At 75.3% G+C, this 56,319-nt stretch carries 54 protein-coding genes and 2 riboswitches (2 of these 56 cut by a window edge); of the genes, 19 read left to right on the top strand and 35 right to left on the bottom strand.

The window, feature by feature from the left end:
* Both KPL57_RS44750 and KPL57_RS44745 read right to left on the bottom strand, forming a co-directional pair.
* Positions 1–558, bottom strand: partial view of a hypothetical protein gene (locus tag KPL57_RS44750; RefSeq protein WP_226356428.1) — the 5' portion only. It extends 795 nt beyond the left edge of the window; 558 of the gene's 1,353 nt are visible here — the first part of the coding sequence; the start codon lies at positions 556–558; its stop codon lies off the left edge, out of view.
* Positions 555–1,187 (bottom strand): hypothetical protein, encoded by a 633-nt coding sequence (locus KPL57_RS44745; protein WP_226356427.1) that lies wholly within the window; start codon positions 1,185–1,187, stop codon positions 555–557. Before KPL57_RS44745 ends, KPL57_RS44750 begins: the two co-directional genes overlap by 4 nt.
* A 114-nt stretch (positions 1,188–1,301) precedes the next feature.
* Between KPL57_RS44745 and KPL57_RS44740 the strand changes: the two genes are divergently transcribed.
* The gene (locus tag KPL57_RS44740; protein WP_226356426.1) at positions 1,302–2,657 is read left to right on the top strand and encodes an MFS transporter; all 1,356 of its coding nucleotides are present in this window, start codon (positions 1,302–1,304) and stop codon (positions 2,655–2,657) included.
* A gap of 9 nt (positions 2,658–2,666) precedes the next feature.
* Here KPL57_RS44740 and KPL57_RS44735 read toward each other — a convergent pair whose 3' ends face one another.
* The 8 genes from KPL57_RS44735 to KPL57_RS44700 form a co-directional block, all read right to left on the bottom strand.
* Positions 2,667–3,734, bottom strand: coding sequence for an alpha/beta fold hydrolase (locus KPL57_RS44735; RefSeq protein WP_226356425.1), 1,068 nt, complete (start codon positions 3,732–3,734; stop codon positions 2,667–2,669).
* A 95-nt stretch (positions 3,735–3,829) separates the two neighbouring features.
* Positions 3,830–7,453, bottom strand: a complete 3,624-nt coding sequence (gene cobN / locus KPL57_RS44730; RefSeq protein WP_226356424.1) for a cobaltochelatase subunit CobN — start codon at positions 7,451–7,453, stop codon at positions 3,830–3,832.
* Between the two features lie 91 nt (positions 7,454–7,544).
* A riboswitch (cobalamin riboswitch) is annotated at positions 7,545–7,624 on the bottom strand.
* Between the two features lie 50 nt (positions 7,625–7,674).
* A complete protein-coding gene (locus KPL57_RS44725) occupies positions 7,675–8,301 on the bottom strand; it encodes a hypothetical protein (protein ID WP_226356423.1) in 627 nt (208 codons plus the stop codon).
* 74 nt (positions 8,302–8,375) lie between these two features.
* Positions 8,376–9,443 (bottom strand): ABC transporter ATP-binding protein, encoded by a 1,068-nt coding sequence (locus KPL57_RS44720; protein ID WP_226356422.1) that lies wholly within the window; start codon positions 9,441–9,443, stop codon positions 8,376–8,378.
* A complete protein-coding gene (locus tag KPL57_RS44715) occupies positions 9,431–10,345 on the bottom strand; it encodes a nitrilase-related carbon-nitrogen hydrolase (protein ID WP_226356421.1) in 915 nt (304 codons plus the stop codon). The genes KPL57_RS44720 and KPL57_RS44715 overlap by 13 nt, the downstream gene beginning before the upstream one ends.
* 59 nt (positions 10,346–10,404) lie before the next feature.
* The gene (locus tag KPL57_RS44710; protein WP_226356420.1) at positions 10,405–11,571 is read right to left on the bottom strand and encodes a hypothetical protein; all 1,167 of its coding nucleotides are present in this window, start codon (positions 11,569–11,571) and stop codon (positions 10,405–10,407) included.
* A gap of 13 nt (positions 11,572–11,584) precedes the next feature.
* Positions 11,585–12,580: an ester cyclase gene (locus KPL57_RS44705; protein ID WP_226356419.1), complete on the bottom strand. Its 996-nt coding sequence runs from the start codon at positions 12,578–12,580 to the stop codon at positions 11,585–11,587.
* Positions 12,581–12,676: 96 nt separating this feature from the next.
* On the bottom strand, positions 12,677–13,672 hold the full coding sequence (locus KPL57_RS44700; RefSeq protein ID WP_226356418.1) for a LacI family DNA-binding transcriptional regulator: 996 nt from the start codon (positions 13,670–13,672) through the stop codon (positions 12,677–12,679).
* Positions 13,673–13,798: 126 nt separating this feature from the next.
* Between KPL57_RS44700 and hisD (KPL57_RS44695) the strand changes: the two genes are divergently transcribed.
* Genes hisD (KPL57_RS44695) through KPL57_RS44685 form a run of 3 tightly spaced genes read left to right on the top strand, consistent with a single transcriptional unit; the run spans position 13,799 to position 16,613 of the window.
* The gene (gene hisD, locus KPL57_RS44695) at positions 13,799–15,130 is read left to right on the top strand and encodes a histidinol dehydrogenase (protein WP_226356417.1); all 1,332 of its coding nucleotides are present in this window, start codon (positions 13,799–13,801) and stop codon (positions 15,128–15,130) included.
* Complete coding sequence (locus KPL57_RS44690; RefSeq protein ID WP_226356416.1) at positions 15,127–15,888, top strand: SDR family NAD(P)-dependent oxidoreductase; 762 nt, start codon at positions 15,127–15,129, stop codon at positions 15,886–15,888. The genes hisD (KPL57_RS44695) and KPL57_RS44690 overlap by 4 nt, the downstream gene beginning before the upstream one ends.
* Positions 15,885–16,613 carry an HpcH/HpaI aldolase/citrate lyase family protein gene (locus KPL57_RS44685; RefSeq protein ID WP_226356415.1) on the top strand — a complete coding sequence of 243 codons (729 nt, stop codon included), beginning with the start codon at positions 15,885–15,887 and terminating at the stop codon, positions 16,611–16,613. Before KPL57_RS44690 ends, KPL57_RS44685 begins: the two co-directional genes overlap by 4 nt.
* A 170-nt stretch (positions 16,614–16,783) precedes the next feature.
* Here KPL57_RS44685 and KPL57_RS44680 read toward each other — a convergent pair whose 3' ends face one another.
* From KPL57_RS44680 to KPL57_RS44655, 6 genes are all read right to left on the bottom strand, one after another.
* Positions 16,784–17,533, bottom strand: a complete 750-nt coding sequence (locus KPL57_RS44680) for an alpha/beta fold hydrolase (protein ID WP_226356414.1) — start codon at positions 17,531–17,533, stop codon at positions 16,784–16,786.
* Between the two features lie 3 nt (positions 17,534–17,536).
* Positions 17,537–18,433: a carbohydrate ABC transporter permease gene (locus tag KPL57_RS44675; RefSeq protein ID WP_226356413.1), complete on the bottom strand. Its 897-nt coding sequence runs from the start codon at positions 18,431–18,433 to the stop codon at positions 17,537–17,539.
* Positions 18,430–19,296, bottom strand: a complete 867-nt coding sequence (locus KPL57_RS44670) for a carbohydrate ABC transporter permease (RefSeq protein WP_060712432.1) — start codon at positions 19,294–19,296, stop codon at positions 18,430–18,432. The genes KPL57_RS44675 and KPL57_RS44670 overlap by 4 nt, the downstream gene beginning before the upstream one ends.
* Positions 19,297–19,333: 37 nt before the next feature.
* Positions 19,334–20,623, bottom strand: a complete 1,290-nt coding sequence (locus tag KPL57_RS44665; protein WP_226356412.1) for an ABC transporter substrate-binding protein — start codon at positions 20,621–20,623, stop codon at positions 19,334–19,336.
* 57 nt (positions 20,624–20,680) lie between these two features.
* Positions 20,681–22,000, bottom strand: a complete 1,320-nt coding sequence (hisD, locus tag KPL57_RS44660; protein WP_226356411.1) for a histidinol dehydrogenase — start codon at positions 21,998–22,000, stop codon at positions 20,681–20,683.
* A 76-nt stretch (positions 22,001–22,076) separates the two neighbouring features.
* Positions 22,077–23,390: an extracellular solute-binding protein gene (locus KPL57_RS44655; protein ID WP_226356410.1), complete on the bottom strand. Its 1,314-nt coding sequence runs from the start codon at positions 23,388–23,390 to the stop codon at positions 22,077–22,079.
* A 106-nt stretch (positions 23,391–23,496) separates the two neighbouring features.
* Here KPL57_RS44655 and KPL57_RS44650 point away from each other — a divergent pair, with 106 nt between their 5' ends.
* The 5 genes from KPL57_RS44650 to KPL57_RS44630 all read left to right on the top strand — a co-directional run bounded on the left by KPL57_RS44650 (position 23,497) and on the right by KPL57_RS44630 (position 28,433).
* Positions 23,497–24,477, top strand: coding sequence for an NlpC/P60 family protein (locus KPL57_RS44650; RefSeq protein ID WP_226356409.1), 981 nt, complete (start codon positions 23,497–23,499; stop codon positions 24,475–24,477).
* Between the two features lie 75 nt (positions 24,478–24,552).
* Complete coding sequence (locus tag KPL57_RS44645) at positions 24,553–25,728, top strand: nitrite/sulfite reductase (protein WP_226356408.1); 1,176 nt, start codon at positions 24,553–24,555, stop codon at positions 25,726–25,728.
* Entirely contained in the window at positions 25,626–26,366 is a 741-nt protein-coding gene (locus KPL57_RS44640) for a precorrin-8X methylmutase (RefSeq protein ID WP_226356407.1), read from the top strand. The genes KPL57_RS44645 and KPL57_RS44640 overlap by 103 nt, the downstream gene beginning before the upstream one ends.
* Positions 26,363–27,919 (top strand): precorrin-2 C(20)-methyltransferase, encoded by a 1,557-nt coding sequence (locus tag KPL57_RS44635; RefSeq protein WP_226356406.1) that lies wholly within the window; start codon positions 26,363–26,365, stop codon positions 27,917–27,919. The genes KPL57_RS44640 and KPL57_RS44635 overlap by 4 nt, the downstream gene beginning before the upstream one ends.
* A gap of 58 nt (positions 27,920–27,977) precedes the next feature.
* Positions 27,978–28,433 (top strand): GNAT family N-acetyltransferase, encoded by a 456-nt coding sequence (locus KPL57_RS44630; protein ID WP_100880341.1) that lies wholly within the window; start codon positions 27,978–27,980, stop codon positions 28,431–28,433.
* On the opposite strand, the gene KPL57_RS44625 is transcribed toward KPL57_RS44630, so the two are convergent.
* A complete protein-coding gene (locus KPL57_RS44625) occupies positions 28,414–29,043 on the bottom strand; it encodes an HAD-IA family hydrolase (protein WP_226356405.1) in 630 nt (209 codons plus the stop codon). The two genes, KPL57_RS44630 and KPL57_RS44625, sit on opposite strands and share 20 nt — an antisense overlap.
* Before the next feature lie 56 nt (positions 29,044–29,099).
* Between KPL57_RS44625 and KPL57_RS44620 the strand changes: the two genes are divergently transcribed.
* A complete protein-coding gene (locus KPL57_RS44620; RefSeq protein WP_226356404.1) occupies positions 29,100–30,113 on the top strand; it encodes an alcohol dehydrogenase catalytic domain-containing protein in 1,014 nt (337 codons plus the stop codon).
* Between the two features lie 65 nt (positions 30,114–30,178).
* On the opposite strand, the gene KPL57_RS44615 is transcribed toward KPL57_RS44620, so the two are convergent.
* On the bottom strand, positions 30,179–30,808 hold the full coding sequence (locus tag KPL57_RS44615; protein ID WP_226356403.1) for a TetR family transcriptional regulator: 630 nt from the start codon (positions 30,806–30,808) through the stop codon (positions 30,179–30,181).
* A 71-nt stretch (positions 30,809–30,879) separates the two neighbouring features.
* Between KPL57_RS44615 and KPL57_RS44610 the strand changes: the two genes are divergently transcribed.
* Positions 30,880–31,620: an SDR family NAD(P)-dependent oxidoreductase gene (locus KPL57_RS44610; RefSeq protein WP_226356402.1), complete on the top strand. Its 741-nt coding sequence runs from the start codon at positions 30,880–30,882 to the stop codon at positions 31,618–31,620.
* Here the strand turns inward: KPL57_RS44610 and KPL57_RS44605 are convergent, their stop codons facing one another.
* A complete protein-coding gene (locus KPL57_RS44605) occupies positions 31,621–32,376 on the bottom strand; it encodes a cobalt-precorrin-6A reductase (RefSeq protein WP_226356401.1) in 756 nt (251 codons plus the stop codon). It abuts the gene before it with no gap.
* Positions 32,377–32,394: 18 nt separating this feature from the next.
* On the opposite strand from KPL57_RS44605, the gene KPL57_RS44600 reads away from it, so the two are divergent.
* Positions 32,395–33,057 (top strand): haloacid dehalogenase type II, encoded by a 663-nt coding sequence (locus KPL57_RS44600; protein WP_226356400.1) that lies wholly within the window; start codon positions 32,395–32,397, stop codon positions 33,055–33,057.
* A 3-nt stretch (positions 33,058–33,060) separates the two neighbouring features.
* On the opposite strand, the gene KPL57_RS44595 is transcribed toward KPL57_RS44600, so the two are convergent.
* The 7 genes from KPL57_RS44595 to KPL57_RS44565 all read right to left on the bottom strand — a co-directional run bounded on the left by KPL57_RS44595 (position 33,061) and on the right by KPL57_RS44565 (position 40,499).
* The gene (locus tag KPL57_RS44595) at positions 33,061–34,233 is read right to left on the bottom strand and encodes an ROK family protein (protein WP_226356399.1); all 1,173 of its coding nucleotides are present in this window, start codon (positions 34,231–34,233) and stop codon (positions 33,061–33,063) included.
* A 1-nt stretch (position 34,234) separates the two neighbouring features.
* Entirely contained in the window at positions 34,235–35,737 is a 1,503-nt protein-coding gene (locus KPL57_RS44590; protein ID WP_264198749.1) for an ABC transporter permease, read from the bottom strand.
* On the bottom strand, positions 35,737–36,510 hold the full coding sequence (locus KPL57_RS44585; protein WP_100880336.1) for an ATP-binding cassette domain-containing protein: 774 nt from the start codon (positions 36,508–36,510) through the stop codon (positions 35,737–35,739). The genes KPL57_RS44590 and KPL57_RS44585 overlap by 1 nt, the downstream gene beginning before the upstream one ends.
* A 74-nt stretch (positions 36,511–36,584) precedes the next feature.
* Positions 36,585–37,733, bottom strand: a complete 1,149-nt coding sequence (locus tag KPL57_RS44580; RefSeq protein ID WP_226356397.1) for a sugar ABC transporter substrate-binding protein — start codon at positions 37,731–37,733, stop codon at positions 36,585–36,587.
* 251 nt (positions 37,734–37,984) lie between these two features.
* Positions 37,985–38,701, bottom strand: coding sequence for an ABC transporter ATP-binding protein (locus KPL57_RS44575; protein WP_226356396.1), 717 nt, complete (start codon positions 38,699–38,701; stop codon positions 37,985–37,987).
* 8 nt (positions 38,702–38,709) lie between these two features.
* Positions 38,710–39,477, bottom strand: coding sequence for an ABC transporter permease (locus KPL57_RS44570; RefSeq protein ID WP_226356395.1), 768 nt, complete (start codon positions 39,475–39,477; stop codon positions 38,710–38,712).
* Positions 39,474–40,499, bottom strand: coding sequence for an ABC transporter substrate-binding protein (locus tag KPL57_RS44565; protein ID WP_226356394.1), 1,026 nt, complete (start codon positions 40,497–40,499; stop codon positions 39,474–39,476). Before KPL57_RS44565 ends, KPL57_RS44570 begins: the two co-directional genes overlap by 4 nt.
* Positions 40,491–40,604, bottom strand: a riboswitch (TPP riboswitch). Its footprint overlaps the gene before it by 9 nt.
* A 227-nt stretch (positions 40,605–40,831) precedes the next feature.
* On the opposite strand from KPL57_RS44565, the gene KPL57_RS44560 reads away from it, so the two are divergent.
* Complete coding sequence (locus tag KPL57_RS44560) at positions 40,832–41,554, top strand: hypothetical protein (RefSeq protein ID WP_226356393.1); 723 nt, start codon at positions 40,832–40,834, stop codon at positions 41,552–41,554.
* Positions 41,555–41,561: 7 nt separating this feature from the next.
* Here KPL57_RS44560 and KPL57_RS44555 read toward each other — a convergent pair whose 3' ends face one another.
* Positions 41,562–41,990 (bottom strand): hypothetical protein, encoded by a 429-nt coding sequence (locus KPL57_RS44555; RefSeq protein ID WP_226356392.1) that lies wholly within the window; start codon positions 41,988–41,990, stop codon positions 41,562–41,564.
* A 118-nt stretch (positions 41,991–42,108) separates the two neighbouring features.
* Between KPL57_RS44555 and KPL57_RS44550 the strand changes: the two genes are divergently transcribed.
* On the top strand, positions 42,109–43,803 hold the full coding sequence (locus KPL57_RS44550; protein WP_226356391.1) for a choline dehydrogenase: 1,695 nt from the start codon (positions 42,109–42,111) through the stop codon (positions 43,801–43,803).
* A gap of 90 nt (positions 43,804–43,893) precedes the next feature.
* Here KPL57_RS44550 and KPL57_RS44545 read toward each other — a convergent pair whose 3' ends face one another.
* Positions 43,894–44,079: a hypothetical protein gene (locus KPL57_RS44545; RefSeq protein WP_062402550.1), complete on the bottom strand. Its 186-nt coding sequence runs from the start codon at positions 44,077–44,079 to the stop codon at positions 43,894–43,896.
* 362 nt (positions 44,080–44,441) lie between these two features.
* Between KPL57_RS44545 and KPL57_RS44540 the strand changes: the two genes are divergently transcribed.
* Positions 44,442–45,305, top strand: a complete 864-nt coding sequence (locus KPL57_RS44540) for a DMT family transporter (protein WP_226356717.1) — start codon at positions 44,442–44,444, stop codon at positions 45,303–45,305.
* 321 nt (positions 45,306–45,626) lie between these two features.
* Here KPL57_RS44540 and KPL57_RS44535 read toward each other — a convergent pair whose 3' ends face one another.
* Both KPL57_RS44535 and KPL57_RS44530 read right to left on the bottom strand, forming a co-directional pair.
* The gene (locus KPL57_RS44535) at positions 45,627–47,354 is read right to left on the bottom strand and encodes a DEAD/DEAH box helicase (protein WP_226356390.1); all 1,728 of its coding nucleotides are present in this window, start codon (positions 47,352–47,354) and stop codon (positions 45,627–45,629) included.
* 167 nt (positions 47,355–47,521) lie between these two features.
* Positions 47,522–48,157 (bottom strand): class I SAM-dependent methyltransferase, encoded by a 636-nt coding sequence (locus tag KPL57_RS44530; protein ID WP_226356389.1) that lies wholly within the window; start codon positions 48,155–48,157, stop codon positions 47,522–47,524.
* A gap of 114 nt (positions 48,158–48,271) precedes the next feature.
* Between KPL57_RS44530 and KPL57_RS44525 the strand changes: the two genes are divergently transcribed.
* From KPL57_RS44525 to KPL57_RS44515, 3 genes are all read left to right on the top strand, one after another.
* Positions 48,272–49,996 (top strand): hypothetical protein, encoded by a 1,725-nt coding sequence (locus tag KPL57_RS44525; RefSeq protein ID WP_226356388.1) that lies wholly within the window; start codon positions 48,272–48,274, stop codon positions 49,994–49,996.
* A gap of 77 nt (positions 49,997–50,073) precedes the next feature.
* Positions 50,074–50,919 (top strand): alpha/beta fold hydrolase, encoded by an 846-nt coding sequence (locus KPL57_RS44520; protein ID WP_062404658.1) that lies wholly within the window; start codon positions 50,074–50,076, stop codon positions 50,917–50,919.
* Between the two features lie 60 nt (positions 50,920–50,979).
* Complete coding sequence (locus KPL57_RS44515; protein WP_226356387.1) at positions 50,980–51,540, top strand: N-acetyltransferase; 561 nt, start codon at positions 50,980–50,982, stop codon at positions 51,538–51,540.
* Between the two features lie 6 nt (positions 51,541–51,546).
* On the opposite strand, the gene KPL57_RS44510 is transcribed toward KPL57_RS44515, so the two are convergent.
* The 3 genes from KPL57_RS44510 to KPL57_RS44500 are packed head-to-tail and all read right to left on the bottom strand — an operon-like array spanning position 51,547 to position 53,118.
* Entirely contained in the window at positions 51,547–51,801 is a 255-nt protein-coding gene (locus KPL57_RS44510; RefSeq protein ID WP_062404655.1) for a DUF3039 domain-containing protein, read from the bottom strand.
* 26 nt (positions 51,802–51,827) lie between these two features.
* Positions 51,828–52,208: a DUF3099 domain-containing protein gene (locus KPL57_RS44505; protein WP_226356386.1), complete on the bottom strand. Its 381-nt coding sequence runs from the start codon at positions 52,206–52,208 to the stop codon at positions 51,828–51,830.
* A gap of 10 nt (positions 52,209–52,218) precedes the next feature.
* Positions 52,219–53,118, bottom strand: a complete 900-nt coding sequence (locus tag KPL57_RS44500; RefSeq protein WP_226356385.1) for an alpha/beta fold hydrolase — start codon at positions 53,116–53,118, stop codon at positions 52,219–52,221.
* Between the two features lie 40 nt (positions 53,119–53,158).
* On the opposite strand from KPL57_RS44500, the gene KPL57_RS44495 reads away from it, so the two are divergent.
* Positions 53,159–54,898: a GNAT family N-acetyltransferase gene (locus KPL57_RS44495; protein WP_226356384.1), complete on the top strand. Its 1,740-nt coding sequence runs from the start codon at positions 53,159–53,161 to the stop codon at positions 54,896–54,898.
* 24 nt (positions 54,899–54,922) lie between these two features.
* Here the strand turns inward: KPL57_RS44495 and KPL57_RS44490 are convergent, their stop codons facing one another.
* A complete protein-coding gene (locus KPL57_RS44490) occupies positions 54,923–56,113 on the bottom strand; it encodes an AMP nucleosidase (RefSeq protein ID WP_100880327.1) in 1,191 nt (396 codons plus the stop codon).
* A protein-coding gene (locus KPL57_RS44485) for a helix-turn-helix transcriptional regulator (protein WP_100880326.1) crosses the window boundary here: on the bottom strand, positions 56,110–56,319 show its 3' portion. It continues 198 nt past the right edge of the window; 210 of the gene's 408 nt are visible here — the last part of the coding sequence; its start codon lies beyond the right edge, outside the window — the gene reads right to left on this strand; it ends in the stop codon at positions 56,110–56,112. The genes KPL57_RS44490 and KPL57_RS44485 overlap by 4 nt, the downstream gene beginning before the upstream one ends.

Here is a 56,319-nt window from a genome sequence, read left to right as displayed (position 1 = left end):
ACCGGCGCGCGGGTCGGCACCACGCGGGTCCCCGCCCGCCATGTCGCCACCACGCAGGTCGCCGCCCCGCGGGTCCCCACCGCGCAGGTCGCCGCCCCGCGGGTCCCCACCCCGCGGGTCCCCACCCCGCGGGTCCCCACCTCGGAGGTCTCCACCGCGCGGGTCGCCGTCCCGGGGGTCCGCGCCGCGGGGCCCACCGGCACCCGGGTCGGCGCCGAGCGGGTCGGCGCCGCGGGGGTCGGCACTGCGGGGGTCACCGGCACGCGGGTCGCCACCGGGGTCACCGGCACGCGCGGCCCGCGGGTCCCCGCCGGCCGTACGGTCCTCGGCCAGTCGTCCGCCGGGGGCGTCCCCCGGCCCGGCCCCGGGGCCCGCCAGCGGCGGGGCGTCCGGGTCGCCGTGGCGCTGACCCGGGACGCCCGCGTCCTGCTCTGCGGTGCCCGCCGCCTCGCGGCGCTCCCAGCCGGCGTCGCGCTCGTCCTCGCTGCGGCCGGTGAACGCGTCCTTGATCGAGTCGGCCAGTCGGGCCGCCTTGCTGCTGCCCTGGTGCTCGCTCATGCCGTGGTCTCCCGTCGGGTGTCCTGGTCCGGTCCGCCCTGGCGGTGGCGGCCGTCGTTCTCGGGACGGCCGCCGGAACCGGTGCCGTCGCCGTCGTCGAGCAGGGCGTCGATCAGTGCGCGGTAGCTCGTCACCGCGTGCCGGAGGTCCTCGGTCCCAGCTCGCCCGGCGGAGTGCTCACGGGAGATCGCCCGTGCCTCGCGGTAGCGCTGCGTGACGACCGGGTAGGCGACGGACAGGTCCTCCTCGCGGCGGTCGACGTCCTCGGCGGGGTACCCGCGGGCCGCCATGACGTCGGCGACGAGCGCGTCGGCGTCGTGCACCGCCCGGGACGGGTCGTCGACGAAGCCCTCCTGCACCTGCTGCCACCGGCGGCGGTAGCCGTCACGCTCCTGCGGGTCGAGGGATCGCAAGGTCAGCGCGTCGTGGCGCTTGCGGCGCTCGGCGAGCTCCTTCTCCGCGTCGCGGGGGTCGTCCGCGTCGCGCACGGTGCGCTCGTACTCGGGTCCGAACTGGTCACGGAGCTCGGCGGAGCGACGACGGCGCAGCATCGTCGCGGCGACCACGGCGAGTATGGCGACGACGATCACCACCACGGCGACGACGATGATCGTTGTGATGTCGGTCATAGCGCGGTATACCCGATTGCGCGAGCCGGAAACACGGAGCGTGTTTGTTGATCACGAAAGGTGATCACTGAATCGACTTGACCTGCACCGGGGTTCAGGGAGCAGGGTGGCGCCGTGGTCGAGGCGCGGACGGACGGGGCGGGTGTCTGGTCCCAGGGCCGCGCGCCGACGACCGTCGGGATCCTGCTGCTGATCAGCCTGACCGCGTTCGAGGCGATGGGCGTGGGGACCGCGATGCCCGCCGTCGTCGCCGACCTGGGCGGGGTCGCCCGCTACGCCTGGCCGTTCGTGCTGTTCCTGGCCGCGGCGGTCTTCGGCACCGTCGCCGGCGGCCGCTGGTGCGACGTCCGGGGCCCCCGGGTGCCGCTCGTCGCCGCGCCGGTCCTGTTCGGGGCGGGCCTGCTGGTCGCCGGGTTCGCGACGACGATGACCGGGCTCCTCGCCGGCCGGGTCCTGCAGGGACTGGGCGCGGGGGCCCAGGGCGTCGCGGTGTACGTGCTCGTCGCCGAGGTGTACCCCTCGCGGCAGCGCCCGGTGGTGTTCGGGCTGATCTCCTCGGCGTGGGTGCTGCCCGCGCTCGTCGGTCCCCCGCTGGCCGGGCTGGTGACCGAGCGCCTGTCCTGGCACTGGGTCTTCCTGGGGCTGCTGCCGGTGGTGGGGCTGGCCCTGGTGCTGATCGCCCCGGTGGTGCGCGTCCTGCGACCGCCCGCCGGACCGGCGACGGGCGGCCACGGGGCGGGCCTGGTGCCCGCGGCGCTCGGTGCCGCGGTCGGTGTCGCCGGGCTGAGCTGGGCGCTGGAGAACCTCGACCCCGGCGGCGCGGTGGCCGGCGTCGTCGCCGTCGTGGTGCTGGTGCCCTCGCTGCGCAGGCTGCTGCCCCGCGGGACCGTCCTCGCGCGCCCGGGCATCGCCGCGGTCGTCGCGGCCCGTGGCCTGGTCGCCGCGGCGTTCTTCCCGGTCGTGTCGTTCCTGCCGCTGGTGCTCACCGCGACGCACGGCTGGTCGCTGACCGCCGCCGGGACGCCGCTGATCGTCGCGTCGCTGGGCTGGTCGGCGGCCGCCGCCTGGCAGGCCCGACGGCCCGACGCCGACCGCTCGGTGATGCTGCGCGCCGGGTTCGCGACGATCGCCGCGGGCCAGGTCGCGCTGGTCCCGGTCGCCGCGGGGCTGCTGCCGGGCTGGCTCGCCGTCGGGTTCTGGGGCGTGTCCGGGCTCGGGATGGGCGTGGCGTTCTCCGCGATCGCCTACCTGACCCTCGCCCACTCCGACGCCCACGACGTCGGCTCGCACTCCTCGGCGGCGCAGCTGCTCGACCAGCTCGCGACGGCGACGTTCGTCGGCCTGGGCGGCGCGCTGCTGGTGGCGCTGGTGTCACCGGCCGCCGCGCTGCCGGTGCTGCTGGTCGTGGTCGCGGTGCCCGCGGTCGCCGGTGCGCTGACCGCGTCGCGGACGCGGGTGCCGGAGCCCTGAGCCCCGGCCTCAGATCCCGGACGGGCGGGCGAGCAGCTCGGCGACCGCGGCGTCGATGAAGGCGGTGTCGACCGGGTTCTTCCCGCCGCCGGCGAAGTGTCCCCACACCCCGGGGATCACCCGCAGCTCGGTGCCGTCCCGCATGTGCGACACCGCCCAGGCCTCGTCCTCGGGCGGGAAGTACAGGTCCTTCTCCGCGGGCATCACGATCGCCGTCGCCCGGATCGAGGCCAGCGCCTCCTCGGTCGAGCCGGCGCCCGGGGTCGCGCCGACGTCGCCGTGCCACCAGGTGTCGAGCATGGTCAGCAGGTTGTTCGGGTCACGACCGTCGAGGAAGAAGCCCTCCCAGAAGTCGACGACGAAGTCCTCCAGCGAGGTGTTGCCCAGCCGGCGCCACTCCTCCTCCAGGTAGAACGCCTGGGAGAAGCCCCAGCCGGCGTAGATCCGCGCGAACGCGCGCAGCCCCTGCGCCGGCGGGACCGTGTAGCGGCCGCCGTCGAACCCGACCGCGGCCATGAGCGCGGCACGCAGCGAGTCGAGGAACACCTGGTTGTGCGGCGCGGTCCGCGGCGACCCGCAGAACGGCAGGATGCGCTGCACCATCTCGGGGTGGCTGACCGCCCACTGGTAGGTCTGGCCCGCGCCCATCGACCACCCGAGCACCAGCGGCAGGGTGCGGATCCCGAAGTGCTCGGTGACGAGCCGGTACTGGGCCTCGACGTTGTCGCGCACCCGGATCGGCGGGAACGTCGGGCCGTCGTGCGGCACCGGGGCGTTCGACGGCGAGGTGGACAGCCCGTTGCCCAGCATGTTCGGCACGATGACGAACCAGCGGTCCGGGTCGAGCGCCATCCCCTCACCGATCAGCCACTCGTTGTCCCAGTGCCGCCCGGAGTACCAGGTCGGGTAGACGATCGCGTTGTCCCTCGCCGCGTTCAGCTCGCCGTAGGTGCGGTAGGCGATCCGGGCCGGGCGCAGCGTCCGCCCGCAGTCGAGCGTCAGGTCGTCGATCTCGAAGACCTCGTAGGGCTCGTCGCGGCCGTAGCGGGGCCGGGCGGTGGGCTCGGGGTCGGGCACGGGGGTCCTCCGGGGCTGGCGACGGTCGACCGATGGTTTCCCAGGAAATATGTTCCTGGGAAACCATCGGTGTCAAGGCCGGAGGGTCCCGCGGCTCAGCCGTCGCCCTCGATGTCGCCCTCGGACTCCAGGTAGGCCTGCCGCAGCGCGTCCAGGGTCGCCTTCTCCGGGCTCTCCCAGAGACCGCGGTCGACGGCCTCCAGCAGCCGCTCGGCCATGCCGTGCAGCGCCCACGGGTTGGACTCGGCGAGGAACTTCCGGTTGTCCGGGTCCAGCACGTACTCGGCGGTCAGCGTCTCGTACTGCCAGTCCGCGATGACGCCGGTGGTGGCGTCCCAGCCGAACAGGTAGTCGACGGTCGCGGCCATCTCGAACGCGCCCTTGTAGCCGTGCCGGCGCATCGCGGCGATCCAGCGCGGGTTGACCACGCGGGCACGGAAGACCCGGGCGGTCTCCTCGTGCAGGCTGCGGGTGCGCACCGCCTCCGGACGGGTCGAGTCCCCGACGTAGGCGGCCGGCGCGGTACCGGTCAGCGCGCGCACCGTGGCGACCATGCCGCCGTGGTACTGGTAGTAGTCGTCGGAGTCGGCGATGTCGTGCTCGCGGGTGTCGATGTTCTTCGCCGCCACCGCGATCCGCCGGTAGGCGTTCTCCATGTCGTCCCGCGCGGGGACGCCGTCGAGGCCGCGGCCGTAGGCGTAGCCGCCCCAGGTGGAGTAGACCTCGGCGAGGTCGGCGTCGCCGCGCCAGTCGCGGGAGTCGACGAGCTGGAGCAGCCCGGCGCCGTAGGTGCCCGGCTTGGAGCCGAAGATCCGGGTGCGGGCGCGGCGGTCGTCGCCGGTGCGCTCGCGGTCGGCGTCGACGTGGGCGCGGACGTAGTTCTGCTCCGGGGTCTCGTCGAGCTCGGAGACCAGCTTCACCGCGTCGTCGAGCAGGGCCAGGACGTGCGGGAACGCGTCGCGGAAGAACCCGGAGATCCGGACCGTGACGTCGACGCGCGGTCGGCCGAGCTCGGCGAGGTCGATGACCTCCAGGCTGCGCACGCGACGGCTCGCGTCGTCCCACACCGGGCGGACGCCGAGCAGGGCGAACACCTCGGCGACGTCGTCGCCGGAGGTCCGCATCGCGCTGGTCCCCCACACCGACAGGCCGACGCTGCGCGGGTACTCGCCGTGGTCGGCCCGGTAGCGCTCGACCAGCGACTCGGCCATCGCCTGCCCGGTCTCCCAGGCCAGCTTCGACGGGACGGCCTTCGGGTCGACCGAGTAGAAGTTCCGCCCGGTCGGGAGCACGTTGACCAGCCCCCGCAACGGCGAACCGGACGGGCCGGCCGGGATGAACCCGCCGTCGAGGGCGTGCAGCACCCGGTCCAGCTCGTGCGCGGTGGCGTCGAGCCGGGGCACGACCTCGTCGGCGGCGAAGCGCAGCACGGCCTCGACGGCGGACAGGTCCGCGCCCGGCAGCGCCTCGGCCCCGGCGACGACCTCCGGTGCCGCCGAGGAGTCCCACCCGCGGGCCTCCATCCCGGCGACCAGCGCGCGGGCGACCCGCTCGACGGTGTCGGTGCGGGTGTTGGTCTCCGAGCCGTCCTCGACCAGGCCGAGCGCCTGGCGCAGACCCGGCACGGACTGCTCGCCGCCCCACATCTGCCGGGCGCGCAGCACCGCGAGGACCAGGTCGACGCGCTGCTCCCCGGCCGGTGCCTGGGCGAGCACGTGCAGGCCGTCGCGGATCTGGACGTCCTTGATCTCGCAGAGCCAGCCGTCGACGTGCATCAGCATGTCGTCGAAGACGTCCTCGTCGGGGCGCTGCTCCAGCCCGAGGTCCTGGTGCATCTGGGCCGCGGTCATCAGCGTCCAGATCTGCTGGCGGATCGCGGGCAGCTTCGCCGGGTCGAGTGCGGAGATGTTGGCGTGCTCGTCGAGCAGCTGCTCCAGCCGGGCGATGTCGCCGTAGGACTCGGCGCGCGCCATCGGCGGGATGAGGTGGTCGACCAGGGTGGCGTGCGCCCGGCGCTTGGCCTGGGTGCCCTCCCCCGGGTCGTTGACGAGGAACGGGTAGACCAGCGGCAGGTCGCCGAGGACGGCGTCGGTGCCGCAGGAGGCCGACATGCCCAGCGTCTTGCCGGGCAGCCACTCCAGGTTGCCGTGCTTGCCGATGTGCACGATCGCGTGCGCACCGAACCCGCCCTCGGACTCGGGCGCGGCCAGCCAGCGGTAGGCGCCCAGGTAGTGGTGCGACGGCGGCAGGTCCGGGTCGTGGTAGATCGCGACCGGGTTCTCCCCGAACCCGCGGGGCGGCTGCACGATCAGCGTGACGTTGCCGCGGCGCAGCGCTGCGACGACGATGTCGCCGTCCGGGTTCTGCGAGCGGTCGACGTAGTGCTCGCCCGGCGCCTCGCCCCAGTGCTCCTCGACCCCGGACCGGAAGTCCTCGGGCAGCGTGTCGAACCAGCTGCGGTACGTCGCGGCGGAGATCCGGACCGGGTTGCCGGCAAGCTTGTCCTCGGTCAGCCAGTCCGGGTCCTGCCCGCCGGCCTCGATCAGGGCGTGCATGAGCGCGTCGCCGTCGCCGGCCTCGACGCCCGGGAACGCCGCCTCGCCCTCGGTGGCGACCGCGTAGCCCGCCGCGGCCATCGTCCGCAGCAGCGCCACCGTCGACGCCGGCGTGTCCAGCCCGACCGCGTTGCCGATCCGCGCGTGCTTGGTCGGGTACGCCGACAGCATCAGCACGATCTTCTTGTCGGCGTTCGGGACGCGGCGCAGCGTCGCGTGCTTCACCGCGATCCCGGCGACCCGGGCGGCCCGCTCGTCGTCGGGGACGTAGACCGACAGGCCGTCGGCGTCGGTCTCCTTGAACGAGAACGGGACGGTGATCAGCCGGCCGTCGAACTCCGGCACGGCGACCTGGGTGGCGACGTCGAGCGGGGACATCCCGTCGTCGTTGGCCTCCCAGGTGGCGCGGGAGCTGGTCAGGCACAGGCCCTGCAGGATCGGGACGTCGAGCGCGGCCAGCTCGGTGACGTCCCACTCCTCGTCCTCACCGCCGGCCTGGGCGCTCGCGGGCTTGGTGCCGCCCGCGGCGAGCACGGTGACGACCATGGCATCGGCCTCGCGCAGCCGCTCCAGGAGCGCGGCCGGGGCCTGGCGCAGCGACGCGCACCAGATCGGCAGCGCGCGGGCGCCCTTCGCCGCGATCTGCTCGCAGAGCGCCTCGATGTAGCGGGTGTTCCCGGCCAGGAACTGGGCGCGGTAGAACAGCACCGCCACCGTCGGCCCGTCGACCTCCGTGTCGGGCAGCGACAGCTCGCCCCACTCGGGCAGCTCCACCGGCGGCGCGAAGCCCTCGCCGGTGAGCAGCACCGTGTCGGAGAGGAACGCGTGCAGCTGCGCCAGGTTCTCGGTGCCGCCCTGGGCCAGGTAGGTGTGGGCCTCGGCCGCGACGCCCGCGGGCACCGAGGACAGCTCCATCATCTCCGCGTCCGGGGCCATCTCCCCGCCCAGGCAGACCAGCGGCGTCGCGCGGGCCCGCAGCAGGTCCAGCCCCTCCTCGAAGTAGCGGTACCCGCCGAGGACGCGGACGACGACGACGGCGGCGGCGTCGGCCATCTCCGCGAGCTCGTCGTGGGTGACCCGGTTCGGGTTCGCGAGGCGGTAGTCCGCGCCCGAGGACCGGGCCGAGAGGAGGTCGGTGTCCGAGGTGGACAGCAGCAGGATCACCGGACGGCTCCGGGGGCGGTGTGGGCGCGCGTCATCGACGTACCTTCCTCGGGATTCCTCGTCCCGGGTGGGGCGGCGCGGCGGGCGGGCGCAGTGTCTGGCTCCCCCCTTGCAGCGGCCAGGGGGTCACAGTGGCGGGACCGCGCCGGACTCGCACCGGCTTCCTGGTTCCCGCTCGCCGTCTTCGGTTGTCGTGAGCCACCATCGGTGGCGGCCACCGGTCACGTCAAGGAGCGCTCGACCAGGGTGGTGATCCGCACGTGCGACGGCGTGGCGGGCGCCGAGCCGAACCCGAACCGGACCGGCGGTGCGACCGGGGCGAGCGCGCCGCAGTCGCCGTCGTCCCAGCGGGCCGAGGCGGCGAGGACCCGGTGCAGGTCACGGGCCCCGTAGTACTCGCGACGGCCGTTGCCCGCGGTGCCGACGGTCCGCACCCCGGGCAGCACCCGCCGGGCGAACGGGTCGATCGCCCGCAGCCACCACGGGTGCACCGCGAGCGCACCGGGGACCGCGCGCAGGAGCCGGCCGAGCGGCGGGCGCCCGCCGACCCGCCAGCTGACCTGCACCGGACCGGCGACGACCCGGCGCCGGTCGTCGTGGGCGGTGTGGGTCACCGGCACGATCCGGACCTCGTCGAAGGTGTAGGTGGCCGCGACGAACGCGGCGACCTCCTCGCTCGGGGCGAGCAGGGTGCGGTGCCCGTCGGCGGACTCGGTCATGACATCGGTGAACGACCCCAGCGGCGTGTCCGGCCAGTGGCCGACGACGATCCGGCGGCCCGACGTCGTGCCCAGGCCGGAGATCCAGCCGTCGAAGCGGTCGATGACGTGGGAGCCGACGGTGCGCACCCTGCCATCAGAGCCGATCGGCGGCGTTCCCGCCCGGGGACGCCTCGTCCACCCGAGCGGCCGGCGGCCGTCGTTCAGCCCAGCCGACGCCCGTCCGCGGCGAACAGGTGGGTGCGCTCCGGGTCCGGCACGAGGTGCAGCCCCGTCCCCCGGGCCGGTGGCCGGCGGCCGTCGACCCGGGCGACCAGGGGGTGCTCGGCACCGTCGATCCGGGCGCGGCCGTAGACGTAGGCGTCCGCGCCGAGCTCCTCGACCAGGTCGACCTCGACCGGGATGCCGTCGTCGGCCGGGCGCAGGTCCTCGGGCCGGATGCCGACGGTCACCGCGTGCCCGGCGTCGTCGCGGACCGGACGCGGCACCGGGACGGTGACCCCGCCCAGCACCACGCCGTCCCCGGTCACCGGCAGGTCCAGCAGGTTCATCGCCGGGGAGCCGATGAAGCCCGCGACGAAGACGTTCGCCGGGCGGTCGTAGAGCTCACCGGGGGCGGCGCACTGCTGGAGCACGCCGTCGCGCAGCACGGCGACCCGGTCCCCCATCGTCATGGCCTCGACCTGGTCGTGGGTGACGTAGACGGTGGTGACGCCCAGGCGCCGCTGCAGTGACGCGATCTGGGTGCGCGTCTGCACGCGCAGCTTGGCGTCCAGGTTCGACAGCGGCTCGTCCATGAGGAAGACCTGCGGCTGACGGACGATCGCGCGGCCCATCGCGACCCGCTGCCGCTGCCCGCCCGACAGCGCCTTCGGCCGTCGCCCGAGGTACTGCTCGAGGTCCAGGATCCGGCCCGCCTCGGCGACCCGGCGGGAGATCTCCGACTTTCCGACGCCGGCCATCCTCAGTGCGAAGCCCATGTTGTCGGCGACGGTCATGTGCGGGTAGAGCGCGTAGTTCTGGAACACCATGGCGATGTCGCGTTCCTTGGGCGCGACCCCGGTGACGTCGCGCTCGCCGATGCGGATGTGGCCGCCGTCGACGTCCTCCAGCCCGGCGAGCATCCGCAGCGATGTGGTCTTGCCGCAGCCGGACGGCCCGACCAGGACGAGGAACTCGCCGTCGGCGATCTCGAGGTCGAGGGCGTCCACCGCCGCCCGGGGCGATCCCGGGTAGCGGCGGGTCACCGCGTCGTAGGTCACGCCGGCCATGGTGGTGCTCCTTCGGTGTCGGGGGCGGTCTCGCGGTACAGCTCGGGCCTGCGGTCGCGCAGGACGTGGTTGTGCCCGGTGAGGTGCTTGTCGCGCGCCCGTGCCGGGTCGAGCACGGCGGTCAGGAGCCCGGGCTCCCCCGGCGGCGGCCCGCCGGGGCCGGCCACCAGGTTCCCGTCGGCGTCGGCGACCACCGCGGCCCCGAACCAGGCGACCCCGCGCTCGGTGCCGCACCGGTCCGCGGCCACGACGTGCACCCGGTAGGTCCCCGCGACGGCACGGACCTTCGCCACCTCCAGCGGGTCCTGCCCGTCGGGGGTCGGCCGCCACGGCCAGTTCACCGGCGCCGCGACGATCTCGGCGCCGTCCTCTGCGGCCCGGCGGACCCACTCCGGGAACTCCAGGTCGTAGCAGACCAGCGGGGCGATCCGGCCGGCCGCGGTCGCCACCACCGGCGGCGGGGCGTCACCGGGGGTGAACAGCTCCCGCTCCCGGTCCCAGAGGTGGACCTTGCGGTAGGACGCGCGCAGCACGCCGTCCTCGACCACGACGGCGGTGTCGTACACCCGGCCGTCGGCACCGAGCTCGGCCAGACCGGCCACGACCACGCAGCCCGTCTCCGCGGACAGCGCCGCGAACCGCCCGACGGTCGGGCCGTCGAGCGGCTCGGCGGCGGCCCGCGCCTCGGCGGCGTCGGCGAAGGCGTAGCCGCAGACGGTGAGCTCGGGCAGCACGACGAGCCGGGCGCCCGCGGCGACGGCCTCGCGCACCGCACGCTCGGCGACCGCCGGGTCCGGCGCGTCGATCCGCGCCGGGATCCGGCACGCCGCCACGGTCACCGGTCCGCCGGGGCCCGCCGGAGCGGTCACCGGGCCGTCGGCGCCCGCCACCGCCACGGGCACCGTGGGCTCCCTCGCCGGTCCCGCCCCCGTGGGGCCCGTCGCCGACATCCCGGCCGTCCTCAGTCGTCCTCGGCCGCGAACGCCAGCACGGCGGCCGGTGCGAGGTAGCCGTCGGCGTCGAGGACCCGGCCCCGGTCACGGGCACCGGCCACGACCTCGCGCGCCCACTCGTGCCGGACCCGGCCGTCGCCACCGGTGACCACCAGCAGCTCCGCGGTGCCGGGGGCGGCGGCCCGGCCGTCGTCGGCGTCGAGCGCCGTCATCGACCGCCAGGCACCGGGCGGCACCGAGAGGGTGTCCCGCGGGCCGAGCTCGACGGTGCGCGCGTCGTCGCCGGTGTTGACGGTGACCGCCCAGTGCCCGGCCTTCACCGTCAGCACCTGGGTCGCGTCGTGCCGGTGGGTGAGCACGCCGTCCCCGGGCAGGGCGCGCAGCCACGCCAGCGCGAACCCGTGCGGGTCGAGGAGCCGCGGTGCCGCGGCCCGGCTCTCCGCGGTGCCCCAGCCGATGACCGGGGCGAGCTCGGCGCCACCGCCGGGCAGCCGCGAGCACAGGTAGGGCTCGGCGACCCACGGCCGGTCGGCGGCGTGCACCACGCGGCCGCGGAACTGCTCGGCGGTGTAGACGTCGAGCCGGTCGATCTCGGCCTGCTCCATCGGCCGGATCAGCGCGACGTCGTCGGGCAGCGGGTCCCCGGCGACGGTGTCGATGAGCCGGTTGTCCGCGGTGAGGTGCAGGCCGTGACCGGCGGCCTCGGCCAGGACCGTGGGGCCCCAGATTATGCCGCCGGTGTCGTCGCGGCCCAGGACGGTGAGCAGGATGCCGTCGTCGTCGCCGACGTTGGTGAAGCCGCGGAAGATCCACGGCGGGACCGAGACGATGTCGCCGTCGACGCTGCGGTAGGTGCCCTGCGTGCCGTCCGGGCCCCAGCGCAGCTGGTAGTCGCCGTCGAGGTTGATGAAGACCTCGGCGGTGAAGTGCAGGTGCAGGCTGTTCGTGGTGCCGTGCGGCATGCCCGCCGCACCGAGGTTGAAGCCGTGCGGCTCACGGAGGTTGACGTGCTGGGACGCGTTCTGCGTGACCCCGGGGCCGATGAAGGAGTAGTTGTCCTTGCGGTCCGAGCCCGGGGTGCGGCAGTCGATGAACGCGGCCCTGCACGGGACCCAGTCCGCGTGCCGGACGGTGCGGCGGACGAGCTCGTCCGCGCTGACCACCGTGTCGTGCATGTCGGTGCTCCGGTCAGTAGATGTTGGTGTCGGTGAACGCCTCGGTCCGGCCGGCGTCGATCTGCGCGCGCAGCGCGATCTCGTCGAACACCCGGACCTCCTTGACGATGCGGCCGCCCTGGACCAGGAACTGCGAGACGCCGAGCAGCTCCACCTCGCCCCCGGTGAGCGGACCGAACGCCGGTGTCCCGCGGTAGGTCCCGCGCATCACCCAGGTCACCGCGATCCGCAGGCCGGCGTAGCGCTCGGCGTGGTTCGTCTGGACGTCGCGGACCTCGAACCGGGCGTCCGGGAACGGTGCGACGAGCGCGAGCAGGTCGCGCTGGTAGCCGTCCGGACGCACGACGGTCTGGTCCCCGACGGTGTGCAGGAACAGGTCACGGTGCATGTAGTCGGTGACCTTCTGGTACCGCCGGGAGTTCCAGACCTCCTCGAGGAACTCCAGCACCATCTCGCACTCGGGCCGGAAGTCGTCCGGCCGCGGGCCGCTGTCGCCGACGGCGAGCACGTCCTTGGGCGGCTGCTCGGTCATCGAGCCCTGGTAGCCGCGGAACCGCTGCGCCCGGGCCGCCTCGGCCGGGTCGATGCCCTGCTGCAGGCAGCTCGCGAGCTCGTCACGGACCACCCACTCCTCCACCATGCGGCCGCGCCGGTAGAGGCAGTTGGCGATGGTGCGCTTGCGGATCCGCTTCACGACGCCGTCGACGAGGATCTCGTCGGCGGAGAAGACCAGGTGCGAGCTCAGGAACGCGTCGTCGCCGCGGGCCTCCCACACCACGTCCTCCGCCTGGCCGACGTGCTGCGGGGTGCCTGCGATGCGCATCAGGCTGCCCTCGATCACCCCGTCGCGGCCGACGACGGTGCCGAGACCGCCGTGCACGATCGAGTCCGGCTCGTAGTTGTCGACGATGTAGGACACGTCCCGCTGGACCCAGATCCGGTCGGTCACCTCGCGGATGAAGTCGTCCGGGTCGTTGTAGGGCTCGTACGCGACCGGGTCGAGCGTCATGGTGGTCCTTCCTCGTCGGCTCCGTGTGCCATGACTGTATGCGTATGCACAACCGACGGGCAAGGGCCCCGCGGGGATTTCCGTCGACGGGAGCGGCTACGCCCGGGGCGCGGCCACGGTGGCGCGGGCGACGTAGTGCGTCGGGTACACGACGTGCCGCGGCTCGGCCCCGGGGTCGGTCAGCCGGGCGACGACCAGACGCGCGGACTCCCGGGCGACCTCGTCGAGGTCGTAGGCGACGGTGCTGAGCCGGACCAGGGCCCAGCGTGAGGTGGGCAGGTCGTCGAAGCCGACCACCGAGGTGTGACCGGGCACCGGGACGCCGGCCTCCGCGGCCGCGTCGAGCGCCCCGAGCGCGACGACGTCGTTGCCGCACAGCAGCAGCGTCGGACCACCGGCCCGCTCGTGCAGCGTGCGGAACCCCTCGCGACCGGTCGCGAAGTCGAACGGGCCGTGCAGGACGTCGCGCTGGGCGAGCGCCAGCCCGTGCTCGTCGAGCACCGTGCGGACGACCTGCTCGCGCAGCTCACCGGTACTGGTGTTGCGCGGCCCGAAGATGGCCCCGATCCGGGTGTGGCCCAGGCGGACGGCCTCCCCGAGCACCTCGCGCACGCCCTGCTCGGGGTCCACGGTCACCGCGTCGGCGGCCACGCTGGGCGCGGTCCGGTTCAAATAGACGAACGGCACGCCGCGGTCGCGCAGCCGGGCGGGCTGGATGGAGTCCACCGTCGTCGTCGACAGCACCACCCCGGCCAGGCCGTGCGCGGCGACCCGCTCGGGGAGCGGCGCGGTCCCGGCCGACTCGGTGATCAGCACGAGCTCGTGGCCGAGGGCCTCCAGCTCGTGGTGCAGCGGGCCGATCATGTTCGCGTAGAACTGGTTCTCCAGGTCGGCGACGACCAGCCCGATCCGGTTCGAGCGGCCCACCGACAGCGCGCGCCCGATCGCGTTGGTCGAGTAACCCAGCGCCAGGGCCGCCTCGCGGACCCTGCGCTTGGTCGCCTCGGAGACCCGGGGGTGGTCGGTGAGCGCGCGCGACACCGTCGGCTGCGAGACCCCGGCGAGCCTCGCCACGTCGCGACTGGTGACCATGTCCGCCCTTCCCCCGACCGCGCGCCGAGCCTAGTGCGCGCCGGGTCGCACCCTTGACAGCGGCGCGTCACCACCGTTCACTGCTGAGCCGTAGCGCATACGTATGCTATGCCCAGGGAGGACGGAATGCCGCAGGAACTGAAGAGTGCGACGGGGTCGGCTCCGCGTCGCAGCGACGAGGGCGTCGCCGCACGGGTGCGTGCGATCGTGGACGACGTACGGACACGCGGCGACGCGGCGGTGCGGGAGTGCGCGGACCGGTTCGACGGCCGCGCCCCGGAGCGCCTGACCCCCGCGCGGGTCGACGAGCTGGTCGCGTCGCTGCCGCAGCAGGTCGTCGACGACATCCGGTTCGTGCAGGACCAGGTACGCGGGTTCGCGCGGGTGCAGCGGGAGTCCCTGCACGACGTCGAGGTCGAGACCCTGCCCGGCGTGGTCCTCGGGCACCGGCACGTCCCGGTCGGCTCGGCGGGTGCGTACGTGCCCGGTGGGCGGTACCCGCTGACGGCGTCGGCACACATGACGATCGTGACCGCGAAGGCCGCGGGGGTGCCGCACGTGGTCGCGTGCACGCCCCCGATCCGCGGCGAGGTCCCGGCGGCGACGGTGGCGGCGATGCACCTGGCCGGCGCCGACGAGATCCACGTCCTCGGCGGGGTCCAGGCCGTCGCGGCGATGGCGCTGGGCACCGAGTCGGTCTCCCCGGTCGACATGCTGGCCGGGCCGGGCAACGCCTATGTGGCGGAGGCGAAGCGGCAGCTCTTCGGCGAGGTCGGCATCGACCTGTTCGCCGGTCCCACCGAGATCCTCGTCGTCGCCGACGACACCGCGGACCCGCTGACCGTCGCCGTCGACCTGCTGTCGCAGGCCGAGCACGGCCCGGACTCCCCCGCCGTGCTCGTCACGACCTCCGCGACGCTGGGCCGGGCCGTGCTCGACCTAGTCGGGCGGCTGCTGCCGGGCCTGCCCACGAACGACCTGGCCGGGCCCGCGTGGCACGACCACGGCCGGATCGTGGTCTGCGACGACGCCGACGAGATGTGGCGGGTCGCCGACGACCTCGCCTCCGAGCACGTCCAGGTCCTCACCGCCGAGCCCCGCGACGCCCTGGAGCGGATGCGCAACTACGGTGCGCTGTTCCTCGGGGAGAACACCTGCGTGTCCTACGGGGACAAGGTGATCGGCACGAACCACGTGCTCCCGACGCTCGGTGCCGCGCGCTACACGGGCGGGCTGTGGGTCGGCAAGTACCTCAAGACCTGCACCTACCAGGAGGTCCGCGACCCCGCGGCGAGCGCCGAGCTCGGCCGGGTGTGCGGGCGCGCGTCGCGGGTGGAGCTGTTCGAGGGGCACGCCCGCTCCGGGGACCTGCGGGCCTGGCGGCACGGCGGCGACCGGTTCGGCTGGCTCGACGACGTCACGGCCGCCACCCCGGCCGCACCGGCGGCCGGGTCGTGAGCCGACCGGTCACGGGCCGCATCGCGCTGGTGACCGGCGGCGGCAGCGGGCTGGGTGCGGCGATCGCGTCGCACCTGGCCCGTGCCGGGGCGCGGGTCGTGCTGGCCGGGCGGCGTGCCGACGCCCTCGCCGCGACCGCGGCCCGGCTCGGGCCCGCCGCCCGGGCCGAGGTGTGCGACGTCGCCGACCCGGACTCCGTCGCGGACCTGGCGGCCCGGCTCGCCGACGAGGAGGTCTCGATCGTCGTCAACAACGCCGGGATCGCCGGTCCGGTGGCCCCGCTGGTCGAGGTGACCCCGCAGGAGTGGGACGAGGTGTTCGCGGTGAACGTGCGCGGCACCTACCTTGTGTGCCGGGCGTTCCTGCCCCCGATGCTCGACCGCGGCGACGGCGACGTGGTCAACGTGGCCTCGGTGTCCGGCAAGCGGCCGCTGGCCCGGCGCACGCCCTACTGCGCGTCGAAGACGGCGGTGCTCGGACTGACCTCGACGCTCGCGTTCGAGGCCGGACCGGCCGGGGTGCGGGTCAACGCGCTGTCCCCCGGCCCCGTCGAGGGCGACCGGATGGACCGGAACTTCGCTCTGGAGGCGCAGCGGACCGGCACCGACGTCGCCGCGGCGCGTGCGGCGTTCGTCGGGCGGGCCGCGCTCGGCCGGATGATCACCGCCGACGAGGTGGGCGCGGCCGTCGTCGCGATGCTCGCCATGCCGGGGCTGTCCGGCGCCGACGTCGACCTGTCCGCCGGGATGATCGCGTGAGGGCACGGGTCGCCGCCGGGGAGCGGCTCGCCGGGGCGCTGGTGCGGATGCCCTGCGAGGAGATCGTGGAGATGCTCGCCGTCGCCGGCCTGGACTTCGTGCTGATCGACTGCGAGCACGGGCCGGCCGACGTGTCGATGCTGCGCACCCACATCGCGTTCGCCGACGCACACGGCCTGCCGGTGCTCGTCCGCCCCGGCGAGGACGAGCACCACCTGGCCCAGCGCGCCCTCGACCAGGGCGCCCGCGGGATCGTCGCCCCGCACGTGGAGGACGCCGCACAGGCCACGGCACTGGTGCGGGCGCTGCGCTATCCCCCGCACGGCACACGGGGATTCGCGACCTACCCGCGGGCGGGGAGGTTCGGCAGCGTCACCGCCGAGCAGCATCGCGCGGCGGCTGAGGACGTGCTGGTCGTGGCGATGCTGGAGTCGCCCGGCGCCCTCGCGCGCGCCGGGGAGATCGTCGGCGTGGACGGGATCGACGGCTGGCTCGTCGGCGTCGCGGACCTGGGTGCGTCCTGCACGGGCACCGACCCGTCCGTCGCCGGGATGCTGGAGTCGGTGCGCGCCGACCCGGCGGTCCGGGACGCCGTACGGGCCGACCTGGCGGGTTCGGCGGATGCGGCCGCGGCGTCGTTCGCGGGTGGGGCGCAGCTGGTGGTCTACAACCTGACCGCGGTCATGATGGCGTCGTTCCGGGAGCTGGCCGCGGCGACGGGCTGAGCCGGCGTGATCGCCACGAGCGAGGGTTCCGGTGCCATGGACGGCACCGGAACCCTCGCTCGTGCTGATCGTGCGGACAGGTGGGCGCCTCGGCTCCCGACCTCGAGGTGATCCGCGCTGCGCGCGCAGGGCCGGTCGTCGCGCGCGTCCCGACACGCGCGAACAGCCGATCACCGCGCGGGCGTCGGATCAGCACGCGACCACGGGACCACTGCCCGGGCGTCGGGCTCATCGATCAGCGGGCGGAGCGACCGGTGCACCTCGGCCAGCCAGTCCCCCGCCAGCGTCGCCACCGTGTCCGCGGCCTCGACCGGGAGCAGGTGACCGGCGCCCGGCAGCACGTGCAGCCGGGCGCCCGGCACCAGCCCGGCGATCTCGGTATGCCGCTCGACCGGGCACAACCGGTCCCGCTCCCCGGCGAGCACCAGGGTCGGAACCGCGACGGTGGCCAGGGCGGGGCGCTCGTCGACCCGGGTGTCCTGCAGCCGCAGCTGGGCCGCGAGCCGCCGCTCCCCCGTCTCGTCGGCCATCCGCAGTGCGGTGTCGTCGTGCGACCGGTCGTGCAGCAGCAGCTCCAGGGGCTGCAGGGCGCGGGCGGGGGCGCCGTCGTCGAGCCGCGTGAGCGCAGCGGCCCAGCCCGCGCGCTGCCCGGGCGTCGGCGGACGGGCGTTGGTCGCCATCAGGCACAGCCCGACGACCCGGTCCGGGGCCCGTCGGGTCAGCGCCATCGCGACGATGCCGCCCAGGCTGAGCCCGGCGAGGACGAACCGGTCGGGCAACGCGGCCAGCAGCGCGTCGACCTGCCCGTCGAGGTCGGGACGGTCGAGCACCGGGTGCAGGGCCCCGGCCCCCGCCGGGCCCCACAGCCGCGCCGAGCAGTTCATGCCCGGCAGCAGGACCAGCGGCGGGGTGTCGGACACCGCTCAGCCCTTGACCGAGCCCGCGCCCAGCCCGGCCACCAGGTAGCGCTGGGCGACGAAGGCGAACCCGATCACCGGCAGGGTCAGCAGGATCGCGGCGGCGCCGGCCTGCTGCAGCATCGGCAGCGTCTGGCCCAGCTGGGTGGCGATGAAGACCGGGACGGTGCGGGCGACGACGTCGGTGAGGACGTTCGCCGTCAGGTACTCCTGGAACGCGAACAGGAACATGAAGATCCCCGCGGTCAGGATGCCCGGCCCCATCAGCGGCACCATGACGCGCCACAAGATCTGGAACCGGCTGCAACCGTCGAGCATCGCGGCCTCGTCGAGCTCCTTGGGGATCTCGGCGAAGAAGTTGCGCAGCAGCCAGATCGAGAACGGCTGGTTGATCGCCACCAGTGCGGCGGCGACGGCGAAGGTCGTGTCGTAGATCCCCAGCGAGCGCGACAGCTCGTACATCGGCAGGACGACCGCGAAGCGGGGCAGCGCGCGGAAGATCAGCGCGGCGATGAGCAGCGCGACCGAGACCCAGCCCGGGTAGCGCGACAGCGCGTAGGCGGCCGGGATGCCGATGAGCAGCGCGACCACCGTGCTGATCAGGGCGACCACCAGCGTGTTGAGCAGATATCGGTAGAACTCGGTGGTCTGCCACAGGTCGACGAACGCGGTGAACGTGGGCTCCCAGGTGAACACCGGCGGGTCGAGGAAGGCGACGTCGGTCGGTTTGGTGACCGACATGGCCGTCCACAGCACCGGGCTCAGCATCACCCAGCAGATCACCAGCAGCAGGCCGCCGACCAGCACGGTCCGCCCGCGTGGGCGGCGGCGGGCCGGGGCGGGGCCGGCGTCGTCGGACAGGCCGGGGGTGGTGGCGGGCGGGGCGGTCTGCACGCTGCTCACTGGCGGGCCTCCTTGGCCATGTCCCGGATGAACGGGGAGAGCAACAGCACGATCAGGACGATCAGCAGCACGTTGATCGCGCTGCCGAGCCCCAGCTGCTGGCCGCCGTCCTGGAAGGCGATGTTGTAGATGTAGAGCATGATCGACTCGTTGCCGATCTGCGGTGCCTGCGGCGAGAGCGGGACGAGCTGGTCGAACGTCCGCAGCACGTCCATGATCGAGATGATCGAGACGAAGGTGAGGACGCCCCGGATGCTCGGCACGATCACGTGCCAGTGCACCCGCCAGCCGGTGGCGCCGTCGATCCGGGCCGCCTCGACGATCTCCCCCGGGACGCCCTGCAACCCGGCGAGGATCACCAGCATGGCGAACGGCAGCATGAACCAGACCGTGTTGAGACCGATCATCACCCGGTTCGCCCACGGCTCGGTGAACCAGAGGATCTCGGCCCCGGTGAGCTCGGTGATCAGGTAGTCGACGACGCCGCCGAAGTTGGAGTCGAACAGCCAGGAGAACATCGTCGCGCCGACGACGTTGGGCACGACGTAGGACACCAGGAGCACGCCGAGCACCCAGGGGCGGGACCGGCCGAGCCCGTTGACCAGCACGGCGAGCAGGTAGCCCCCGACCAGCAGGACGGCGACGACGGCGACGGTCAGGCCGACGGTGAACAGCACCGCCCGCCCGAGCCGGGGGTCGGACAGGGCCTGGGCGTAGTTGTCCAGGCCGAGGAAGGTGCCGGGTTCGCCGTAGTTGACCCGCTGCAGGCTCCACTCCACGGTCTTGTAGAGCGGGAACAGCAGCAGGCCGAGCATCACCAGCAGGCTCGGGGAGACCAGTCCCAGGAACTCGCGCCTGCGCATGATCGCCTCACCTCGCTCTCGTGGGTGGTGGAAGGGGTCAGCGCCGGTACTCGGCGACGATCGCGGTGGCGATCTCCTGCATCCGCTGCTGACCGTCCGCGATCGTCGTCCGTCCGGCCAGCACGTCGGCGACGACCGGGCGGGTCTCGTTGCTGATCCGGGAGGTCCACGGGAACGGCTCCGGCGGGGACGCCCGGCCGATCGCGTCGAGCTGGGCCGCGGCGAACGGGCTGCTCGCCGGGGTCACCATGCCCTCGCGGGCCGGGAACGCCGCGGGCACAGCGGCCCGCGACGACTCCTCCCCCACCGACGCGGCGACCAGCCGGAACAGCAGGTCCTTGTCCACCTCGGTGTTCTCCGGGATGGCCCAGCCGTCCACCGAGAGGGCGTTGTAGAGGACGTCCCCGCCGGCAACCGACGGCGGTGGGGCGAACGCGAAGTCGGTCGCGAACCGGCTGTTCGACGGCTGGGTGAGGTCGAGCATCCGGCCGCTGAACATGATCGCGATCGCGGCCGAGCCGTTGTACATCTGCTGCTGCACCGCGGGCTGGGCGAACGTCGTGACCTGCGGGTCCATGAACGGCAGAAGCGACCGCAGCTCGGTGAAGGCCGTCGCGGCCTGCGGGGTGTCGAAGTTCGGGCGGCCGGTGTCCCGGTCGACGTAGTCGGTGCCCAGCGAGCCCAGTGCCGCGTCGTAGGCCGTCGCGACGTCCGAGCTCGCCAGCAGCGGCAGCGCCAGCGGGTAGCGGATCCCGCCGTCGCGCTGGATGCGGCCTGCGACCTCGCGCAGCTCGGCGAAGGTCCGCGGCGGGGTGATGCCGAGGCGGTCGAACACGTCGCGGCGGTAGGCCATGACGAAGGTCTGCGCCTGCATCGGGATGCCGTAGAGCTTCCCGTCGTAGGACAGCGCCGCGCGCATCTGCGGGTCGAGCCGGTCGAGCCCGAACTGCGCGCCGTAGCGGCTCATCAGGTCGTCGAGCGGGTGCAGCTTGCCGGTCGAGGCCTGTTGCGGGACGACGAAGCCGTAGGTCTCGAGGATGTCGTAGGTGCCGTAGCGCCCGGCCAGCGTGGCCGTCGTCTTCTGCGACTGGCCCGCGTAGTCGACCGGCTCGTGGTGCAGGGTCACCCCGTCCTTGGAACAGCTGCGCACCATCGAGTTGGTGAACGGGTCGATCGCCGAGGAGTTGTAGGCCAGGACGTTGACGTCCACCGACGACGGTGGCGGTGGAAAGTCGCACGGGACGAGCGTGGCGGTGGCGGCGGGGGTCCGCGACCCGGCGCCGCACCCTGCGAGCAGCAGGACGACGGTGACCACCACCGCGACCATCGGCGGACGGGCGCCACGGCCGCCGGAAGCGCCCCCACGGTACATACGCATGCGCGATCAGTCCCGGAGTGCGTCGAGTCGGATGCGGGCGCTGTCGCGATGCCCGACGAGCTGCTCGAAGTCCGAGACGGTGACCGTCGGCCCGGCCTGGGCGCGCGTCGCCCCGCGGGTCGCCCGCTGGTAGGTCAACTGCTTGAGGAAGCCCGCCACCGACAGCCCGCCGGTGTAGCGCGCGCCCCGGGTCGTCGGCAGCACGTGGTTGGTACCGGACATGCCCTTGTCGGCGTAGGCCACCGTCGAGTGCGGGCCGAGGAACAGCGATCCGTAGTTGCGCAGCCGGCCCAGCCACCAGTCGAGGTCCTCGGCGATCACCTCGAGGTGCTCCGGAGCGAGGGTGTCCATGACCCGGGCGGCCGTCTCCCGGTCCGGTGCCAGGTAGACCGTGCCGTGGTCCCGCCAGGCCACCCCGGCGACCGGAGCGGTCGCCAGTCCCGCGAGCTGCTTCTCGACCTCCCGCGGCACCTCCTCGGCGAGCCGACCGGAGGTCGTGACCAGGGATGCCGGCGAGGTCGGTCCGTGCTCGGCCTGGGCCAGCAGGTCCGCGGCGACGGTCGCGGCGTCGGCGGTGTCGTCGGCGATCACGGCGACCTCCGACGGCCCGGCCAGCACGTCGATGCCCACCTGCCCGTAGAGCTGGCGCTTGGCCTCGGCCACGTAGGCGTTGCCGGCGCCGACGATCATGTCCGAGGGCGTCCCGTCGAGCAGCCCGAACGCCATGGCCGCGAGCGCCTGCACACCGCCGACGGCGTAGACCGCGTCGGCACCGCTGATGTGCGCCGCGTAGAGCACGGCCGGGTGCGGGCGGCCGTCGCGCGAGGGCGGGGTGGCCGCGACGACGTTCGGCACGCCCGCGACCCCGGCCACGCCGACGGTCATGAACGCGCCGGCCAACAGCGGGAACCGGCCCGCGGGGAGGTAGGCACCGACGTTCTGCACGGGGACCAGTCGCTGCCCGCACACGACCCCGGGCAGCACCTCCTCCTCGAAGTCCTGCAGCCGCGCACGCTGCATCCCGGCGAACCGGCGGGTCCGGTCGGCTCCCGCGTCGAGCGCCGTACGCAGGTCCGCAGGCAGCTCGTCCCCGGCCCGGGCGAGCTCGGCGGGACCGACGAGCAGGTCGGAGCCGGTGAACCCGTCGAGGTCACGGGCGTAGCGCAGCACCGCGTCCATCCCGCCTGCGGAGATGGTGCGCAGCATCTCCGAGACGGTGGCGACCACGGCCGGGTCGCGCAGGTCCGCGCTGTCGGCGACGGCCGGCGCCTTCGCCACGGTGACGGGCGAGCCGATACGCCGCAGGTCCGCTTCAGTGAGATGCATACGCATACACTAGAAGTTGCGGGCCGGACCTGACAAGGGCCGGACGACGTCCGGGCGGCTCAGCCCACCTCGCGGCTCAGCCCACCTCCCGGTACTCGGCGACGATCGCCGTCGCGATGTCCTGCATCCGCTGCTGCCCCTGCTCCACGGAGACCCGCCCGGCCAGCACGTCGGCCACCACCGGCCGCGTCGCGACCGAGATGCGCGAGGTCCACGGGAACGGCTCGGGCGGCGGGGCCTTCCCCAGCGCCGCCAGCTGCGCCGGCGCGAACGGGCTGCTCGCCGGCGTCACGCTGCCCAGCCGCGACGGGAACGCCGCGGGCACCGCCGCGCGCGCCGACTCGGGCCCCACCGACGCGGCCAGGAACCGGAACAGCAGGTCCGGGTCGACCTCGGTGTTGGCCGGGATCGCCCAGCCGTCGACCGACAGCGAGTTGTAGAGCACGTCGCCACCGGCGACCGACGGCGGCGGGGCGAACGCGAACTCCCGGGAGAAGCGGCTGTTGCGCTCCTGCACCAGGTCGAACATCCGGCCGCTGTACATGATCGCGATCGCGGCCGAGCCGTTGTACATCTGCTGCTGCACCGCGGGCTGGGCGAACGTCGTGACCTGCGGGTCCATGAACGGCAGCAGCGACCGCAGCTCGGTGAACGCCCGCGCCGCGGCCGGGGTGGTGAAGTTCGGCCGGCCGGTGTCGCGGTCGACGTAGTCGGTGCCGAGCGAGCCGAGCGCGGCGTCGTAGGCGGTGGCGATGTCGGCGCTCGCGAGCAGCGGCAGCGCCAGCGGGTAGCGGATCCCGCCGTCGCGCTGCACCCGCGCCGCGACCTCGCGCAGCTCGGCGAAGGTGCGGGGTGGAGCGAGGCCGAGCCGGTCGAACACGTCGCGGCGGTAGACGAGCGTGAACGGCTGGGCCATGGTCGGCAGCCCGTAGAGCTTCCCGTCGTAGGACAGCGCCGCCAGCATCTCCGGGCTCAGCCGGTCCAGGCCGTACTCCTCGCGGTACCGGGCGACGAGGTCGTCGAGCGGGCGCAGCTTCCCGGTCGCGGCGAACTGCGGCACGACCAGCCCGTAGGTCTCGACGATGTCGTAGGTGCCGTAGCGCCCGGACAGCGTCGCGATGGTCTTCTGCGTCTGCCCGGCGAAGTCGATCGGCTCGTGGCGCAGCGTCACGCCGTTCCTCGAGCAGCTGCGGACCATCGTGTTCGTGAACGGGTCGACGGCCGAGGAGTTGTAGGCCAGCACCCGCACGTCGAGGCTCTGCGCGGGCGGCGGGAACTCGCACGGCACGAGGGTCGCCGTCGCGGCCGGGGTGCGCGAGCCCGCACCGCAGCCGGCCAGGAGCAGGGCCAGCACCGTCACGACGGCCGCGGTGATCCGGTGGGGGCGCACCGCACCATCAGAACCCACCCATGTGGGCGGGGCCACTCCACCCGTCGTGGTGACCCGGCGGTGTGGCTGCTTGCCCCGGCGCACCCGGCTGTCGAGAGTCCCCGCCGTGCCCCGTGTCCTGTCCGTCCTGTTCGCCGCGGTGCTCGGCTGCGCCGTCCTGCCCGCGGTCGCCCTGCCCGCGGCCGCCGACGGACCGGGGCACACCTTCGTCGCCGTGTCGGTCGCGACCGTGTGGACCTCCCCGGACAGCCCGCGCCCGCGGGACCGGGCCGCCGTCGCCGCCCCGGCCGACCCGGCCGCGTGGATGGGGTCGATGAGCAGCGCGGACCGCCGCGAGCTCACCACCGCCTCGCGCACCCAGACCCAGGCGCTGCTCGGCGCCCCGGTGACCGTGACCGAGCGCCGCGACGGCTGGGCGCGGGTCGTCGTGCCCGGCCAGCCGTCGGGCAAGGACGGCCGCGGCTACCCCGGCTGGGTCCCGGCGGTCCAGCTCGTCGACGACCCCGCGTTCGGCGCGCTCGCCGCGGGGGCGCCCACCGGCACCGTCGACGGCGTCGCGACGGCCTGGCTGTACCGCGACGCGGCGCGCACCGAGCGGCTGCGCGAGGTCAGCGTGGGCACCCGGCTGCCGGTCGTCGGCGAGGCGGGCGACGCGGTCCGGGTCGCGCTGCCCGGCGGCGGCCAGGCGTGGTTGGCGGCGGGTGAGCTCCGCGGAGGGGCCCCGCCCTCCCCGACCGGAGAGGGTCTGGTCACGACCGCGCGGCTGTTCCTGGACCGCCCCTACCTGTGGGGCGGGCGCTCCGGGTTCGGCCCGGACTGCTCGGGGCTGACCGGGCTGTCCTACGCCCTGCACGGGATCACCGTCGGGCGGGACGCCTCCGACCAGTCCCGCGGCGGGCGCCCGGTCGACGACCCCGCCGACCTGCGGCCCGGTGACCTGCTGTTCTGGAACTCCCCCGCGACGCACGTCGCGATGTACGCCGGCGACGGCACGATGATCGAGGCCTTCGACGCGGCCACCCCGGTCCGGGTGACCCCGGTGCGGTTCGACGCGACCTACTCCGGTGCCCGCCGGTACCTGCCGTGACCTGAACACCTGACGAGGTGTGACCGCCGCCCCGACGGGTCCCCCCGCCCGTCGCGGATGCCTACAGTGTCCGGCGTGCCGTCGCCGACCACCCGTACCCGCGCCGACGCCTGCCCCGGCGTCGTCTCACCGCACGCGGCGGCGGACGGGGCCCTGGCGCGGGTCCGGCTGCCCGGCGGGACCGTCACCGCGGCGGGCCTGCGGGCGGTCGCGGCGCTGGCCCGCGACGCCGGGGACGGCGCGGTGCACCTGACCTCGCGCGGGAACCTGCAGCTGCGCGGCCTCGACCCGGCCGACCCGCGCCCGGTGGAGCGGCTGACGGCGGCCGGGCTGCTGCCGTCGACGACCCACGAGCGGGTCCGCAACGTGCTGGCCTCCCCGTTGTCGGGGATCGACGGCGGCCTCGCCGACGTCCGTGGCCTGGCCACCGCGCTCGACCGCGGCCTGTGCGCGCGCCCCGCGCTGTCGGCGCTGCCCGGCCGGTTCCTGTTCGCCCTCGACGACGGCCGCGGCGACGTCGCCGCGGAGCGTCCCGACCTGTGCTGGCGGGCGCGGGGCTCCGACGGGGGCGAGCTGGTCGTGGCGGGCGCCGCGACCGGCCTGTCCTGTCCCCCCGCCGAGGCTCCGGAACTGCTGCTCGACGCGGCCGCGGCGTTCCTCGACCTGCGGGCCGCCCACACCGCCGACCCTTCCGCGCGGGCCTGGCGCGCCGCGGAGCTGCCCGGGGCCGCGACCGGGATCCCGGCCCGGCTGCGCGGGCACCGGCCGTCGCGTCCGGCGGGCCCCCGGGACGCCGACGCCACGCCCGCGGCGCCCGGCCCGGTGCTCGTCGGGGCCCTGGGGAGCGGGGCGCTGGGGGTGGCGCCGGTGCTCGGGGAGCTGTCGGCCGGACAGCTGGACCTGCTGGCCGAGGAGGCCCCGGAGCTGCTGGTCACCCCGTGGCGCACCCTCGTCCTGCCCACCCCCGCCCCCGGTGCCGCGGCCCGGCTGGCGGCGGCGGGGCTCGTCGTCGACCCGGGGCACCCCGCGCTGCGGGTCAGCGCCTGCGCCGGGTCGCCGGGCTGCGCGAAGTCCCTCGCCGACGTCCGCGCCGACGCCCGGAGCCTGGTCCGGCGCGGCGGCCCGGACCGGCCGATGCACGTCGTGGGATGCGCCCGCCGCTGCGGCGCCCCGCACACACCGCACATCGATGCCGTCGCCACCGGGGCGGACACCTATCGCATCGACGGAAGAACAGGAGTGCTCCGCTGAGCGGGTACGACTACATCACCGACGGCAACGAGATCTACCGCCGCTCGTTCGCGACGATACGCGCGGAGACCGACCTCTCCGGGCTCCCGCCCGGCGTCGACGACATCGCCGTCCGCATGATCCACGCCTGCGGCCAGGTCGACCTCGTCGACGACATCGCCGCCTCCGACGGCGTCGTCGCGGCCGCCCGCGCCGCGCTGCGCGCCGGTGCCCCGATCCTGTGCGACGCGATGATGGTCGCCTCCGGGGTGACCGCCGCCCGGCTGCCCGCGGACAACGAGGTGCTCTGCCTGCTGCGCGACGCCCGGGTGCCCGACCACGCGCGCCGGATCGGCAACACCCGGTCCGCGGCCGCGCTGGAGCTGCTCGCCGACCGCTTCGAGGGCGCGGTGCTCGCGATCGGGAACGCCCCGACCGCGCTGTTCCACGTGCTGGACCTCATCGACCGCGGCGACGCACCCCGCCCGGCCGCGATCATCGGCATCCCGGTGGGGTTCATCGGCGCCGCCGAGTCCAAGGCCGCCCTCGCCGAGCGGACCGACCTGGAGCACCTCGTCGTCCACGGCCGTCGTGGCGGGTCGGCGATCACCGCGGCGGCGCTGAACGCGCTGGCCCACGAACAGGAGATCATCGCGTGACCGGCACCCTGTACGGCGTCGGGCTCGGCCCCGGCGACCCGGAGCTGACGACGATCAAGGCCGCCCGGCTCGTCCGCGACGCCGACGTCATCGCCTACCACTCCGCCCGGCACGGGCGCTCCATCGCGCGCCGGATCGCCGAGCCGCACCTGTCGGGCACCGCGATCGAGGAGGCGCTGGTCTACCCGGTCACCACCGAGGCCACCGACCACCCCGGCGGCTACCAGGGCGCGATCGACGCGTTCTACACCGAGGCCGCCGCCCGGCTCGCCGCGCACCTCGACGCAGGCCGCGACGTCGTGCTGCTCGCCGAGGGCGACCCGCTCTTCTACGGCTCCTACATGCACATGCACAAGCGGCTGGCCGGGCGCTACCCGACCGAGGTCGTCCCGGGCGTCACCTCGATCAGCGGCGCCGCCGCGGCGATCGGGCAGCCGCTGGTGGAGCGCGACGAGGTGCTCACCGTGCTGCCGGGCACGCTGCCCCGCGAGGAGCTGGCGCGGCGGCTCGCGGGCACCGACTCGGCGGCGGTGATGAAGCTCGGGCGCACCTTCACCACGGTCCGCGGGGCGATGGCCGACGCCGGCGTGCTCGACCGGGCCCGCTACGTCGAGCGGGCCACGATGGAGGGCCAGCGGACCGGTGCGCTGTCCGACGTGGACCCCTCGGACGTGCCCTACTTCGCGATCGCCCTGGTCCCCGGCGAGGTCGCCGCCTCGGTGCCCGAGGAGGCCGTCGCGTCCGTCGCGGAGCCCGGCGGCGCGGCGGCCGAGGAGCGGTCGGTGCGCGGGCCGGGTGAGGTCGTCGTGGTCGGGACCGGTCCCGCCGGGCGGGACTGGCTGACCCCGCAGGTCGCCCGCGCCCTGTCGGAGGTGGACGACCTCGTCGGCTACGGCCCCTACCTGGACCGGGTGCCGCCGAACCCGCGTCAGACCCGGCACGCCTCGGACAACAAGGTCGAGTCCGAGCGGGCGGCGCACGCGCTGGACCTGGCCGCCTCGGGGCGGCGGGTCGCCGTCGTCTCCGCCGGGGACCCGGGGGTGTTCGCGATGGCGACCGCGGTGCTGGAGGTGGCCGCGGAGCCGAAGTACCACGACGTCCCGGTCCGGGTGCTGCCCGGCATGTCCGCGGCCCAGGCCGTGGCGGCCGCCGTCGGTGCCCCGCTCGGGCACGACCACGCCCTGATCTCGTTGTCGGACCGGCTCAAGCCGTGGGACGTGGTCGCGGACCGGCTGCGTGCCGTGGCCGCGGCGGACCTGGCGATCGCGATCTACAACCCGCGCTCGAAGGCCCGGCCGTGGCAGGTCGGCGCGGCCCGTGACGTGCTGCTGGAGCACCGTGCACCGGAGACCCCGGTGGTGCTGGGCCGCGACGTCGGCGGTGCCGGGCAGCGGATCGTCGTCACCACCCTGGGCGAGCTGGACCCGGAGCAGGTCGACATGCGCACGCTGGTGGTGGTCGGCTCGTCGACGACCCGTGCGGTCGAGCGCGGCGGCGCGACCGTCGTGTTCACCCCCCGGCACTACGGCCCCGGCGGCACGACGACCGACTGATCACATCCGCCGGTTGTCGACATCGTGACGGCTACCGGTTCCGCGCTAGCGTCACGCCGTGCAACTGCAGGTGCGGCGCTTCGGGCCCGACGACTGGGAGCCGGCCCGCGCGGCCCGGCTCGCCTCGGTACGGGACGGCTTCGGTGAGGACAGCGACTTCTACCGCGAGCAGGCGGCCATGGAACCGGCCGCCTGGCGGGCGGTCCTGGCCGAGCACGTCCGCTTCGGCGCCTTCGACGGCGACCGGCCGGTCGGCACCGCCTGCTGGCGGACCGGTGACGACGGCGACGGGCAGCTCTACGGCATGTGGGTCCATCCCGACGCGCGCGGGACCGGGCTGGCCGACGCGCTCGTCGACGCCGTCGTCGCGGCCGCGCGCGAGCTGGGCTCGGCCACGCTGTCGCTGAAGGTGGAGCCGGGCAACGCCCGGGCGATCGCCTTCTACGTCCGGACCGGGTTCGTCGCCGACGGCGATCCCGGCCCGGGTCTGGTCGTCATGACCCGGCCGGTCTGACCGCGTCGGCGAGCCCCAGCAGGGCCGTCAGCTCGGGCAGGCCGGCGGGTCGCAGGTCCCCGTCGAGGCCCCGCAGCGCCGCGGTCGCCGCGCCGGCGGCCCGGCCGGCGGCGAGCCCGGCCTCGGCGTCCTCCACGACCAGGCAGGCGGCCGGGTCCACCCCGAGCGCGGCCGCGGCGGCGCGGTAGCCCTCCGGGTCCGGCTTGCCGTGCCGCACGTCGTCGCGGGCGACGAGCACCGGCGCGTCGATCCCGGCGGCGCCGAGGCGGGCCGCGGCGAGCCGCCGGTCGGCGCTGGTCACGACGGCCCACGGGACCCGCGCCGCGTCGAGGGCGGCGAGCAGGGCGTGTGCCCCGGGCAGCGCGTCGACGTCGTCGAGGTCGTCGTACTGCAGCTCCAGCTGGCGGGCCGCGGCGGCGTCGAGCGCCGCGCCGCACAGGTCCGGGCGCAGCAGTCGGATCGTGCCGTCGCTGGGTACCCCGTGCGCGACGCGGACCAGGTCGGCCCCGGCGACGCCGTACTCGCGCGCCCAGGCGGCCCAGGAGCGGGCGACCGCCTCGTCGGACTCCACCAGCGTGCCGTCCATGTCGAACAGGATCGCGGCGTACACCGCACCACCCCTTTCCCTCGGACGGCGAGCATATCGGGCCTGGGAGGATCACCCCCATGCGAGCAGTACGGATCACCGCGTTCGGCGCACCGCCCGAGGTCGTGGACCTGCCGGACCCCACCCCGCCCGCGGGTGGGGTGGTCGTGCGGGTGGAGGCGACCGGGCTGTGCGCCAGCGACCGGTTCGCCTGGGCCGGGCACGACGGTGACGTGACGCTCCCGCACGTGCCCGGCCACGAGCTGGTCGGGCACGTGGTCGCGACCGGCGCCGGGGTCACCCGGTTCCGGGCCGGTGACCGGGTCACGACGCCGTTCGTCTGCGGCTGCGGGGTCTGCCCGGACTGCCGGGCGGGCCGCGCGCAGGTCTGCCCGCACCAGCAGCAGCCCGGGTTCACCCACGACGGGTCCTTCGCCGAGCTCGTCGCGCTGCACCACGCCGACCACAACCTGGTGCCGGTCCCCGACGACGCCGACGCCGCCGGGGCCGCACTGCTCGGCTGCCGGGTCGCCACCGCGCACCGGGCGCTGGTCGGGCGCGGCGGACTGGAGGCCGGCGAGCGGGTCCTCGTGCTCGGGGCGGGCGGGGTCGGGCTGGCCGCGGTGCTGATCGCGTCGGCGCTGGGTGCCGAGGCGGTCGTCGCGGACCCCTCGCCCGCGGCGCGGGCCCGGGCGGTCGAGCTGGGCGCGGTCGCGGCCGTGGACACCGCGGACGGCCCGGACGCGGTGCGCGGGGCCGTCGGCGGCGGCGCCCGCCTCGCGGTGGAGGCCGCGGGCCGCGCGGACGCCCTGGACCTCGGCGTCCGGTCGCTGCGCAGGCAGGGGACGCTGGTGCAGGTCGGCCTGCTCACTCGGGAGCCGGTGGTGCCGGTGCCGCTGATGATCGCGCACGAGCTGACCGTCACCGGCAGCCACGGCATGGCCGCCGCGGACTACCCGGAGCTGATGGCACTCGTCGCCGACGGGCGGCTCGACCCGGGCCGGCTGGTCACCCGGCGGACCGGGCTGGACGCCCTCGCCGGGGCGCTGGCCGCGGCCCCCGAGCCGGGCGGGATCCTCGTCGGCCTGCCCTGAGCCCCGCCCGCCCCCGGACCGGCGGACGGCCTGCGGCTCGAGATCGACGAGCTGGACCCCGGCCGCTACACCCGACCCGGGCCGGGCCCGTCGGCCGGGGACCGTCGCGGCGCGGCGAGCCGCCGGGCGGCCTCCACGACGAAGGCCCGGCGCGCGGCCCGCTCGGCCGGATCACCGGGCTCGGCACCGGTCAGCATCGAGGCGAGCTGGGGCACCGTGTGCCACCAGGCGGCCAGCGCGATCAGCGCGAACACCAGGTGGGCCGGGTCGAGGCCGTCGTCGATGGTGCCGGCCCGCTGTGCGGCCGCGAACCGCTCGACCTTCTCCCGGTAGTGCCGGCTGCGCCCCTCCCGCCCGGCGACGCGCCCGGTGCCGTCCAGGCCCTCCCACTGCAGCAGCCGGGCGAGCACCGGGTGGTCGGCGTGGTGGTCGAACGTGGCCCCGGCGAACTCGCCCACGTCGTCGAGGCCGGTCCCGGTCGCGCGGACACCGGCGGCGAGCAGCTCGAGCTGCTCGGCCAGCACGAGGTCCCAGAGTGCCTGCTTGTCGCCGAAGTAGCTGTAGAGGCGCTCCTTGTTGATCCCGGCCCGGGCGGCGATGCGGCTCATCGTCGTGCCCTCGCGGCCGCGCTCGGCGAACTCGGCCGTGGCCGCGTCCTTCAGCCGCCGGCGTGTCCCCTCGGTGTCCCAGGCCATGCCCCGCACGGTAGCGAGGCGGCGTACGCTCATCTCCAACGCCATCGTTGGAGTTGGGATTGGAGACCGTCATGACCGAGCCGACCGGACCGGGTGCGGGCGACGTCGCCGTCGTCACCGGCGCGAACAGCGGGATCGGGTTCGAGATCGCCCGCGGGCTGCTGGCCGCGGGGCTCACCGTGTACGTCGGCGCCCGCGACGCCGGCCGCGGTGCGGACGCGGTCGCCGCGCTCGGCGCGGGCGCCCGGCCGCTCGCACTGGACGTGACCGACGCGGCCTCGGTCGCGGCGGCGGCCGCCGCCGTCGAGCGGGTGGACCTGCTGGTGAACAACGCCGGGCTGGGCGACTCGTTCGCGACGGCCCCGGAGTCGACCGCCGAGGAGCTGCGCCGGATCTACGAGGTGAACGTGTTCGGCGTCGTCACGGTGACCAACGCGTTCCTGCCCGCGCTGCGGCGCTCGGCGCACCCGCGGATCCTCAACCTCTCCAGCGGGACCGGGTCGCTGACCTGGAGCACCGGCCCGAACCGGCAGTTCGACCACCGCACGGGCGGGGGTGCGGTGGCCTACCGGTCGTCGAAGACGGCGCTGAACGCGCTCACCGTGTCCTACGCCCAGGCGCTCGCCGACGCCGGGATCGCGGTGAACGCGCTGGCCCCGGGGCTGCGGGCGACCAACCTCAACGCCCGCGCGGCCGCGTCCGCCGGGGACCCGGCCGAGGCCGCCGCCGGCGCGGTGCGGCTCCTGCTGGCCCCCGACGGCGGCCCGACCGGCACCTTCGTCGACTGGACCGGCGAGCCGGTCCCCTGGTGATCAGTCCCCGAGCAGCCGGGCCAGCGCCGCGTCCACCGTGGGCTCCACCGCGACCCCGCCGGGCAGCGGCGGCCGGTCGACGACGAGGACCGGCACCCCGCGCTCCCGGGCCGCGGTGAGCTTCGGCGCGGTCGCCGCGCCGCCGGAGTCCTTGGTGACCAGCACGTGCGGGACCACGGCCTCGAACAGGGCGCGCTCGTCGTCGAGGGCGAACGGGCCCCGGTCGAGCAGCAGCTCGTGGTGGGCGGGCAGCGGGCCGTCGGGCGGGTCGACCGCGCGGATCCAGAACGCCGCGTCGACACCCGCGAAGTGCGCCAGTCCCCCGCGGCCGGTCGTCAGCAGGACCCGCCCGGCCGGGCCGGGGAGCAGGCCGGGCAGCGCGGCCGCGGCGGCGGCGACCGAGGCGACCCGGTGCCACCGGTCCCCCGGCCCGGGCGTCCAGCCCGGCCGGCGCAGCACGACCAGCGGCACCCCGGTCCCCGCGCAGGCGGCGGCCGCGTTCGCGGTCATCGTCGAGGCGAACGGATGGGTGGCGTCGAGCACCGCCGCGACCCGCTCGGCGCGCAGGTGCGCGGCCAGCCCCTCGGCACCGCCGAACCCGCCGATGCGGACCTCGCCGTCGGGCAGGGCCGGGCTGCGCACCGCCCCGGCCAGCGACGACACGACCCGGACGTCGTCCCGGCCGGCCAGCGCGGCGGCCGCGGCCCGCCCCTCGGTCGTACCGCCGAGGACCAGCACCGTGCGGGGAGCGCTCACACCCGTCAGGGTAGGGGGATGGCGATCACGACCGTGGTGTTCGACGTCAACGAGACCCTGTCGGACCTGACCCCGATGGGGGCCCGGTTCGCCGCGCTGGGCGCCCCGGAGTGGCTCGGGCCGCTGTGGTTCGCCGCGACCCTGCGCGAGGGCATGGCGCAGGCCACCGGTGGGGAGCTGACGACCTTCGCCGAGCTGGCGACGGCGACCGCGGCCGGGCTGCTGCGCCGGCACGGCGTCGCCGACCCCGACGCGGGCGCACGGCACGTCGTCGAGGGGTTCCTGGAGCTGCCGGTGCACGACGACGTGCACGGCGGGGTCGCCGCGCTGCGGGCCGCGGGGCTGCGGCTGGTGACGCTGTCGAACGGGTCCCCGTCGGTCGCGGAGCGGCTGCTCGGCGGGCACGGCCTGCGCGGGCAGTTCGATGCCGTGCTGTCGGTGGAGGACGCCGGGATCTGGAAGCCCGCGCCCGCCTCCTACTCCTACGCGCTGGCGACCTGCGGGGTCGCAGCCTCCGAGGCGGTGCTGGTGGCGGTGCACCCGTGGGACCTGCACGGCGCCGCCCGGGTCGGGATGGCGACGGCCTGGCTGGACCGCCACGGCGACACCTGGCCCGGGTACCTGACCCCGCCGACGTTCACCGTCGGCGCGCTGCCCGAGCTGGCGGGCCTGCTCGCCTGACCCTCACACCGCGGCCAGCACCGGCTCGAACGCCAGCTCGGCCGCGCCCACCAGCGCGCCGTCGCGGCCGAGCGGGGACACCGCGATCCGGGTCCCGCCCGCCGCCCGGCTGACCAGGCTGCGCCGTCGCAGCTCGGAGCCGACCCGCTCGACCACCGACGGCGGCAGCGCCCCGAACAGGTCCCCCAGCACCACGAGCTCGGGGGCCAGCATGTTCACCACCGTGACCAGCCCGGCGGCCATCCACCCGGCGTAGCCCTCCAGCAGCCGGTCGGCCCGGCCGGGCACGACGGCCAGGTCGCGCAGCTCCGCGACGAGCACCCCGCGCGGGGTGTCCTCGGGCAGGCCGAGCGCGCGGCACAGCGCGGGCTCACCGACCTCGGTCTCCCAGCAGCCGTGCGAGCCGCAGAAGCACTCCCGCCCGTCCGGGCGGACCATGAGGTGGCCGAGCTCGCCGACGTAGCCGCCGGTGCCGCGCAGCGGCTGCCCGCCGGACACGACCCCTCCGCCCACGCCGACGTCGGCCGACAGATAGACCATGTCGGCGACGTCGCGGCCGATCCCGCGCAGGTGCTCGGCGAGCGCACCGGCCTCGGCGTCGTTGGCGACCTGCACCGGGCGGGCCAGGACGGCGGCGAGCCGGGTGCCCAGCTCGACGTCGCGCCAGCCGAGGTTGGGCGCCTCGTGCACGAAGCCGTCGGAGCGCCGCACGACGCCGGGCACCGACACCCCGACCGCCTGCTCGGCGACGCCCAGCTCGTCGCGCAACAGGGCGGCGGACTCGGCGAGGTGGGTGATCACCTCGCCGGGCAGCCGGGTGGTGCGGTGCAGGTTCCAGCTGTGCCGGCCCAGGATCTGGCCGCCGATGCCGACCATCGCCAGCGCCACCTGCTCGACCCGGATGTCGACGGCGAGCACCACCGCCGCCTGCGGGTCGGGCAGCACCAGCAGCGACGGCCGCCCGGCCCCGGAGCGCTGGGCCGGGACGGCCTCGGTGACGACGCCCGCCTCGGCGAGCCCGTCCACCACCGCCTTGATCGTGCTGCGGTTGAGGCCGAGCTCGCCGGCCAGCGTCGCGCGGGTGCAGGGACCCTCGACGTGCAGCCGGCGCAACAGGACGGCCCGGTTGTGCCGGCGCGCGTCGTCGGGTCGGGTCCCCGATCCGGGCTGGGTCATGTCACCGGCCGGTGGCCGCCGCCCGGCGCCGTGACGCCACGTCGACACCGGCCGCGAGCAGCAGCACCAGGCCGGTCACCACGAACACGACGGCGGCGGGCTGCTTGAGCAGGCCCAGACCGTTCTGCACCGTGGCCAGCACCGTGCCGCCGATGACGGCGTTGCTGATCCGGCCGCGGCCGCCGAACAGCGACGTGCCGCCGATGACCGCGGCGCCGACCGCGAACAGCAGGGTGTTGCCGCCACCGGCCGCCGGGTTCACCGACCCGATCTTCGACGAGTAGACGATCGCGCCGATCGCGGCGAAGGCGGTGGAGATGACGAACACCGACGCCCGGATGCGGGCGACGTCGATGCCGGCCCGGCGCGCGGCCTCCCGGTTGCCGCCGACGGCGTAGACGTGGCGGCCGAACCGGGTCCGGTCGAGCACCCAGGTGCCCGCGACGAGCAGCACCAGCACGATCGGGACGACGTAGGGGATGCCGGCGATCGAGATGACGCCGGGCGAGCGGTCCTGCACCAGCGCGAAGGTCACCAGCCCGCCGAGCACCACCACCGCTCCGATCTTGAGTGCGACCAGCCCCGTCGGCGGCGCGACCAGCCCGCCCCGCAGCCGGGTCCGCAGGCGCACCACCTGGACGGCCGCGTAGCCGCCGGCGACGACCACGAACAGCACCCAGGACGCCGTGACCGAGAGATTGCCGTTCGCCACGGCGTTGATCAAGGGGTCGCGCAGCGCGATGGTGCCGCCGTCGCCGATGAGCTGCAGGATCACGCCCTGCCACGTGATGAACAACGCCAGCGTCACGACGAACGACGGCATCCCGATCCGGGCCACGAGGAACCCGGTGAGGCAGCCGATCACCACCCCGACGCCGACGGCGAGCCCCATCACGGTGAACGCGTTCGCCGGGACCCCGATCACGAGCACGACCGCGGTGAGCAGGCTGATCACCGACCCGGCCCACACCCGGACCAGCGCGGCGAGCACCGCACCGGCCAGCATCACCGCCACGAGCAGCACGAACACGGTGGTGCCGGTGGCGCCGAGCACGTTGCCGTCGCTCATCAGGTGCAGCGCCATCAGCGCCGCCGCCAGCCCGGACGCCGTACCGGCGGCCAGGTCGATCTCCCCGGTGAGCAGCACGAACACCAGGCCCATCGCGATGATGGTCGGGCCGGCGCCCTGCTGGAGCAGGTTCGCCAGGTTGAGCAGGCTCGGGAAGGTGCCGCCCGAGTCCAGCACGCTGAACAGCACGAACAGCGCGGCCAGGCCGAGCAGCGCCGGCAGCGAGCCCAGGTCACCGCCGCGCAGCCCGCGCAGGTAGGCCGTGATCGCCTCGCGGGTGGTGCGAGCGGTGGTGTCGATGCCGAAGTCGGCGGCCCGGTTACCGGGGTTCGCCCGGCGGGCCGCGCTCTGCTCCTGCTCGGGCGCGGGCGTCCGTTCGGTCACGGTGTCTCCTCCCGGGCCGGCGGGGCCGGACGGGTCGGGGTGGGGGGCCATCAGGTCACCGCCTGCTCGGGCCGCGGCAGCCCGAGCTCGCCGGAGCGGCCCGCGGTGATGAGCTGGACGACGTCGGAGTGCGTGACCTCGCGGGTCGGGACCTGCGCGACCATCCGGCCGAGGTAGAGGCAGGCGATCCGGTCGGACACCTCGAACACGTCGGCCATGTTGTGGCTGATGAGCACGACGCCGAGGCCCTGCTCGGCCAGCCGTCGCACGAGGTCGAGCACCTGGCGGGTCTGGGCGACGCCGAGCGCCGCGGTCGGCTCGTCGAGCAGCACGACGCGCGAGTCCCAGAGGACCGCCTTGGCGATGGCGACGGTCTGGCGCTGCCCGCCGGACAGCGACGCGACCGGGGTCCGGACCGAGGTGACGGTGCGGACCGAGAGCGACGCGAGGGTGTCGCGGGCGGCCTGCTCCATCGAGCCCTCGTCGAGCATCCAGGAGCGGCCGCGCTCGCGGCCGAGGAACATGTTCTGGACGATGTCGAGGTTGTCGGCCAGCGCGAGGTCCTGGTAGACGACCTCGATGCCGAGCCGGGAGGCGTCCGACGGGCCGGCGACGGTCACCGGCGCCCCTTCGAACAGGACCTCGCCGGAGTCGATCGGGTGGATACCCGCGACGCACTTGACCAGGGTGGACTTGCCCGCGCCGTTGTCGCCGACGAGCGCGGTGACCTCGCCGGCGCGCACGGTCAGGTCGACGTCGTGCAGGACCTGCACGGCGCCGAAGCTCTTCGACACACCGCGCAGGGAGAGGATGGGGTCGGCCACTTCGGGCACCTTCCACGTGGGCGTCGGCCGGGCCGCGGCGAGGTCTCCGCCGCGGCCCGGTCCGGCTGCGGGTCCTACTTGATGCCGAGCTGGGTGCAGGCGGCCTGGGTCTCGGTGTTGCAGATCTCCGAGGCCTTGACGTAGCCGGCGTCGGTGACCTTCTTGACCGAGTCCTTGGTGATCAGCTGCGGCTCGAGCAGCACCGACTTGACGTCGCGGTTGCCCTTCGGGTCCTTGACCGTCTGGGTGGCGACGCCGTCGGCGGCCGCGGTGTCGCCCTTGGCGAGGTCACCGGCGAGCTTCGCGGCGGCCTCGGCCTCCTGCTCGATCGGCTTGAACACCGTCATGTACTGGTCCCCGCGCAGGATCGCGGCGAGCCCGTCGGCGGTGGCGTCCTGGCCGGTGACCACGACCTTGCCGTTCAGACCGTACTTGGCCAGCACCGTGACGATGGCGCCGGCGAGGCCGTCGTTGGCGGCGACGACGCCGTCGAACTTGCCGCCGTTACCGGTGAGGATCTGCTCGAAGGTGGTCCCGCCGACCTGGTTGTCCCACTTGTCGATCTTCTGGCTCTGCACCAGCTTCAGCGCCCCGGACTCGTACTTGGGCTTGAGCACGGTCTGCTGGCCGTTGTAGAACAGGGTGGCGTTGTTGTCGGTCGGCGCGCCCTCGATCTCGATGACCTGGGCGCCCGGCTTGTTGCCGATGCCCTGGACCAGGCCCTCGCCCTGCAGGGCGCCGACCTTCTCGTTGTCGAAGGAGACGTAGTAGTCGCTGACGCCGCCGAGGTTGAGCCGGTCGTAGTCGATGACCGGGATGCCCTGGGCCTTGGCCTTCTGGGCGACGGCGGTGCCGCCGTCGCTGCTGATCGAGGCGATGATCATGACCTTGACGCCGCTGGAGATCATGCCGTCGGCCAGGGTGGAGAACTTCTGCTCGTCGCCCTGGGCGTTCTGGATGTCGGGGTCCATGCCCTGGGCGCGCAGCGCCTTGTCCAGCATGGGCTTGTCGAAGCCCTCCCAGCGTGCCGAGGAGTCGGTCTCGGGGAGGATCACCCCGACCTTCACCCCGCCGCCGGAGCCGCCGGAGCCGCCGCCGGCGGCCTCCCCGCCGCCGCCCGCGCTGTTCTGTCCGCAGCCCGCGACGGCCAGCAGCAGGCCGAGGCCCGCCGCCGCGACCGCCCGACGCAGCCGGGGACCGCGCCCCGTGTTCCGTGCCCCCATCGGGGTCTCCCTCCACGACGTTGTGGACCGCTCGCATGATCACGAACGGGTGAATGTTGCGAGCGCCAACGTATTGGGCGAGACCGGTTCCGCGACAGCCTTCTGAATCGAGAGAGTTCCCCTTTCGTCATCACGATCCGGTCACGAACATCGACTTTGTTGCCCTGCGGCACGATCCGGACGGTCGCAACGGCGACGGAACGTGCCGTCGCGGGCGACGACGGCCGGCCCTGCCCCGGGTCGGGCCCGCGTCAGCCCCGCAGGGTCTCCAGCAGGTCCGCCTCGACCGCCGCCAGGGCCGGGTCGGTACGGCTGCGCGGCCGCCCGGCGTCGACGACGACCTCCCGCACCACGGTCGCCGGGCGCGGCGAGAACACCAGCACCCGGTCCGAGAGCAGGGCCGCCTCCCGCACGTCGTGGGTGATCAGGACCGTCGTCCAGCCGTAGCGGGCGCGGACCGACTCCAGCCAGTCCTGCATCGCGGTCCGGGTGAGCGCGTCCAGCGCGCCGAACGGCTCGTCGAGCAGCAGCACCTCGCGCCCCCCGACGACGGTGCGCAGCAGCGCCGCGCGCTGGCGCATGCCGCCCGACAGCTCGCCCGGGCGGGCGTCCTCGAAGCCGGCCAGCCCGAACGGCTCGAACAGCGCGCGGGCGCGCTCGCGGGCCTCGCGGCGCCCCACGCCGGCGACCTCCAGCCCGAGGGTGGTGTTGTCGAGCACGGTGCGCCACGGGAACAGCAGGTCCTGCTGGGGCATCAGGCCGAACGGGGCGCCGCGCACCGGGCCGCCGTCGACCGCGATCCCGCCGGTCACCGTCGCCCCGTCGAGGATGCCCGCCAGGGCCCCGAACAGCGTCGACTTGCCGCACCCCGACGGCCCGACGAGCGATACGAACTCCCCCGGCGCGACGTCCAGGCTCACCCCGGACAGCACCGGCAGGTCGCCGTAGGAGACCGACAGGTCGCTCACCGCGACCTTCACCGCGCACCGTGTCCGTCGTGGTCGGCCACGTACCACGGCGTGACCAGGCGCTGCAGCAGGAAGGTCAGCGCGAACAGCGACACCGACAGCACCGCGGTCACGCCGACGGCGGCGAGCACCAGGTCGGTGCGGAACTGGTTCTTCTGCAGCTGCATGAAGATCCCCAGGCCGGCCCGGGCGCCGACGTACTCGGCGAAGATCGCCCCGGTGACGGCGTAGGTGATCGCGATCCGCAGCGCCGTGAAGAACGACGGCAGCGCCCCGGGCAGCCGCACGTAGCGGAACCGCTGCCAGCGCGAGGCCCCCATCGAGCGCAGCAGCGCGGTCGCGGACCGGTCGGTCGCGGCGAAGCCCTCGATCAGCCCGACCGCCACCGGGAAGAACGTCACCAGCGCGATGACCAGCACCTTCGGCAGCAGGCCGAACCCGAACCAGATGATGAGCAGCGGGGCGATCGCGACCACCGGCAGCGTCTGCGAGGCCACCAGCAGCGGGGTCAGCGCCCGGCGCAGCCACGGCGAGAAGTCCACCGCGACCGCGGCCGCCCAGGCCAGCGCCATCGAGACGGTGAACCCGATCAGCGTCACCTGGACCGTCGGCAGGGTGTTCGCCCACAGCTCGGCCCGGAACGCCCAGCCCTGCTCGAGGACCCGCAGCGGCGAGGGCAGCACCTGGGGGCGGGTGCCGGCGACGGTGACCGCGACCTGCCAGGCGACCAGCAGGGCGGTGACCAGCGCCGCGGCCGGCCACAGCCGGCGGATCACGGTGCCAGGTAGTCGTTGGTGAACCAGGTCGAGAAGTCCGGCTTCTGCCGCACCGGGGCGCCGTCCGGCCCCGCGACGGTGCCCGTGTCGTAGAGGAACCCGGAGAACCCGGCCCACTGCTGCGGGGTCTGGAACCCGACGCGGCCCTGCGCGTCGCGCAGGAAGCGCTCGCTGAGCATCTGCGCGCCCCGGTCGACCAGCGCGTCGGAGGTGAACGCGCCGGGGTTGGCCTCCTTGAGCATCCGGGCCGCGGTCGCCGGGTCCTGCGCGGCCAGCGCGTAGCCCTTCTGGACGGCCTGCACGAACGCGCGTGCCCGGTCGGGGTTGTCGCGCAGCCAGGTCGAGTTGCCCAGCAGCAGCACGTTGTAGGAGTCCGGGAAGCCGTAGTCGGTGTAGCGGAAGGTGCGGATCGGCTCGCCGCGCAGCTGCGCCTCGATGCCCTCGACGTTGACGAACGGCTCGGTGAAGTCGGCCTGGCCGGAGTAGAGCGCCTCGTAGGCGGCGGTGGACAGGACCTCGGTGCGGAAGTCGCCGCGCCCGCCGTCGGCCCGGATCACGGCCTGCATCTTCTGGTTCTCCCCGGGCCCGCCGAACCCGGCGTAGACCTTGCCGTCGAGGTCGCGCGGGGACCGGATGTCGGTGCGGTCGGCGCGCACCGCGATCTCGGTGGCCCAGTGCTGCAGGATCGCCATCACCGAGGTGATGTCGGCGCCCGCGGCCTTGGAGAACGTGAACGAGTCCTGGAAGCCGATGCCGAAGTCCGCGGCGCCGGAGCCGACCAGGGTGTCCGGCGAGGTCTGGTTGTAGGGCAGGAACTCGACGTCGAGGCCGGCGTCGCGGAAGTAGCCCGCCTGCTGGGCGGCGAACAACCCGATGTGGTTGGTGTTCGGCGTCCAGTCCAGCGCGACGCGGATCGGCCCGCCCCCGGCGGAGCCGCCGGAGCCGTCGGCCGCGGCGCAGCCGGACAGGGCCAGCGCGAGCGCCAGCGCGACGGCGAGCGGACGGAGAGCACGTGACAGCACGGAGCGGCCTCCCTACGCCGGTGTGACCCGGATCAGGTTCGAACGGTCGGCGGCCGGTCCTGCCGCCCTCTCAGCCTCGGTGCGCGGGCTCCCGCGGTACGTCCGAAACCTTACGCGGCCCACCCGGTCCTGCCGGGCCGGCGTCCGTCGCACCGGACCGGCCGGACACCCGCGGTCACCGGAGCCTCCGGTTCCGTCACCTGCGGTGATCGTCGGGACGGGCCGGGCGAGCCGCCGTCCGCGGCGGCGACCACGATCGTTATCCTCGCCACCACACCCGCGACGCTGTGTCACGAACCCCCGCTCGCGGGAGCTGACGCGGAAGGGACGAGATGGCGGCCTCGCTCTGGACCTCCGGCACGACCGGGCGGCCGACGCCCGACCCGGCGCCCGCCCTGGTGCGGGTCGCGTTGCAGGCCGGCGCCACCTCCGTCGCGCACGCCGACGTCGCCGCGATGCTCTCCGGGATCTGCGTCGCGCTGGTGCCCGCCGCCCGGGTCGGGGGTGCGGCGCTGCTGCTGCGCGAGCCCGCCGACCCCCGCGACCCCGAGGCCCGGCGGGTGTTCGGCTCCGACACCGCCGCCGTGCGCCTGGGTGAGCTGCAGCGCCGGGCCGACGCCGGGCCGGGCCCCGCCGCCGAGCGCGGCGACCGCACGCTGACCACCCCGGACCTGACCCGGTCCGGGCCGCCCGAGCTGGCCGCCGCCGCGGCCGACTGCGGCCTGGTCCGCTCGCTGTCGGTGCCGGTCCCGGTGGCCGGGCGCACCGCGGGCGCCCTGCAGCTGTTCGCCCGCGGCGGGCCCGACGACCCGCTCGGCGAGCGGCTGGTCGTCGCGCTGGCGCCGGTGGTCACCGCACTCGCGGCCCGGCTCACCGACGTCCGCGAGCTGGCCCGGCTGCAGCTGCGCGCCGCGCAGCCGTCGGTGCCGGAGCAGCCCGACGCGATCGACCGCACCGCGCTGATCCCGGCGGCCCGCCGCTCCCCCGTGGTGCCGGTGGCGCCGCGGGTGCCCGCCCAGCGGCAGGCGCGGCACCGCCGGCACGACCAGGGCTGAGCGGGGGTCAGGACTCCGGGCGGTCCTCGCGGGCCGCGTACCGGTCGAGGAGCTGCTGGTGTTCCTGCAGGTAGGCCGACACGCGCTGGCGGCTGACCCCGAACAGCCTGCCGATCCCGGCGATCGTCTCGCCCTCGCCGTGCAGCGCGACGGCCTCCTCGCGGCGGAACCGGCCGCCGACGGCGCCCAGGCCGTCGAGGGTGCGGGTGAGGGTCTCGACGATCAGCGGCCGCGGCTCGCGCGGGACGATCGCCCGCCAGCTCAGCCCCTGCGACCGCAGCTCCTGCAGCTCGGCCACCCGTTCGCGGGCCGAGGACAGCTCGGCGACCGACGCCTCCAGCTGGGCGGCGAGGGCGGCCAGCGCGGCGTCGGCGTCGTCCGCGGTACCGGCGCGGAGATCCGCTCCGTCGTCCGCACCGCGCTCGGTCGTCGTCACACCATCGAGCCTACGGGGGCGGCGGTGACGGCCGGTGGGCGCGGCGTACCGTGATCCACGCAAGGGGGGTTGCTCCCTCGAACAGGGCAATCCCGACAGTAGGTGTGGAGGGCGCGCAATGGGCCGGTACGACGTCGTCATCGTCGGCGGGGGATCCGCGGGGGCGGTGCTGGCCGCCCGGCTCACCGAGGATCCCACGCGCCGGGTGCTGATGCTCGAGGCGGGCCGGCCCGACCACCGCTGGGACCCGATCATCCGGATGCCCGCCGCGCTGTCGAAGGCGTGGGGCAACCCCCGCTACGACTGGTGCTACGTCACCGAGCCCGAGGCCGGTCTGGCCGGGCGACGGATCGCCGTCCCGCGCGGGAAGGTCCTGGGCGGCAGCAGCAGCATCAACGGGATGGTCTACCAGCGGGCCCACCCGGGCGACTACGACCGCTGGTCCCGCCTGCCCGGCTGCGAGCAGTGGAGCTCGGCCCACCTGCTGCCCTACTTCCGCCGCCTGGAGCGGCGGATGTCCGAGCACGGCACCCCGCTGCCCGACGGCGGCCACGGCCCGCAGGTCCTCGAGCGCGCCCCGGCCGCGGGTCCGCTGAACGCGGCGTTCCTGGCCGCGGCGCAGCAGGCCGGGCACGCGCTGCTCGACTCGACGAACGGTCCCGTCCAGGAGGGCTTCTCCCGCACCGAGCGCACGATCTCGCGCGGGCGCCGCTTCTCGGCGACCGACGCCTGGCTGCACCCGGTCGCCGCCTCGCGGCCCAACCTGACCGTCCGCACCGGTGCCCTGGTCCGCGCGCTGCGCACCGACGCCCGCGGCACCCGGGTCATCGGCGTCCGCTACCGCGCCTCCGACGGCACCCTCCGCGACGTCGACGCCGGCGAGACCCTGCTGGCCGCCGGCTCCATCGCCACCCCCCAGCTGCTCCAGGTGTCCGGCTTCGGCGACCCGGAGCACCTCGCCGGCATCGGCGTCGAGACCCGGGTGGCGCTGCCCGGGGTCGGCGCGAACCTGCAGGACCACCTCGCGGTGCACCTGCAGCACGCCTGCTCCCAGCCGATCTCGCTGGCCCCGCACCGGGCCCCGCACCGGCTGCCCGCCGCGGCGGCCCGCTGGCTCGTCTCGGGTACCGGGATCGGGGCCAGCAACCACTTCGAGATCGGCGGGTTCGCCTCCACCTCGATGGCCGGGGGCATCCCGGACGTGATGATGCTGTTCGCGCCGGTCGCGATGCGCTTCGCGCCGGACGTCCCGCCGGTCGGGCACGGCTACGAGATGCACGTCTCGGTGATGGCGGGCGACGTCCGCGGGTCGGTGCGGGCGGTGTCCCGCGACACCGCGGTCCCGCCGCGCCTGGTGCAGAACTACCTGGTCACCGACGGCGACCGGCGTCGCTGGGTGGAGGCCGTCGGCCTGGCCCGGGAGATCCTGACCCAGCCGGCGTTCGCCGGCCTCGACGCCGGGGAGACCTTCCCCGGCGAGGGCGTCCGCTCCGACGCCGAGATCCTCGACTGGGTGTCCCGGCGCGCCCAGAACGGTCTGCACCCGACCAGCACCGCGCGGATGGGCACCGACGCCGACGCCGTCGTGGACCCGTCGACGCTGCGCGTGCACGGCACCGAGGGCCTGCGGGTCGTCGACGCGTCGATCTTCCCGGACGTGCCCAACGCCAACACCTACGGCCCGGTGGTGATGGTGGCCGAGCGGGCCGCCGACATCGTCACCGGCGCCACCCCGCTGCCCGCCGACCCGGCGCCGTCGCGGCCGGCCTGGGGCCCTGGCACCGGTCCGGAGCCGCTCGCACCGGTGTCCTGAAGACCCCTGACATGCCGAACGGGGCGGGGATCCGATCGGATCCCCGCCCCGTTCGCGGGTCTGTGGTGGGGCGCGGTGGCGCCCCGGGCGTCACTCCCCGGTCTGCACCTGCACCCCGGACTCACGCAGCTTGGCTGCGTGCGCGTTGCCGTGGTGGTTGCAGAACAGGAGTTCCCCACCGGAGGGCAGGATCGCGCGCACCTTGGCGGCCGCTCCGCAGCGGTCGCAACGGTCGGCAAGGGTCAGTTCGGGCCGGGTCAGCGTTTCGGGCTGCATAGCGGTCTCCCTCCGTCGCGGCGGCGGGCTTCGGGCGCTCGCCGCCGTAGCACTGTGACGACCGCACGAGCGGTTCGCCCACACCTGTACAGACGCTCGAGGCCCCTGTACGTGTTCCCGGGATGCGTCGCGACGTCCGTCACGTGTGGCGTGCGCCGCACGGTTCGGTGGCGCCGCGATGTACCCGCGGTGACCGATTGCGTATGAAGTTGACTGCGTGTGAATCATGCGGGCAACTCGCCCGACGTGCAAGCGCGCCACGGTAAATACGGTGTGTCGCGGTCTACGTTGGCCGGGTGAGTCCCCGCCCGTCGCCCGATCGTGTTCCCGCTCCGTTGCTGTTCCTGGCCGGTGGGACCTCGATGTACGTGGGGGCCGCGCTGGCCGTCGGGCTGTTCGACCGGCTCGCGCCGTCGGCGGTCGCCGAGCTGCGCCTCATCGGCGCCGCGCTGGTGCTGCTGGCGTGGCGCCGCCCCGGCCGCGACGCCTGGCGCGGCGTCCGGCTCGTCCGCGCGGGGACGTTCGGGCTGGCCACGGCGCTGATGAACGTCGCCTACTACGAGGCGATCGCACGGCTGCCGCTCGGCACCGCGGTGGCGGTCGAGTTCACCGGCCCGGTCCTGGTCGCGGCGCTCGCCTCGCGCCGGTTCCGCGACGTCGGCGCGGTCGGCCTGGCCGCGGCGGGCGTGCTCCTCATCGCCGACGTCCGCTGGTCCGGCAGCCCCGCCGGGGTGCTGTGGGCGCTCGGCGCGGCGGCGATGTGGGCGGCCTACATCGTGCTGGGCAAGCGGGTCGCGCGGGCCGGTTCCGGCATCGACGACCTGGCGACCGGGTTCACCGTGGCCGCCGTCGTCCTGGTCCCGCTGCTGTTCACCGGGGGTGCGGGCGCCGCGACCGGGTTCGGCGTCGCGAACCTCGCGCCGCTCGCCGATCCGGCGGTGCTCGGCCTGTCCGTCGGGCTGGGTGTGCTCAGCTCGGTGGTCCCCTACGTGCTCGACCAGGTCGTGCTGCGCCGGGTCGGGCAGGCCCGGTTCGCGGTCCTGCTGGCGCTGCTGCCCGCCACCGCGACGCTGGTCGGGCTCGTCGTCCTCGGTCAGCTGCCGGGGCCGCTGGAGGCCGTGGGGATCGCGCTGGTCGTCGCCGCGGTGGCCCTGCGGTCCCGCGACGGCGACGAACCCGTCCCCGTCCCGGCCACGTCCGCCCGGGATCGGGCCGCCCCGTCCTGACCGCTCCGTCCTGACCGCTCCGGAGGCGCGACGTCCGCACGGTGATCCGCAGCCCGCGCGGTGATCCTTAGTTCGCGCGGTGATCCGCAGCCCGCGCGCTGATCCGCAGCCCGCGCGTGTCCGGACGCGCGCGCCGAGCGGATCAGCGCGCGCGGAACGGATCACCGTGCGCCCGGCCGCGCCGTCGCCGCGGTGACGCCACGCCCTCGACGCGGTGGCGCCGCGGCCCCGCGACGGCGACGAGCCGGCCCCCCACCGCGCCCGCACCCGCCGGGTCGCCCGCGGGCCCGCCGGCGCGGCAGCGGCCCGCCAGAGCGGCTCTCAGCGCCAGGAACGCAGCGTCGCGATGCGCTCCTCGAGCTGCTCGATGGTCGCCATCGCCACCGGCGGGCCGCCGCAGTGCGCCCGCAGCTCGTTGTGGATCTTCCCGTGCGGCTTGCGGGTCTTGTGGTTGTGCAGCGCGACCAGGGTGTTGAGCTCCTTGCGCAGCGTCTGCAGCCGTTCCCGGACGCTCTGCCCGCGCTCGGCGGCCGGCGGCGGGGTGGGCTCGGTCGCCGGGGTGGCGCGGGCCTGGGCCCCGGTGCGCGGCGAACCCTTCGCGATCCAGTCGGCCTGCCGCTGGGACAGCAGCGTGCGCACCTGGTCGGGCTCCAGCAGCCCGGGCAGCCCGAGGTAGTCCTCCTCGTCGGCGGAGTAGGTGGCGCCCTCGTAGATCAGCTGGTCCAGCTCGGCGTCGGCGCCGAGGGAGGTGAACGCCTTCTCCTGCTCACCGGGCTCGTCCTTGACCTTGTTGGCCTCGTTGAGCTCGGCGTCGTTCCAGACCTCCTCGGGCCGCTGCGGCTTGCCGAGGACGTGGTCGCGCTGCGCCTCCAGCTCGCTGGCCAGGCCGAGCAGCACCGGGACGCTGGGGACGAACACCGACGCGGTCTCGCCCTGCCGCCGCGACCGCACGAACCGGCCGATGGCCTGGGCGAAGTACAGCGGGGTCGAGGCGCTGGTCGCATAGACGCCGACGGCGAGGCGCGGCACGTCGACGCCCTCGGACACCATCCGGACCGCGACCATCCACCGCTCGGTCGAGCGGGAGAACTCCGCGATCCGGTCCGAGCCGCCCGCCTCGTCGGACAGGACGACCGCGGGCCGCACACCGGTGATGCGCTGCAGCAGCGTGGCGTAGGCGCGGGCCGCGGTCTGGTCGGTGGCGATGACCAGGCCGCCCGCGTCGGGCATGCCGCCGTCGCGGTGGCTCTGCAGGCGGCGGTCGGCCGCGGCGAGCACCGCGGGCATCCAGTCCCCCGAGGGGTCCAGCGCGGTCCGCCAGGCCATCGCGGTCTGCTCGCGGGTCAGCGGCTCCCCCAGCCGGGCGGAGATCTCCTCGCCCGCGCTGGTGCGCCAGTTGGAGGTACCGGAGTAGGCCAGGAAGACCACCGGCCGGACCACGTTGTCGGCGAGTGCCTCGGCGTAGCCGTACTGGTGGTCGGCCCGGCTGCGCGGGGCGCCCTCGGCGTCGGGGACGTACTCGACGAACGGGATCGGGTTGTCGTCGGAGCGGAACGGCGTCCCGGTCAGGGCGAGGCGCCGGGTGGCGGGCTCGAACGCCTCGTAGACGCCCTCGCCCCAGCTCTTGGCGTCGCCGGCGTGGTGGATCTCGTCGAGGATCACCAGCATCCGGCGGTTCTCGGTGCGGTTGCGGTGCAGCATCGGGTGCGCGGCGACGCCGGCGTAGGTGATCGCGATGCCCTGGTAGTCCCGCGAGGTACCGCCCGCGGAGTTGCGGAACTCCGGGTCGAGCGCGACGCCGGCGGCCGCGGCCGACTCGGCCCACTGGTACTTCAGGTGCTCGGTCGGGGTGACGACGGTGATCGCGTCGACGATCCGGTCCCGCAGCAGCTCCGACGCGACGCGCAGGGCGAAGGTCGTCTTGCCCGCGCCCGGGGTCGCGACCGCGAGGAAGTCCCGCGGCGAGGTCGCGAGGTAGCGGGCGAGTGCGCTGCGCTGCCACGCGCGCAGCGGGCGGGTCTCGGGCGACACGAGCTGGGTCTGCGACACACGTCTCCCCTGGTCCGTGGGTCGTTCCCGGGTGGGAACCGGCGATCCCCGGCAGGTCCGCGCGTCGACGCCGACCGGGCTGCGGGGCGCGGATCAGGGTAGCCGGGGGCCGCACCGTCGCCGCCCGGTGGGCGGGCCCGGGGCCTCCCCGGCGGTGACGGGCCAGGTCAGCCCCGGGGCGGCCGCGGACGGCGGGCGGTGAGGACGAACGCGGGCGGGACGTTGGCGAGCACCGCGCGGCCGTGCACGACCTCCTCGAAGGCCGCGGCGAGCCGCCGCCGGAGCCGGCGGGCGGGCGGCAGGGCCCGGGTCACCGAGTAGCCGAACTGGGTCAGGGCGCCGTCGGGGTGCAGGCAGCCGGCGACGACGTCGGTCAGCCACGGCTCGTCGCGCGGGTAGGCCGCCCACGGCAGCCCGGAGACGACGACGTCGGCGCCGCCGAGCCCGCGGGCGGCGAGCAGCGCGGGCAGCTCGGCCGCGTCGGCGACGGCGACGTCGAGCCCGGGGTGGCGGGCCCGCAGCAGCGCGGCCAGGCGCGGGTTCAGCTCGACGGCCAGGTGGTGGCCACGGCCGCCGAGCCGCTCGGCGATGACGTCGGTGAACGCCCCGGTGCCCGGCCCCAGCTCGACGACGACCGGGTCCCCCGTCGCGGGGACCGGTGCGGTGGCGGCGAGGGCCAGCGCCCGGGAGCTCGGCAGCGCCGACGCCGTGCGCAGCGGGTCGCGCAGGAACTCCCGCAGGAACGCCCCCGTCCCGGCCGGGGACGCCTGCGGGGACGGGGTGGACGGGGCGACGGTGCTCATCGGGCTCCGGGGTCTCGTACGGCGCGACCGGGTCACCGTGCCGGTCCGGTCCGAACGTCGCCCGACGACGGGGTGAACGCGCCGCGACCGGTGGCGGTGGAGATGATGGAGGCGATGAGCGAGCGCGACCGCACCCCAGCCGACGCCGGCCCCCTCGCCCTGCCCGCGGCGGGACTGCGGCTGGCGGCCGCGGTGTCCGCCCGGCCCCTGCTGCTCCTGCGCCGCGGCGGCGACTGGGTCGCCGAGCTGGGCCGGGTCGGTCTGGGCCGCTCCACCCTCGCCCCGGACGTGCCGGCCGGTCCGGTCGCGCCGGTGGCGCGGTGCGCGGCCCAGGTGCTGCTCGCGACGACCGGGGCGGTCTCCGGGCTGCTCGACGACGCCGTCGCGGGCCCCGACGTGCCCCTGCCCGCCGCGGACGCCGAGCGGCTGCGCGCGGCCCTCGCGGGGCTGACCGCCCTGCTGCTGCCCGGCCCGGCCCCCCTCGTGATCACCGGATCGGAAGGGGCCGGTGCCACCGACGGCACCGATCCCTGCCGGGACGACGATCACGGACGGCCCGCCCCGGACACCTCGGCCACGGCGGAGATCGCCGACCGGGTCTTCACACCCCCCGGCGCCGACACCCCCTCGGTGCCCTTCGACACCGGCGCCCGCGACGCCCGGGGCGGCCCCGTCCCCGGCCGCGACGTCGCCGCCACGCCCGGCGCGGTCGTCCTGCGCACCCCGATGTTCGAGCTGCTGCAGTACCTGCCGCGGACCGAGAAGGTGCACGACACCCCGGTGCTGGTCGTCCCGCCGCTGGTGCACCGCTACTGGCTGGCCGACCTCGCGCCCGGGTACTCGCTGGTCGAGCACCTGCTCGGGAAGGGCCTGCAGGTGTTCGCGCTGTCCTGGCGCCCGGCGGGCCCCGCCGACGCCGACCGCGACCTCGACGCACACGCCGCCGCCGTCCTCGACGCCGTCGACGCCTGCGGGCGCATCACCCGCGCCCCGCGGGTGTCGCTGCTCGGTGTGCGCACCGGCGGGCTGCTGACCGCGGCGGTGCAGGCCCACCAGGCCGCGATCGGGCTCGACGACCGGGTCGCCGCCGTCGCCTACCTGGCGACCGTCCTCGACCAGTCCGACGCGCTGCCCGGCTTCGCCCCCGACCCGGCGACCGTCGCCGAGACCGCGGGTCTGGCCGCCCGCGACGGCGTCCTCGACGGCGCGACGGCGGTGCGGGCCTGGGCGTGGCGGCGCGGCCCGGACCGGGTGCTGCCGTGGGCGGTGCCGCGCGGTGGCGGGACCGCCGACCTGGACGGGCGCGCCGCGCGGGCGATGCGGGCCTGGGTGGCCGACCTGCTGCCGCTGCCCGCCGGGCTGCACACCGACCTCGCCGCGCTGGCCGCGGCCTCCGGCGACGGCGCGGGCCCGGACCGGCCCGACGTGCGGGTCCTCGGCACCCCCGTCCGGTTCGCCGAGCTGCGTCGCGACAGCTACCTCGTCGCCGCCGACGACGACCCGGTGCAGCCCTGGACGGGCGGGTACCGCACCGCGCAGCGCCTCGGCGGCGGCTGCCGGCTCGTCCTGGCCCCCGGTGACCAGGCGGGCGCGCTGATCGCGCCGCCGTCGGTGGCGACCGGGTTCCGCGCGGCACCCTGCTCCACCGGCGACGGCGTGGCGCAGCGCTGGCGGGCCGGGGCCGAGGCCGTCGAGGGCTCCTGGTGGGACGACCTGGCCGCCTGGCTGGTCGAGCGCTCCGGCACGCTGCGCGACGCGCCCCCGGAGCTGGGCGGACGCCGCCTGCGCCCGCTGTTCCCGGCCCCGGGGACCTACCTGGGCGAGCCCGCCCCCGTCTGAGGGTGGGGTCCGGGATCGTCACACCCGGGGCTTTCCGGCACCCCACCGCCCGGCCGCGGCACCTAGGCTCGGCGGTGATGACCACTTCCAGCTCCCGGCCCGTCGGCGGCGCCGGCCTCGAGGAGCACGACGTGCTCGTCGGCGGCCGTGCCCTGCGCGTCGTGCGTCGCCCCGCCTCCGGCCCGGGCCCCCGCCGCACCCCGCTGCTGCTGTGCAACGGCATCGGCGCCGCCACCGACGTGCTCGATCCGCTGGTCGCGGCGCTGCCCGCGGACCTCGACGTCATCCGGTTCGACCCGCCGGGCATCGGCGGGTCGGCGGTGCCGCGGATGCCGTACCACCTGACGTGGATGGCGCACCGGCTCGGGCAGGTGCTGACGAAGCTGGGCGTGCGGGAGGCCGACGTCCTGGGGTTCTCCTGGGGCGGGATGCTGGCCCAGCAGCTGGCGATCAGCCGTCGCCGCCGGGTGCGCAAGCTCGTGCTGGCCGCGACCGGGCCGGGGGCGCTGATGATCCCGGCGTCGCCGCGGGTGATGGCGGTCATGACCTCGCCGAAGCGCCACCAGGACCCGTCCTACGTCGACGCCGTCGCCGCCCGCATCTACGGCGGCTCGCTGCGCGACCACCCGGAACGGGCCGCGGAGGCGCTCGGCGCGGGGGCCCGGCGCGGCCCGATGCGCGGCTACTACTACCAGCTGATGGCGCTCTCGGGCTGGACCAGCCTGCCGCTGCTGCCGGCGATCACCGCGGACACCCTGATCATCGCCGGCGACGACGACCCGATCGTCCCGCGCGGCAACGCCACGATGCTGCACCGCGGGATCCGCCGCTCCCGGATCAGCCGCTACCCCGGCGGCCACCTGGAGCTGCTGCTCGACCCGGAGCCGTTCGCCGCAGAGATCGACGCCTTCCTGCGGTCCTGACCCCGCCGCCGCGCGGCCCCCGGCCGAGCGGGACCGCGCGGGTGGACGCACGATGGCCGGGTGGCGACCCCCGCACGGACGACCGGTGAACGCACGACGCCCGCACACCCGACCCGGGACGGCGTCCTGCGCCGGTGGCGCGGTCCGGCGGACTCCGCCGCGCTGGCCGCGCTCGACGACGGCGCCCCGGGTATCGGCGTCGCCGGCGGACCGGAGTGGCACGACGACGCCGCGGCCGACCCGGCGCGGCTGCACCTGCTCCTGGAACGCCCGGGCGAGCCCGGCCCGGCGGGCTACGTCGTGCTGGCCGCACCCCGCGGCCCGGAACCGGGCGTCGAGCTGCACCGGCTCGTGGTCCACCCCGACCGGCGCGGCACCGGGGCCGGACGGGCCCTGCTCGGTGCCGCCCTCGCCGTCGCCGGGGTGCCCGGAGCGACCGGCGACGCCCCCGACGGGCCGCCGTGGGCGGGCCCGGGGCGGCTGTGGCTCGAGGTGGCCGCGGACAACGTCGCGGCGCTGGCGCTCTACCGGTCGGCCGGGATGGTCACCGAGACCGTGCTGCGCACGGTGCCCGGCGACCCGTCCTCCACCCCGCTGCGTCTGCTGCTCGCGCGGGGCTGAGGGGTCTCACTCCCCGTCGCCGCCACCCGGGGGGAGCCCCTCGAAGATCTCCTTGCACTGCGGGCAGACCGGCGACCCCGGCTTGGGCGACTTGGTCACCGGGAAGGTCTCGCCGCACAGCGCCACGACCATGTTCCCCAGGACCGCGCTCTCGGCGATCCGGTCCTTCTTGACGTAGTGGAACATGTCCGGCCGGTCGTCACCGGTCTTGTCGGTGGTCTCCGGCCGGGTGTCGACCTCGGGCAGCGTCGTCGTGGACATGGCGCCCATGATGCCCGAGAGCGACCTCAGGGCGGGGAGGCGGTGCCGCCTCCCGTGGTCCCCGTGGGCTGTTCGTCGTCGGTGGTGGGCCGGGGGCCGGCGGGATCGTCGTCGCCCTGGCCGATCACCTGGTGCGGACGGGCCTCGATCGCCCGGTGGTCCTGCCGGTGCCGGTTGGGCTTCTCCGCCTTGCGCGGCAGCCGGTCGTTCGCGATCAGCACCGCGATCCACGGCAACGGCACCGAGATCGCGAGCAGGGTCACCGCGACCCACGGGATCTGGTAGAAGACGCCGGCGAGGATCATGCACGGGATCCGCATGCCCATCGTCCACTTGTAGCGCCGCTTGCGGATCTCCAGTTCCTCTTCGTAGGACATCTGCGCGTCCGTGATGAGAACGGGGTCCACGCGTCGCCGCTCAGCCACTGTCGAACCACCTCCCTTTCCATGGTGACACCCCTACGCGATCCCCGCGCGGGCGCCCGCCGGGCGCCTCGCGCACGCCCGCGGGCCCGCCGTCGACGGTGGGGTCGAGCGTCTCCCAGCGGCGCAGCCGCGCGGCGAGCAGCCGCGACCACCAGACGACGTCGTCCGGGGTCGCCGCGATCGACAGCCCGGCCGCGGGCAGCCGCTCCCGCAGGGTCCGCGCGGTGGACTCCGGATGGCCCGGGTCCCCGGTCCAGGCCAGGATCTGCACCGGCACCGTGATCCGTTCCAGCTCCTCCGGTGCGGGGAGGTCGGTGGCGGCCGCGCCGCGCAGGATCGCCGGGAGCAGCTCGGCGCGCACGTCGGGCTCGGTCCGCGGGCGTCCCCGGGCGGCCGGGGGCAGGTCCGCGTCGTCGGCACCGGCGTCGAGCGCCGCGACACCGTCGGCCTCCACGGCCGACGCGGACCGCTCGTAGTCGCGGGACCGGGCGCGGCGGGTCCCCCAGGCGGTCGGCGGCAGCATCAGGGTGAGGCTGGCGAACCGGCCCGGGTCGGCCAGCGCGGCGTGCAGCAGCGTCCCGGCGCCCATCGACGGCCCGACCCCGTGCACCCGCTCCCCCGGTACGACGTGGTCGAGCAGCCCCAGCAGGTCCCGGGCCAGCGCGGGCCACCGGTAGTCCGCGGGGTCGGTGGTGCCACCGGAGCGGCCGTGGCCGCGCGCGTCGTAGCGCAGCAGCCGGACGCCCTCGACCCGGGAGGCGATGTCGAGCCGCATCAGGGCCTCACGGCGACGGCTGGAGGTGAGGCCGTGCAGCGCCACCACCGCCGGACCGCCGGAGGTGTCGCGGACGTCGAAGTCCAGTGTCGCCCCGGCGATCCCGAACGTGGCCATGCGCTACGCCTCCTGATCTTCGTCGGCCTAGGTTATGGCCATGCGGCTGACGAGCGTGACGCACCTGCGGCTGCCCTACGGGACGCTGCTCGGCTACGACGTCGCCGTCGGCCGGACCGGGCACCCGGTCCCGGTCTCGTTCGACCAGCGCCGCCACGTCGGCCGCGGGGACCGGCCCGGCTCGTGGATGGCGATCACCTGCCGGCTGCCGGCGGTGGACCTCGACGCGCTGGCCGGGGCCTGGCTGGCGGTGCTGCGCCGGCACGGGACGCTGCGCACGGTGTTCTCCCCCGGCCCGGCCGGTCCCCGGCTGCACGAGGTGGACCTGCGTCCCGGCCGCTGGGTCACCCACCCGGTCGCGCCCGGCCAGGCCGTCGACGACGCCGTCCGCCGGATGCTCGACGAGCGCTGCACCCCCTACGCGGCGCCGTCGCACCGGCTCTGCGTGATCCTCACCGCGGACCGGCCGACGCTCGTCGTCGCCGCCGACCACGCGCACGTGGACATGTGGTCGCTGCTGGTGGTCCTGCGAGACCTCGTGCAGGGCCTGGGCGGGACGCTGCCGCGCGGCACCGTGCGCCCCTTCGCCGAGCACACCGCCGCCCTGGCCGGCCGGGAGCCCGCGCCCGACGGGGTCCGGCAGCGCTGGGCCGAGATCCTGGCCGCGGGCGGCGACGTGATGCCCCGCTTCCCGCTGCCGCTGGGCGAGCTCACCCCCGCTCCCCCGGAGCGCGTCGAGGTGCGTGACGTGCTCGGCGTCGACGACTGCGCACTGTTCGAGCGACGGGCCCGCGGGTCCGGGGTGTCGACGCTGGCGCTGGTCACCTCGGTCATGACCCGCACCACCCGGGAGCTGGCGCACGCCCCGCTGCGCGCGGTGTTCCCCGTGCACAGCCGCTACGACGACCGCTGGCACGGCTCGGTCGGCTGGTTCATCACCAACGCGGTGATCGACGCGCGCGACCCCGATCCGCGGGCCTGCGCCGACGCCGTCCGCGAGGCCGTGCGGCTCGGCTCCTGGCCGCTCGACGACGTGCTGGCCCCGTGGGGCGGGATGCCCGAGGCGCCCGGCATGTTCGCGATCTCCTGGCTGGACCTGCGACGGCTGCCGGTGCGCATCGACCACGCCGGGCTGGAGGCGCAGTACGTCAGCTCCGCGGGCGACGCCGACGGCGTGATGGTCTGGTTCATCCTCGACGAGGCGGGCCTGCACCTGCGCTGCCGCTACCCCGACACCGACGAGGCCCGGGAGAACGTCGGCGCCTGGCTGGACCGGGTCGTCGACGGCGTCCGGTCCAGCGCCCACCCGGCGGGCGCGGACGTCGTGCTGGCCGGGGACCGGCTCGTCGTCGACCGGGCCACCCGGGCCGACGTCGCGGCGGTCGTCGCGCTGCTGTCGGGTGCCGGGGACGCCGACGCCGACGACCCGGACCTCGCGCCCTACGAGGAGGCCTTCGACGCCCTGGACCGCGACCCCGGCCGGTTCCTCGCGGTCGCCCGCGCCGGCGACGGCCGGGTGGTCGCGACCGTGCAGCTCACGATCCTTCCCGGGCCCGCCCTGCGCGGTGCGACCCGGCTGCAGGTCGAGGGGCTGAGGGTCGCCGTCGGGTGGCGCCGGCGCGGGGTCGGGTCGGCGCTGGTGGAGTGGGCGCACGAGCACGGGCGGGCCCGCGGCGCCGTCGTGGCGCGGGCCGGGGACACCGCCGGGGACGGGCCGCACCGGTTCCTGGCGCGGCTGGGCTACGAGCCCGACCGGGCCGGGTACACGCGGCCGCTGTGACCCCCGCCGGGCCCGGGCCGCCGGTCAGGCCCCGTCGGGCCCGTTGCCGAGCAGCGGCTCGTCGGCGGAGCGGACCTCGGAGCCGGGCAGGCCGTCGGGGTGCTCGTCGCGGACCCGGTCCAGCGCGTCCAGCGCGATCCCGAGGTGCTTGCGCTTGCTCGCCTCGTAGAACGCCCGCGCGCCGCCGGCCAGCTTGGGCTCGGCGTGCAGCGGTTTGTCCGACACGCACAGCAGGGTCGCGTTCGGGATCCGGTAGCGGAACCCGTTGGCGGCGATCGTCGCGGACTCCATGTCCACCGCCACGGCACGGGCCAGCCGCATCCGGTGCAGCGTCGCGGCCTGGTTGAACTCCCAGTTGCGGTTGTCGGTGGTGTGCACGACCCCCGGCCGCCAGGTCGCCTCGGCCGCGCCGAGCGCGTCCATCAGGTAGCCGTTGAGCCGGATGCTCGGGATGACCGGCACGTCGGCCGGGAGCACCTCGTCGAGCACGTGGTCGGCCCGCTGGTAGGCGGTGGCCAGCACGAAGTCGCCCAGCTCCTGGCGGTTCCGCAGGCCCCCGCAGTGCCCGATCATGATCATGGTGTCCGGGCGGAGCACGGCGAGATGGTCGGTGACGGTCTTGGCGTTGGCCGGGCCGACACCGATGTTCACCAGGGTCACGCCGTCGCCGTCGGCGCCCGGGTGGTGGTAGGCGGGCATCTGGACGCCGGCGCGGTCGGGCCGCTCGGCGTCGGGGAAGCGCTCCAGGAACGACTCGACGTGCATCGCGTAGTTGGTGAACAGCACGTGCCGCTGGAAGGACTCGGCGGGGGTGCCGGTGTAGTGCGAGAGGCGGTCCAGCGAGAGCGCCATGCGCTCCGGGCCGAACAGGAACAGCTTCTTGACCCGCAGGTCGAAGCGGTCCTCGTCGAGCGCGGCGAAGAACTCCGGGTCGGTGAACGCCCGGGCCGGGCGGGCCGCGCGGGCGGTGACGGTGGCCCCGGCGGCGAGCAGGCCGCGCAGCTCCCGGTGCAGGTAGCGACGGATCGCGCACGGCCGGGCGAACTCCCCGGAGATGCGCGGGTTGTGCGTCGACCAGGGGCGCACGACCTCGAGCTCGGGGTACCAGCCGTCGTCGTAGACCGACTGGAGGGCGTCGAGCAGCCGGGCGATCTCGTGGTCGAGCTTCTCTGCCGGGACCGGCGGGCGGACCTGCTCGATCATCGCGGGCGTCACGACGCCTCCCCGTCGTCGGCGCCGTGCGCGTGCAGCGCGCCCGGTGCGACGGCGACCGCCGACACGATCTCCAGCACGCGGCGGGCGAGCCCGTCGGTCAGCCGGTAGCGGACCAGCCGTCCCTCGCGGTGGGCGGTGACCATGCCGTGCGCGCGCAGCAGGCGCAGCGCGTGCGAGACGGCCGAGTCGCTCATCCCGACGGCGAC

It is taken from the genome of Pseudonocardia sp. ICBG601 (genome assembly GCF_020496245.1).
The sequence above is the reverse complement of the archived record's forward strand: the minus strand, read 5'-3'. Positions and strand labels throughout refer to the sequence as shown.

Excerpts from the sequence above, each read along its gene's own strand:
- KPL57_RS44745 (WP_226356427.1), bottom strand. The coding sequence starts at position 1,187 with ATGACCGACATCACAACGATCATCGTCGTCGCCGTGGTGGTGATCGTC.
- KPL57_RS44720 (WP_226356422.1), bottom strand. The coding sequence starts at position 9,443 with ATGGCCGGCGTGACCTACGACGCGGTGACCCGCCGCTACCCGGGATCG.
- KPL57_RS44710 (WP_226356420.1), bottom strand. The coding sequence starts at position 11,571 with ATGCACGACACGGTGGTCAGCGCGGACGAGCTCGTCCGCCGCACCGTC.
- KPL57_RS44705 (WP_226356419.1), bottom strand. The coding sequence starts at position 12,580 with ATGACGCTCGACCCGGTCGCGTACGAGCCCTACAACGACCCGGACGAC.
- KPL57_RS44700 (WP_226356418.1), bottom strand. The coding sequence starts at position 13,672 with ATGGTCACCAGTCGCGACGTGGCGAGGCTCGCCGGGGTCTCGCAGCCG.
- hisD (WP_226356417.1), top strand. The coding sequence starts at position 13,799 with ATGCCGCAGGAACTGAAGAGTGCGACGGGGTCGGCTCCGCGTCGCAGC.
- KPL57_RS44670 (WP_060712432.1), bottom strand. The coding sequence starts at position 19,296 with ATGCGCAGGCGCGAGTTCCTGGGACTGGTCTCCCCGAGCCTGCTGGTG.
- KPL57_RS44665 (WP_226356412.1), bottom strand. The coding sequence starts at position 20,623 with ATGGTCGCGGTGGTGGTCACCGTCGTCCTGCTGCTCGCAGGGTGCGGC.
- hisD (WP_226356411.1), bottom strand. The coding sequence starts at position 22,000 with ATGCATCTCACTGAAGCGGACCTGCGGCGTATCGGCTCGCCCGTCACC.
- KPL57_RS44640 (WP_226356407.1), top strand. The coding sequence starts at position 25,626 with ATGCGCCCGCCGCTGCGGCGCCCCGCACACACCGCACATCGATGCCGT.
- KPL57_RS44620 (WP_226356404.1), top strand. The coding sequence starts at position 29,100 with ATGCGAGCAGTACGGATCACCGCGTTCGGCGCACCGCCCGAGGTCGTG.
- KPL57_RS44615 (WP_226356403.1), bottom strand. The coding sequence starts at position 30,808 with ATGGCCTGGGACACCGAGGGGACACGCCGGCGGCTGAAGGACGCGGCC.
- KPL57_RS44610 (WP_226356402.1), top strand. The coding sequence starts at position 30,880 with ATGACCGAGCCGACCGGACCGGGTGCGGGCGACGTCGCCGTCGTCACC.
- KPL57_RS44600 (WP_226356400.1), top strand. The coding sequence starts at position 32,395 with ATGGCGATCACGACCGTGGTGTTCGACGTCAACGAGACCCTGTCGGAC.
- KPL57_RS44595 (WP_226356399.1), bottom strand. The coding sequence starts at position 34,233 with ATGACCCAGCCCGGATCGGGGACCCGACCCGACGACGCGCGCCGGCAC.
- KPL57_RS44590 (WP_264198749.1), bottom strand. The coding sequence starts at position 35,737 with ATGGCCCCCCACCCCGACCCGTCCGGCCCCGCCGGCCCGGGAGGAGAC.
- KPL57_RS44580 (WP_226356397.1), bottom strand. The coding sequence starts at position 37,733 with ATGGGGGCACGGAACACGGGGCGCGGTCCCCGGCTGCGTCGGGCGGTC.
- KPL57_RS44560 (WP_226356393.1), top strand. The coding sequence starts at position 40,832 with ATGGCGGCCTCGCTCTGGACCTCCGGCACGACCGGGCGGCCGACGCCC.
- KPL57_RS44550 (WP_226356391.1), top strand. The coding sequence starts at position 42,109 with ATGGGCCGGTACGACGTCGTCATCGTCGGCGGGGGATCCGCGGGGGCG.
- KPL57_RS44545 (WP_062402550.1), bottom strand. The coding sequence starts at position 44,079 with ATGCAGCCCGAAACGCTGACCCGGCCCGAACTGACCCTTGCCGACCGT.
- KPL57_RS44540 (WP_226356717.1), top strand. The coding sequence starts at position 44,442 with ATGTACGTGGGGGCCGCGCTGGCCGTCGGGCTGTTCGACCGGCTCGCG.
- KPL57_RS44530 (WP_226356389.1), bottom strand. The coding sequence starts at position 48,157 with ATGAGCACCGTCGCCCCGTCCACCCCGTCCCCGCAGGCGTCCCCGGCC.
- KPL57_RS44525 (WP_226356388.1), top strand. The coding sequence starts at position 48,272 with ATGAGCGAGCGCGACCGCACCCCAGCCGACGCCGGCCCCCTCGCCCTG.
- KPL57_RS44520 (WP_062404658.1), top strand. The coding sequence starts at position 50,074 with ATGACCACTTCCAGCTCCCGGCCCGTCGGCGGCGCCGGCCTCGAGGAG.
- KPL57_RS44510 (WP_062404655.1), bottom strand. The coding sequence starts at position 51,801 with ATGTCCACGACGACGCTGCCCGAGGTCGACACCCGGCCGGAGACCACC.
- KPL57_RS44500 (WP_226356385.1), bottom strand. The coding sequence starts at position 53,118 with ATGGCCACGTTCGGGATCGCCGGGGCGACACTGGACTTCGACGTCCGC.
- KPL57_RS44495 (WP_226356384.1), top strand. The coding sequence starts at position 53,159 with ATGCGGCTGACGAGCGTGACGCACCTGCGGCTGCCCTACGGGACGCTG.